Annotated in this window: 50 protein-coding genes (2 of these 50 running past the window's edge); 37 read left to right on the top strand and 13 right to left on the bottom strand. The window is 69.7% G+C overall.

All coding sequences use genetic code 11. From position 1 onward, the window contains the following. Both HF576_RS17665 and ffh read left to right on the top strand, forming a co-directional pair. Nucleotides 1-429: the end of a TetR family transcriptional regulator gene (locus HF576_RS17665; protein ID WP_168914146.1), read on the top strand. 567 nt of this gene lie to the left of the window's left edge; only the last 429 of its 996 coding nucleotides appear in the window; its start codon lies off the left edge, out of view; it ends in the stop codon at nt 427-429. Nucleotides 430-458: 29 nt separating this feature from the next. Then, nucleotides 459-2036: a signal recognition particle protein gene (ffh, locus tag HF576_RS17660; RefSeq protein WP_168914145.1), complete on the top strand. Its 1578-nt coding sequence runs from the start codon at nt 459-461 to the stop codon at nt 2034-2036. A gap of 53 nt (nt 2037-2089) precedes the next feature. Here ffh and HF576_RS17655 read toward each other — a convergent pair whose 3' ends face one another. Beyond that, nucleotides 2090-3250 carry a glutamate--cysteine ligase gene (locus HF576_RS17655; RefSeq protein WP_168914144.1) on the bottom strand — a complete coding sequence of 387 codons (1161 nt, stop codon included), beginning with the start codon at nt 3248-3250 and terminating at the stop codon, nt 2090-2092. Between the two features lie 194 nt (nt 3251-3444). On the opposite strand from HF576_RS17655, the gene rpsP reads away from it, so the two are divergent. From rpsP to HF576_RS17635, 4 genes are all read left to right on the top strand, one after another. After that, complete coding sequence (gene rpsP, locus HF576_RS17650; protein WP_168914143.1) at nt 3445-3867, top strand: 30S ribosomal protein S16; 423 nt, start codon at nt 3445-3447, stop codon at nt 3865-3867. A 4-nt stretch (nt 3868-3871) separates the two neighbouring features. Next, nucleotides 3872-4102 carry an RNA-binding protein gene (locus HF576_RS17645; protein ID WP_168914142.1) on the top strand — a complete coding sequence of 77 codons (231 nt, stop codon included), beginning with the start codon at nt 3872-3874 and terminating at the stop codon, nt 4100-4102. Nucleotide 4103: 1 nt separating this feature from the next. Beyond that, a complete protein-coding gene (gene rimM / locus HF576_RS17640) occupies nt 4104-4778 on the top strand; it encodes a ribosome maturation factor RimM (protein ID WP_168914141.1) in 675 nt (224 codons plus the stop codon). Between the two features lie 100 nt (nt 4779-4878). After that, complete coding sequence (locus tag HF576_RS17635) at nt 4879-9027, top strand: bifunctional nitrate reductase/sulfite reductase flavoprotein subunit alpha (protein WP_168914140.1); 4149 nt, start codon at nt 4879-4881, stop codon at nt 9025-9027. Between the two features lie 65 nt (nt 9028-9092). Here the strand turns inward: HF576_RS17635 and HF576_RS17630 are convergent, their stop codons facing one another. Continuing rightward, nucleotides 9093-10526, bottom strand: a complete 1434-nt coding sequence (locus tag HF576_RS17630; protein WP_168914139.1) for an MFS transporter — start codon at nt 10524-10526, stop codon at nt 9093-9095. Between the two features lie 183 nt (nt 10527-10709). On the opposite strand from HF576_RS17630, the gene trmD reads away from it, so the two are divergent. Continuing rightward, nucleotides 10710-11393, top strand: a complete 684-nt coding sequence (gene trmD / locus HF576_RS17625; protein ID WP_168914138.1) for a tRNA (guanosine(37)-N1)-methyltransferase TrmD — start codon at nt 10710-10712, stop codon at nt 11391-11393. Between the two features lie 3 nt (nt 11394-11396). Here trmD and HF576_RS17620 read toward each other — a convergent pair whose 3' ends face one another. The 4 genes from HF576_RS17620 to nirB are packed head-to-tail and all read right to left on the bottom strand — an operon-like array spanning nt 11397 to nt 16298. Then, complete coding sequence (locus HF576_RS17620) at nt 11397-12569, bottom strand: uroporphyrinogen-III synthase (protein ID WP_168914137.1); 1173 nt, start codon at nt 12567-12569, stop codon at nt 11397-11399. Next, nucleotides 12566-13357 (bottom strand): uroporphyrinogen-III C-methyltransferase, encoded by a 792-nt coding sequence (gene cobA / locus HF576_RS17615; RefSeq protein ID WP_168914136.1) that lies wholly within the window; start codon nt 13355-13357, stop codon nt 12566-12568. The genes HF576_RS17620 and cobA overlap by 4 nt, the downstream gene beginning before the upstream one ends. Continuing rightward, nucleotides 13339-13722: a nitrite reductase small subunit NirD gene (gene nirD / locus HF576_RS17610; protein ID WP_168914135.1), complete on the bottom strand. Its 384-nt coding sequence runs from the start codon at nt 13720-13722 to the stop codon at nt 13339-13341. Before nirD ends, cobA begins: the two co-directional genes overlap by 19 nt. Continuing rightward, on the bottom strand, nt 13719-16298 hold the full coding sequence (nirB, locus tag HF576_RS17605; RefSeq protein WP_168914134.1) for a nitrite reductase large subunit NirB: 2580 nt from the start codon (nt 16296-16298) through the stop codon (nt 13719-13721). The genes nirD and nirB overlap by 4 nt, the downstream gene beginning before the upstream one ends. A 282-nt stretch (nt 16299-16580) precedes the next feature. Between nirB and glgX (HF576_RS17600) the strand changes: the two genes are divergently transcribed. Then, nucleotides 16581-18782 carry a glycogen debranching protein GlgX gene (gene glgX / locus HF576_RS17600; protein ID WP_168914329.1) on the top strand — a complete coding sequence of 734 codons (2202 nt, stop codon included), beginning with the start codon at nt 16581-16583 and terminating at the stop codon, nt 18780-18782. Between the two features lie 45 nt (nt 18783-18827). On the opposite strand, the gene map is transcribed toward glgX (HF576_RS17600), so the two are convergent. Then, nucleotides 18828-19610, bottom strand: coding sequence for a type I methionyl aminopeptidase (gene map, locus HF576_RS17595; protein ID WP_168914133.1), 783 nt, complete (start codon nt 19608-19610; stop codon nt 18828-18830). Between the two features lie 119 nt (nt 19611-19729). Between map and HF576_RS17590 the strand changes: the two genes are divergently transcribed. From HF576_RS17590 to HF576_RS17540, 11 genes are all read left to right on the top strand, one after another. After that, nucleotides 19730-20224: an MFS transporter permease gene (locus HF576_RS17590; RefSeq protein ID WP_168914132.1), complete on the top strand. Its 495-nt coding sequence runs from the start codon at nt 19730-19732 to the stop codon at nt 20222-20224. 170 nt (nt 20225-20394) lie between these two features. Beyond that, a complete protein-coding gene (rplS, locus tag HF576_RS17585; protein ID WP_168914131.1) occupies nt 20395-20742 on the top strand; it encodes a 50S ribosomal protein L19 in 348 nt (115 codons plus the stop codon). 151 nt (nt 20743-20893) lie between these two features. Continuing rightward, the gene (gene lepB, locus HF576_RS17580; RefSeq protein WP_168914130.1) at nt 20894-21694 is read left to right on the top strand and encodes a signal peptidase I; all 801 of its coding nucleotides are present in this window, start codon (nt 20894-20896) and stop codon (nt 21692-21694) included. Next, a complete protein-coding gene (locus tag HF576_RS17575; RefSeq protein ID WP_168914129.1) occupies nt 21691-22350 on the top strand; it encodes a ribonuclease HII in 660 nt (219 codons plus the stop codon). Before lepB ends, HF576_RS17575 begins: the two co-directional genes overlap by 4 nt. A 62-nt stretch (nt 22351-22412) precedes the next feature. Then, complete coding sequence (locus HF576_RS17570; protein WP_168914128.1) at nt 22413-22736, top strand: DUF2469 family protein; 324 nt, start codon at nt 22413-22415, stop codon at nt 22734-22736. Nucleotides 22737-22862: 126 nt separating this feature from the next. After that, nucleotides 22863-23231 carry a YraN family protein gene (locus HF576_RS17565; protein WP_168914127.1) on the top strand — a complete coding sequence of 123 codons (369 nt, stop codon included), beginning with the start codon at nt 22863-22865 and terminating at the stop codon, nt 23229-23231. Beyond that, the gene (locus tag HF576_RS17560) at nt 23228-24754 is read left to right on the top strand and encodes a YifB family Mg chelatase-like AAA ATPase (protein ID WP_168914126.1); all 1527 of its coding nucleotides are present in this window, start codon (nt 23228-23230) and stop codon (nt 24752-24754) included. The genes HF576_RS17565 and HF576_RS17560 overlap by 4 nt, the downstream gene beginning before the upstream one ends. Further along, nucleotides 24751-25965, top strand: coding sequence for a DNA-processing protein DprA (gene dprA / locus HF576_RS17555; RefSeq protein WP_168914125.1), 1215 nt, complete (start codon nt 24751-24753; stop codon nt 25963-25965). The genes HF576_RS17560 and dprA overlap by 4 nt, the downstream gene beginning before the upstream one ends. Before the next feature lie 205 nt (nt 25966-26170). Continuing rightward, on the top strand, nt 26171-26962 hold the full coding sequence (locus HF576_RS17550; protein ID WP_168914124.1) for a hypothetical protein: 792 nt from the start codon (nt 26171-26173) through the stop codon (nt 26960-26962). A 121-nt stretch (nt 26963-27083) separates the two neighbouring features. After that, nucleotides 27084-29138 carry a hypothetical protein gene (locus tag HF576_RS17545; protein WP_168914123.1) on the top strand — a complete coding sequence of 685 codons (2055 nt, stop codon included), beginning with the start codon at nt 27084-27086 and terminating at the stop codon, nt 29136-29138. A 78-nt stretch (nt 29139-29216) separates the two neighbouring features. Then, nucleotides 29217-30122 carry a tyrosine recombinase XerC gene (locus HF576_RS17540; protein WP_343234335.1) on the top strand — a complete coding sequence of 302 codons (906 nt, stop codon included), beginning with the start codon at nt 29217-29219 and terminating at the stop codon, nt 30120-30122. Nucleotides 30123-30180: 58 nt separating this feature from the next. Here HF576_RS17540 and HF576_RS17535 read toward each other — a convergent pair whose 3' ends face one another. Then, nucleotides 30181-30738, bottom strand: coding sequence for a M23 family metallopeptidase (locus tag HF576_RS17535; RefSeq protein ID WP_168914121.1), 558 nt, complete (start codon nt 30736-30738; stop codon nt 30181-30183). A gap of 330 nt (nt 30739-31068) precedes the next feature. On the opposite strand from HF576_RS17535, the gene rpsB reads away from it, so the two are divergent. From rpsB to HF576_RS17490, 9 genes are all read left to right on the top strand, one after another. After that, nucleotides 31069-32070 (top strand): 30S ribosomal protein S2, encoded by a 1002-nt coding sequence (gene rpsB, locus HF576_RS17530; RefSeq protein ID WP_168914120.1) that lies wholly within the window; start codon nt 31069-31071, stop codon nt 32068-32070. A gap of 92 nt (nt 32071-32162) precedes the next feature. After that, a complete protein-coding gene (gene tsf / locus HF576_RS17525; RefSeq protein WP_168914119.1) occupies nt 32163-32990 on the top strand; it encodes a translation elongation factor Ts in 828 nt (275 codons plus the stop codon). Nucleotides 32991-33073: 83 nt separating this feature from the next. Then, the gene (pyrH, locus tag HF576_RS17520) at nt 33074-33793 is read left to right on the top strand and encodes a UMP kinase (RefSeq protein ID WP_168914118.1); all 720 of its coding nucleotides are present in this window, start codon (nt 33074-33076) and stop codon (nt 33791-33793) included. Nucleotides 33794-33844: 51 nt separating this feature from the next. After that, nucleotides 33845-34399: a ribosome recycling factor gene (frr, locus tag HF576_RS17515; RefSeq protein WP_168914117.1), complete on the top strand. Its 555-nt coding sequence runs from the start codon at nt 33845-33847 to the stop codon at nt 34397-34399. A 9-nt stretch (nt 34400-34408) separates the two neighbouring features. Further along, entirely contained in the window at nt 34409-35458 is a 1050-nt protein-coding gene (locus tag HF576_RS17510; RefSeq protein WP_168914116.1) for a phosphatidate cytidylyltransferase, read from the top strand. A 40-nt stretch (nt 35459-35498) separates the two neighbouring features. Then, a complete protein-coding gene (locus tag HF576_RS17505) occupies nt 35499-36062 on the top strand; it encodes a DivIVA domain-containing protein (RefSeq protein WP_168914115.1) in 564 nt (187 codons plus the stop codon). 57 nt (nt 36063-36119) lie between these two features. Beyond that, complete coding sequence (locus HF576_RS17500; RefSeq protein WP_343234334.1) at nt 36120-36860, top strand: aggregation-promoting factor C-terminal-like domain-containing protein; 741 nt, start codon at nt 36120-36122, stop codon at nt 36858-36860. A 3-nt stretch (nt 36861-36863) separates the two neighbouring features. Then, nucleotides 36864-37148 carry a hypothetical protein gene (locus tag HF576_RS17495; RefSeq protein WP_168914114.1) on the top strand — a complete coding sequence of 95 codons (285 nt, stop codon included), beginning with the start codon at nt 36864-36866 and terminating at the stop codon, nt 37146-37148. A 1-nt stretch (nt 37149) separates the two neighbouring features. After that, complete coding sequence (locus HF576_RS17490; protein WP_168914113.1) at nt 37150-37878, top strand: alpha/beta hydrolase; 729 nt, start codon at nt 37150-37152, stop codon at nt 37876-37878. Here HF576_RS17490 and HF576_RS17485 read toward each other — a convergent pair whose 3' ends face one another. Continuing rightward, entirely contained in the window at nt 37879-38955 is a 1077-nt protein-coding gene (locus HF576_RS17485) for an AI-2E family transporter (protein WP_168914112.1), read from the bottom strand. It lies immediately after the preceding gene. A 178-nt stretch (nt 38956-39133) separates the two neighbouring features. On the opposite strand from HF576_RS17485, the gene HF576_RS17480 reads away from it, so the two are divergent. Next, nucleotides 39134-41014 carry a DUF8094 domain-containing protein gene (locus tag HF576_RS17480; RefSeq protein ID WP_168914111.1) on the top strand — a complete coding sequence of 627 codons (1881 nt, stop codon included), beginning with the start codon at nt 39134-39136 and terminating at the stop codon, nt 41012-41014. Further along, the gene (locus HF576_RS17475; protein ID WP_168914110.1) at nt 41011-41979 is read left to right on the top strand and encodes a tetratricopeptide repeat protein; all 969 of its coding nucleotides are present in this window, start codon (nt 41011-41013) and stop codon (nt 41977-41979) included. The genes HF576_RS17480 and HF576_RS17475 overlap by 4 nt, the downstream gene beginning before the upstream one ends. Before the next feature lie 32 nt (nt 41980-42011). On the opposite strand, the gene glgB is transcribed toward HF576_RS17475, so the two are convergent. The 3 genes from glgB to glgX (HF576_RS17460) all read right to left on the bottom strand — a co-directional run bounded on the left by glgB (nt 42012) and on the right by glgX (HF576_RS17460) (nt 48428). Continuing rightward, a complete protein-coding gene (glgB, locus tag HF576_RS17470; RefSeq protein WP_168914109.1) occupies nt 42012-44189 on the bottom strand; it encodes a 1,4-alpha-glucan branching protein GlgB in 2178 nt (725 codons plus the stop codon). Then, on the bottom strand, nt 44186-46270 hold the full coding sequence (locus HF576_RS17465) for a maltotransferase domain-containing protein (protein WP_168914108.1): 2085 nt from the start codon (nt 46268-46270) through the stop codon (nt 44186-44188). Before HF576_RS17465 ends, glgB begins: the two co-directional genes overlap by 4 nt. A 73-nt stretch (nt 46271-46343) precedes the next feature. Continuing rightward, nucleotides 46344-48428, bottom strand: coding sequence for a glycogen debranching protein GlgX (glgX, locus tag HF576_RS17460; protein ID WP_168914107.1), 2085 nt, complete (start codon nt 48426-48428; stop codon nt 46344-46346). 133 nt (nt 48429-48561) lie between these two features. Between glgX (HF576_RS17460) and HF576_RS17455 the strand changes: the two genes are divergently transcribed. The 4 genes from HF576_RS17455 to HF576_RS17440 are packed head-to-tail and all read left to right on the top strand — an operon-like array spanning nt 48562 to nt 54019. Then, entirely contained in the window at nt 48562-49746 is a 1185-nt protein-coding gene (locus tag HF576_RS17455; protein ID WP_168914106.1) for a cysteine desulfurase family protein, read from the top strand. A gap of 9 nt (nt 49747-49755) precedes the next feature. Continuing rightward, the gene (gene mnmA, locus HF576_RS17450; RefSeq protein WP_168914105.1) at nt 49756-50853 is read left to right on the top strand and encodes a tRNA 2-thiouridine(34) synthase MnmA; all 1098 of its coding nucleotides are present in this window, start codon (nt 49756-49758) and stop codon (nt 50851-50853) included. Nucleotides 50854-50910: 57 nt separating this feature from the next. Further along, entirely contained in the window at nt 50911-53235 is a 2325-nt protein-coding gene (ligA, locus tag HF576_RS17445) for an NAD-dependent DNA ligase LigA (protein WP_168914104.1), read from the top strand. A gap of 4 nt (nt 53236-53239) precedes the next feature. Then, nucleotides 53240-54019 carry an SDR family NAD(P)-dependent oxidoreductase gene (locus HF576_RS17440; RefSeq protein ID WP_168914103.1) on the top strand — a complete coding sequence of 260 codons (780 nt, stop codon included), beginning with the start codon at nt 53240-53242 and terminating at the stop codon, nt 54017-54019. Here the strand turns inward: HF576_RS17440 and HF576_RS17435 are convergent. Beyond that, nucleotides 54003-55706, bottom strand: coding sequence for a long-chain-fatty-acid--CoA ligase (locus HF576_RS17435; protein ID WP_168914102.1), 1704 nt, complete (start codon nt 55704-55706; stop codon nt 54003-54005). The two genes, HF576_RS17440 and HF576_RS17435, sit on opposite strands and share 17 nt — an antisense overlap. 66 nt (nt 55707-55772) lie before the next feature. On the opposite strand from HF576_RS17435, the gene gatC reads away from it, so the two are divergent. The 3 genes in view from gatC to gatB are tightly spaced (at most 9 nt apart) and all read left to right on the top strand, a layout consistent with a single transcriptional unit that may run on beyond the window. Beyond that, nucleotides 55773-56072, top strand: coding sequence for an Asp-tRNA(Asn)/Glu-tRNA(Gln) amidotransferase subunit GatC (gene gatC, locus HF576_RS17430; RefSeq protein WP_168914101.1), 300 nt, complete (start codon nt 55773-55775; stop codon nt 56070-56072). Between the two features lie 9 nt (nt 56073-56081). Beyond that, on the top strand, nt 56082-57602 hold the full coding sequence (gene gatA / locus HF576_RS17425) for an Asp-tRNA(Asn)/Glu-tRNA(Gln) amidotransferase subunit GatA (RefSeq protein ID WP_168914100.1): 1521 nt from the start codon (nt 56082-56084) through the stop codon (nt 57600-57602). Then, nucleotides 57602-57671, top strand: partial view of an Asp-tRNA(Asn)/Glu-tRNA(Gln) amidotransferase subunit GatB gene (gene gatB / locus HF576_RS17420; protein ID WP_168914099.1) — the start only. The gene runs 1460 nt beyond the window's last position; 70 of the gene's 1530 nt are visible here — the first part of the coding sequence; its start codon is at nt 57602-57604; its stop codon lies off the right edge, out of view. Before gatA ends, gatB begins: the two co-directional genes overlap by 1 nt.

Here is a 57671-nt window from a genome sequence, read left to right as displayed (position 1 = left end):
TCGGTGACTGTTCCCCCGGCCACGGGAGCCGTCCACCAGCTTCGCGTCGTCGTCCGCGCCGCCGACTTCGAGGACGCGCTGGCGTTCTATCGCGATGTCGTCGGCATGCCGCAGAGCGAGGCGTACGAGGCGGAGGGCGGCGCGCGTGTCGCCATCCTCGACGCGGGACGCGCGACGCTCGAACTGTCCAACCCCGCGCAGGTGGAATTCATCGACCGCGTCGAGACCGACGGCGACGCGCCGAGCGAGCGCATCCGCCTCGCGCTCGAGGTCGACGACACCGCCGCCGCCGCGCAGACCCTGGCCGGCGCGGGGGCGCAGCTCGAGGCATCCGCCCGCGAGACGCCGTGGCGCTCGATCAACGCGCGCCTGCGCGGCCCGGCCGGTTTGCAGCTCACGCTGTTCCAGGAGCTGGGACCGGCGGACTGACCGTTCCGCTCGCGTAGAATCGGGGGATCATGGCGACTTTCGGCACTCTCTCCGACCGGCTCACCGAGACCTTCCGCAACCTCCGCAAGAAGGGGCAGCTCACGCCCGCGGACGTCGACGGCACGGTCCGCGAGATCCGACGCGCGCTCCTGGACGCCGACGTGGCGCTCCCCGTGGTCAAGGACTTCACGGCCAAGGTGCGGGAGCGAGCCCTCGGTGACGAGGTCAACCGCGCGCTCAACCCGGCGCAGCAGGTCGTGCAGATCGTCAACGAGGAGCTCGTGGCGATCCTCGGCGGACAGCAGCGTCGCCTGCAGTTCGCGAAGAACCCGCCGACGGTGATCATGCTCGCGGGACTCCAGGGGTCCGGAAAGACGACGTTCGCCGGCAAGCTGGCACATCAGCTCGAGAAGGACGGCCACACGCCGCTCCTCGTCGCCGCCGACCTGCAGCGTCCCAACGCGGTGAACCAGCTGCAGGTCGTCGCCGAGCGTGCCGGAGCCGCGATCTATGCACCCGAGCCCGGCAACGGCGTCGGAGACCCGGTGCGCGTCGCTCGCGACGGCGTCGAGGTCGCTCGTCGTCAGCAGCACGACGTCGTGATCATCGACACCGCCGGTCGTCTGGGCGTGGACGCCGAGCTGATGAAGCAGGCCGCCGACATCCGCAAGGCCACCGACCCGGACGAGGTGCTGTTCGTCATCGACGCGATGATCGGACAGGATGCCGTCAACACGGCCAAGGCGTTCCAGGACGGCGTCGACTTCACCGGCGTGGTGCTCTCGAAGCTCGACGGCGACGCCCGTGGAGGCGCGGCGCTTTCTGTCGCCTCGGTCACCGGCCGCCCGATCATCTACGCCTCGACCGGCGAGGGTCTCGACGACATCGAGGCATTCCACCCCGACCGTATGGCGTCGCGCATCCTCGACCTCGGCGACATCCTGACCCTCATCGAGCAGGCACAGCAGGCCTTCGACGAGGAAGAGGCGATCAAGGTCGCCGAGAAGCTCGCGAGCGAGACCTTCACGCTCGAGGACTTCCTCGAGCAGATGCAGCAGATGAAGAAGATGGGCTCCATGAAGAAGATGCTCGGGATGCTCCCGGGCATGGGGTCGATGAAGGACCAGCTCGAGAACTTCGATGAGCGCGAGATCGATCGCACCGAGGCGATCATCCGGTCGATGACTCCGGGGGAGCGACGCAACCCGAAGGTGCTCAACGGCTCGCGACGCCTGCGCATCGCCCGCGGCTCGGGCATGACGGTGACCGACGTCAACCAGCTCGTGCAGCGCTTCGAGCAGGCCGCGAAGATGATGAAGACGGTCGCACGCGGCGGCGTCCCGAACATCCCCGGCATGGGACCCATGCCCGGCGCCGGCCGCCCTGGCGCCTCGTCCAAGCGCGGCAAGCAGCAGAAGGCCCGGAACAAGCAATCAGCACAGGGATCGCGGTCGGGCAACCCCGCCAAGCGTGCCGCTGAGAACGCCGGAATCGCGCAGGCCCCGCAGGCTCCCACCGGTTCGGGCTTCGGCCTCGGGGGCGCGTCGCAGGGCGCACCGAGCGAGGCCGACCTCGCCGAGTTGCAGAAGCTCCTCGGCCGCGGCTGACGAGGCCTGGTGCGGCGCGTATCAACCGGGCTGCGGGCCTCTGCGCGGACCCGCTAACCGCCCGAGGCGAGGTGGTCGCGAAGTGTCGGGCCCGAGCGGAACTCGCCCACGAGGTGACGGACCACCGCCCGCAGATCGCCATCGGCGGCATCGGCCACCGCGAGCTGGCGCGCATAGCTCGCACCTTCGGTCAGGATCGTCTCGATGCCGGCGAGCTCGCGAGCGCACTTGAGCTCGACGGCGATGTCGGCGACCTGTTCGAGGGTGTCGCGCAGATGCTCGACGACCGGTCGTTGCGTGCCTTCGTGGTCGACGATGACGCGCGCATCCATGCCGTACCGAGCAGCACGCCACTTGTTCTCGCGGATGAACCACGGCTGGATGGTCTCCAGCGGCAGTCCTTCGTCGAGCCGGCGCGAGAACATCTCGACGAGCACTTGCACGAGCGCGGCGACCGCGGCGAGCTCGGGCAGCGTCGACATGCCGTCGCATGCGCGCACCTCGATCGTCCCCCAGCGCGGTGCCGGGCGGATGTCCCACCGGACCTCGGTGACATCGTCGATGACCCCGGTCCCCACCATGTCGTCGAGATACCCCTCGAACTGCGACCAGTCCTGGAGGGGCCACGGCAGGCCGGCGGTCGGCAGCTGCTGGAACACCAGCGCGCGGTTCGAGGCGTAGCCGGTGCGATCCCCGGCCCAGAACGGGCTGGAGGCCGAGAGTACCTGCAGGTGAGGCAGATACACGGCGAGAGCGTTGATGATCGGGAACACCTTGTTGACGTCATCGACGCCGACATGCACATGGATGCCCCAGATCATCATGTTCCGCCCCCACCACTGGGTGCGCTCGATCAGCTTGTGGTAGCGGGTCTTGTCGGTGACCTGCTGGTCGTACCACTGCGCGAACGGGTGGCTGCCGGCGCACAGCAGGTCGATGCCGTGCGAATCCGTGAAGGTGCGGACCGCCGCGATGGCGTCCGCGATGTCGTCCACCGCGGCCGCGACGGTGTCGCCCACGCCGCTGGTGACCTCCACGGTGTTGGTGAGAAGCTCGCCGGTCACCGTGTAGCGCTCGAGGGCGGATGCCTCTTCGACGGTCGCGAGGATGTCCGGCGCCCGGGGAGACAGATCCCCTGTCTCGACGTCGGCGAGCATGATCTCCCACTCCAGCCCGACCGAGGAGCGGGCGGATGTCGCGAAGGGCACCGTCATCCGCACATTGTGGCATGCGAGGGCATCGGTGCCGGCCGGTTCGCGGCACGGTGCGTCATCTGGCAGAATAAAGGGTCGGATCGGCCGCTCGACCCTCTATCCAGCGTGCTGATCCTCCTCAGAGCTTCCGCCGGGTGTGCACCCCACGCTCCAGGCGACCAGTTCGTTTCACTTTCCACACATTCAGGAGAATCGTGGCTGTCAAGATCCGTCTCAAGCGCCTGGGCAAGATCCGTGCGCCCTACTACCGCATCGTCGTCGCCGACTCGCGCACCAAGCGCGATGGTCGTGTCATCGAGGAGATCGGCAAGTACCACCCCACCGAGGAGCCCTCGCTGATCGAGGTCGACTCCGAGCGCGCGCAGTACTGGCTCGGCGTCGGCGCCCAGCCGACCGAGCAGGTTCGCGCCCTCCTCAAGCTCACGGGCGACTGGGGCCGCTTCAAGGGCGACGCCAACGCGGTCTCGACCGTGAAGACCGCCGAGGCCAAGCCGGCGTTCGAGATCGACTCCGCGAAGAAGTCGGTCGTCAAGCCCAAGGCCGAGAAGAAGACCGAGGAGCCCGCTGCGGCTCCCGCCGACGACGCGGCCGACGCCGCCGAGTCGACCGAGGCGTAGTCCGTTGCTCGCCGCCGCGCTCGAGCACGTCGTCAAGGGGATCGTGGATCACCCGGACGCCGTGCGCATCGACTCCTCCACGTCGCCGCGAGGCGACGTGCTCGAGGTGCACGTCCACCCCGATGACCGGGGTCGCGTGATCGGGCGCGGCGGCCGCACGGCCAAAGCCCTCCGCACCCTCATCGGCTCGCTCGCTGACGGACGCAGAGTCCGCGTCGACGTCGCGGACGACTGAGGTGTCTGACGAAGAGGCCCAGACGCAGCCCGACGCTGCATCGAAGGCCGCCAAGAGCACGCCGCCCGCCGGCAAGACGCAGCTCCGCGTCGGCCGGCTCGTCAAGGCCCACGGCCTCAAGGGTGCGATCAAGCTCGAGCTCTACACCGACGATCCCGATGGGCGCTTCGTCCCCGGTGCCACGTTCACGCTGCAGGTGCCCGAGTCCTCGCCGTGGCACGGCAAGAAGCTCACCGTCCGTGAGTTCAAGTGGATGAACAGCCACCCGGTCGCGTTCTTCGAGGGTGTCGAGGACCGCAGCGCCGCCGAGGATCTCATCCGCGCGATCCTCTGGGTGGATGAGGACGCCGAAGCGGTTCCCACCGAAGACGACGCCTGGTTCGATCACCAGCTGGTCGGGCTCGACGTCGTCCGCGACGGCGTCTCGGTCGGCCGCGTGGTCCGGGTCGACCACTTCCCGGCGCAGGACCTTCTGATCATTCGCCGCTCCGGCGGTCCCGCCGCATCCGACGACGAGGTTCTCGTGCCGTTCGTCAAGGCGATCGTTCCCGAGGTAGACGTGGCCGGCGGTCGAGTGGTCGTCACCCCGCCTCCGGGACTGTTCGAAGAACTCGCCCCCGACGGCGAGGACGAGCAGCCCGAGCCCCCCGCCGAGAGCGCGCCCGCCGAGGCCTGATCCGGCTCACTTCCTCTCCCGCGAGCACGTGCAGCAGATGTGATCTGCGGGAAACACTGCGGGAAACGTCCCGGAACCTCGGTGACGGATCATCGGAGGCATGGGCGCAGCCACACGTCTCCCGGGCATTCCGGTCGCCGGGCCGGCGGAAGAGTCGAGCCCGGCTGCTGTGCGCACCGTGTGCTCGTACTGCGGCGTCGGCTGCGGCATCACCGTCACGACCGCAGGCGCCGGGCAGGGGCATCCGCTCGCCATCGCGAAGGTCGCCGGCGACGTCACTCACCCGACCAATCACGGTCGCCTCTGCACGAAGGGCGCCACGCACGCGGATCTCATGCGCGCGCCTGGGCGGATGACCACGGCGCACATCAGACCGGCTCGTGGCGAGGATGCCGTTCCCGTCCCACTCGACGAAGCGGTGGCGGATGCCGGCCGCAGGCTCCGTGCGATCGTCGACGAGCACGGCCCCGATGCCATCGCGCTCTACGTGTCGGGCCAGATGAGCATGGAGGCGCAGTATCTCGCGAACAAGCTCGTCAAGGGGTATGTCGGAGGCATCCACATCGAGTCGAACTCGCGGCTGTGCATGGCGTCGGCAGGCACCGGCTACAAGCAGTCGCTCGGGGCGGACGGCCCGCCGGGCTCGTACGAGGACCTCGACCGGGCGGATCTGTTCTTCGTCATCGGCTCCAACGCCGCCGACTGCCATCCGATCGTGTTCCTGCGGATGGCCGATCGGCTGAAGCAGGGTGCGCGGCTGATCGTGGTCGACCCGAGGCGCACAGCGACTGCCGACCGGGCAGATCTGTTCCTGCAGATCGCCCCAGGCACCGACCTCGCGCTCCTCAACGGCCTGCTGCACCTCCTGGTCGAGGCGGGCGACATCGACGAGGACTTCATCGCCGCTCACACGGAGGGCTGGCACCGGATGCCCTCGTTCCTCGCCGACTACTCGCCACCGCGAGTGGCGCAGCTCACGGGGCTCGCCGAGGACGACATCCGTACCGCCGCCCGCTGGATCGGCGAAGCGGGGGAGTGGATGACCCTGTGGACGATGGGGCTCAACCAGTCCACGCACGGCACGTGGAGCACCAACGCGATCTGCAACCTGCACCTGGCGACCGGGGCGATCTGCCGGCCCGGCAGCGGGCCGTTCTCGCTCACCGGGCAGCCCAACGCGATGGGCGGACGCGAGATGGGCTACATGGGCCCGGGGCTGCCCGGGCAGCGCGCCGTCTTCAGCCCCGACGATCGCGCTTTCGTCGAGGAGGTGTGGGGGCTCGAGCCCGGCGCCATCCGCGCCGAAGCGGGCAACGGCACGATCGACCTGTACCGGCGGATGGCCGCGGGTGACATCAAGGCCGCCTGGATCATCTGCACCAATCCCGTCGCGTCCGTGGCGAACCGCAGGACCGTCATCGAGGCGCTGGAGTCGGCGGAACTCGTCATCGCGCAGGACGTCTACACCGAGACCGCGACGAACGCCTATGCCGACATCCTGCTGCCGGCGACGCTGTGGGTGGAGTCGGACGGCGTCACCGTCAGCAGCGACCGCACCATGACCCTCGTGCAGGACGTGGTGCCGGCGCCGGGCGACGCACAGCCGGACTGGCTGCTGATCTGCCGGGTCGCGCGTGCGATGGGGTACTCGGAGGGTTTCGACTTCGCCTCGAGCGAGGAGGTCTTCGACGAGATCCGCCGCTTCTGGAACCCGCAGACCGGGTGGGACGTGCGCGGGGTCACGTACGAGCGACTGCGTCAGACGCCGGTGCAGTGGCCGGCGCCGCCGGACGACGATGCCACGAGACATCCGGTCCGCTATCTCAACGACGGCGTGAGTCAGACCCTGCGCGTCGAGGCCGACGGCTCCGTTCCCGGCCTCGCGTTCGCCACCCCGTCGCGACGGGCGCAGTTCCTGGCGCGCCCGCACATGGACCCCGCCGAGATGCCCGACGACGACTTCCCGTGGGTGCTGAACACGGGGCGGCTCCCGCACCAGTGGCACACCATGACCAAGACCGGCAAGATCGCGAAGCTCACGAAACTCAACCCGGGACCGTTCGTCGAGCTGCATCCCGACGACGCGCGCGCACAGGGGATCACCGAGGGCGACCTGATCGAGGTGTCGTCGCGACGTGGCCGGTTCGTCGTCCCCGCGGTCGTGAGCGAGCGCGTGCGCCGGGGAGACCTCTTCGCCCCCTTCCACTGGAACGACGAGCACGGCGAGTACGTCACCGTCAACGCCGTGACCAGCGACGCCGTCGACGCGGATTCCGCGCAGCCGGAGCTCAAGTTCGCGGCCGTGACGCTGCGGCGTGTCGGGCCGACAGCCGCGCCGGCGGGCGAAGAGGCCTCGCCGCACGATGTCACGGCCGCCGAGGAGGCGCTGGCGCGCGCCGGAGTGGGCCTCGGCATGGTGCCGACACTCTCCGACAGCGAGAGCGCGTACATCGCCGGGTTCCTCACGACGCTGCGGTCGCGCACGCTCGCGCCGGGTGAGGTGCCCGTCCTGCCGGCGGAATCGCCGCTCGGAAGGCTCGCCAGAGCCTGGTTCGACGGCGTCCTCGCCGGCGCGTATTCACGGACCACGATCGGCTCCGGCGCGGCCGCCTCGACCCCGGCCGACGAGGTCCTCGTGCTGTGGGGATCGCAGACCGGCACCGCGGAGGAGTTCGCGGCGAGTGCGGCCGGCGCGCTCGCCGCCCGCGGCATCCCCGCGCGCACCCGCAGCATGTCGGAGGTCAGAGCCGCCGAGCTCGCGGCGGTACGGCGCCTGCTCGTCATCACCTCGACCTTCGGGGACGGCGGGCCTCCTGACAACGGCGCGGCCCTGTGGCGCGAGCTGAGCGCCGACGGCGCCCCGGCACTCAGCGGGCTGGAGTATGCCGTGCTCGCGATGGGAGACTCCAACTACGACGACTTCTGCGGTCACGGCAGACGGATCGACGACCGCCTCGGCGAGCTCGGCGCGACGGCCCTGCTGGAGCGCGTCGAGCTCGAGCCCGACTCCGAGCAGCCCGGGGCTGCGTGGCTCGCGCAGGTCGTGGAGCTGCTCGTGGCGGGGACGGTCCCCGCTCCCTCTCCAGACGCCGCCGCGGCGCCGGCATCCGTTGCGGTCGCACCGATGCGGCGCCTGTTCACGCGATCCAACCCGGTGCGCGCGACGCTCGTGCGCGACGAGCTGCTCAGCGGCCCGGGGTCGAACAAGGAGGTGCGCCGGTTCGCGTTCGACCTGTCGGACTCGGGGGCGACGTACGAGGCCGGCGACTCCCTCGGAGTGGTGTGCTCGAACAGCCCGGGCGTCGTGGCGGAGTGGCTCGAGGCCACCGGCATCGCCGCGACGACCATCATCGAGATCGACGGCGAGGAGCGCACGTTCGGCGAGACGCTGCGCACGCGACTCGACATCACGAAGACTCCGCCCGAACTCGTCCGCTTCATCGCGGAGCGCAGCGACGACACCACGCTCGCGGCACTCCTGCGTCGCGAGAACAAGGGGCGGCTCGAGCAGTTCCTGTGGAGCCAGCAGGCCGTCGACCTCGTGCGCGACCATCCTGTGCAGGCCACCGCCGCGGAGTGGGTGGGGGTGCTCAAGCGGCTCCAGCCTCGCCAGTACTCGATCTCGTCGAGCCCCAAGACCGATCCCGACAGCGTCGAGCTCACCGTGTCGGTGGTGCGCTTCGAGACGGAGGCGGGCCGCGCACGCGGCGGTGTCTGCTCGACGTTCCTCGCCGGCGGCGTGGGGGCGTCCGCCCCCGTGTACCTGCAACGGACCCCGGGCTTCCGGCCGCCGACGTCGCCGGACGCGCCGATGATCGTGATCGGCCCGGGCACCGGCATCGCGCCGTTCCGCGGATTCCTGCACGATCGCCGCGCCGACGGCCACACCGGCCGCAACTGGCTCTTCTTCGGCGAGCAGCACGAGGAGAGCGACTTCTACTACCGTGACGAGCTGCTCGAGATGCGCGAGGACGGATTCCTCACCCGCCTCGACCTCGCCTTCTCGCGAGACCAGCGGCAGAAGGTCTACGTGCAGGACCGCATGATCGAGCACGGGGCTCAGGTGTGGCGCTGGATCGAGGAGGGCGCGCACGTGTACGTGTGCGGCGATGCGGCGCGCATGGCGCGAGACGTCGACGCGACGCTCGTCACGATCGCCCAGCAGCACGGCGGGCTCTCGGAGGACGACGCCCTGGAGTACAAGCAGCGGCTCGCCGCCGAAGGCCGCTACGCCCGCGACGTCTACTGAATGCGCGCAGAGAAGAGCGGATGCCTCGAACCGAGGCATCCGCTCTTCTCGTCGTCCCGCTCCGGTCAGATGCGCTGCTTCGCAAGTGAGGCACGCGGGATCACATAGACCAGCACGGTCATCACCAGCAGGGCGATGTAGCCCGCGATGAACCCGATGAAGGCCGCGCTGTAGCCTCCGGTCGCCAGCTGGGATGCGTTCAGCACCTGAGGGATGAGGAAGCCGCCGTAGGCGCCGATCGCCGAGATCAGACCGAGCGCGGCGGCTGCTTTGCGCTGCACTCCGAGCGCTTCCGGGGTGCCCGGCACGATGCCCTTCGCGATGCCCCGGGCGGCGAAGATGCTCGGGATCATGCGGTACGTCGAGCCGTTGCCCATCCCGGTCGCAGCGAACAGGACGAGGAAGCATGCGAGGAAGACCCAGAAGCTCTGCAGCGGCAGAGTCCAGATGAGCCCGAGTGCACCGAGGGCCATGACCGCGAATGCGCCGACGGTGACCCGGGCGCCGCCGAAGCGGTCCGCGAGCCGTCCGCCGTAGGGCCGGGCGAGCGAGCCGATGAGCGCACCGAGGAACGCCAGCGAGATCGCCGCCTGTCCGACCTGGAATGTGGAGAAGTCGGGGAACTGGTCGGCGATCAGCTTGGGGAAGACGCTCGCGAAGCCGATGAAGGAGCCGAACGTGCCGATGTACAGCAGTGCCATGAGCCACAGATGGGGTTCGCGCAGCGCCGCTGCCGAGCCGGCGAAGTCGGCCTTGGCCGAGGACAGGTTGTCCATGTACCGCCACGCGCCCCACATCGCGACCAGGATGAGGGGGATCCACATCCATCCGGCCAGCGCGATGTTCAGGGTCGCGGCCGCGCCGACGGTCACCGCGATGGGGACCGCGAACTGGGCGACCGACGTGCCGAGGTTGCCGCCGGCGGCGTTGAGCCCGAGCGCCCAGCCCTTCTCCCTCTGCGGGAAGAAGTAGGTGATGTTGGCCATCGAGCTGGCGAAGTTGCCGCCGCCCACTCCGCCGAGGGCCGCGACCAGCAGGAGCACGCCGAAGGGAGTCTCAGGGTTGGACACCACGATCCCGAGCAGCACCGCCGGGATGAGCAGCAGACCGGCCGAGACGATGGTCCAATTGCGGCCGCCGAAGACGGCGACCATGAACGTGTACGGGAAGCGCAGCGTGGCCCCCACGAGGCTCGGCAACGAGATGAGCCAGAACGCCTCGGAGCTGGTCAGCTGGAAACCGGCGGCGGGCAGCATCACCACGACGATGCTCCACAGCTGCCAGATGATGAAACCGAGGAACTCGGCGAAGATCGACCACCCCAGGTTCCGGCGCGCGATCGCGCGGCCCTCCGCCTTCCAGAATGCGGAGTCCTCGGGGTTCCACCCGTCGATCCAGCGACCCGGGCGGCGTGTGAGCTCGACGACGCCGGTGCCGGTGCCGGTGGCGGTGGTGCGGGGCGGAGCATCCGTCGTGGACGGAGTGACGGTCGTGGTCATGACGCCTCCTCGTTGGTGAGTATGACTTCACGCTATGAAGGGGGTGTTTCGGGCCGATGCCGGGTCCGGTTACTTCTCGGTCACTTCTCCATCACGGATGACGGCGCGGCGCGGTTGACACCCCGACACACGTCGGAAACACGACGACGGATGCCGCGACCCGGCGGTTGTAATGTCGATGGCATGCGCGTCGACATCGTCACGATCTTCCCGACGTTCTTCGACGTGCTGGGCGTCTCGCTCATCGGCAAGGCTCGTGACCGCGGAATTCTCGACATGCACGTGCACGATCTGCGGGAGTGGACCCACGATCGTCACCGCACGGTCGACGACACGCCGTACGGCGGCGGCGCGGGCATGGTCATGAAGCCCGAGCCGTGGGGCGAAGCCCTGGACGCGGTGCTCAGCGAGGATGCCGTGCTGCTCGTCCCGTCGCCCGCCGGCGAGGTCTTCTCGCAGTCCATGGCACGCGAGCTGGCCGAAGAGAAGCATCTCGTGTTCGCGTGCGGTCGTTACGAGGGCATCGACCAGAGGGTCGTCGACCACTACGCCGCCCGGGGGCGGGTCCGGCTCGTGAGCCTCGGCGACTATGTGCTCAACGGGGGAGAGGTGGCGGCGATGGCCGTCATCGAAGCGGTGTCGCGCCTGATCCCCGGCGTCGTGGGCAACCCCGAGAGCCTCGTGGAGGAATCGCACGAGCTCGGCCTGCTGGAGTACCCGAGCTACACCAAGCCCGCGCAATGGCGCGGACTGGACGTGCCTCCGATCCTGCTCAGCGGCAACCACGGGGCGATCGCTGCGTGGCGACACGAGCAGAGCCTGGCCCGCACGCGTGCGCACCGCCCTGACCTGCTGGCCGAGGGCTGATCCTCACGCGGATGCCTCGGCGGGATCGAGCACATTGAGCCGGTAGCCGCGCTTGACGACCGTCTTGATCAGGTCGGGCACCCCCAGCGCTTCGCGGAGGCGGGCGACGGCCATCTCCACCGCATGGGTGTTCTCGCCCGAACGCGGGAGCGCGCTCTGCAGCCGCTGACGCGACACCACGCCGCCGCCGGCGTCGAACAGCGCAGCGAAGATCTCGGTTCCCGTGCGCGAGAGCGGCACGTGCCGCCCGTCCAGGACGATGCCGCTGCTGCGCAGTTCGAGGCGTCCTGCGACGGTGGGGAGGGACGCCACGTGCCCGCCGCCGAAGTGCGTCACCACCGCGCGCACGAGCGAGCCGAGGCGTCCGCGCTCGGCGACGAGCGGGTCGATGCCGACATCCCGGAGCGGTCCCGCCGTGATCGGCCCCACGGCGGCCATGAGCAGGCGGCCGCGTCCGGCCAGATCGACGACGGCATCCTGGACGCCTTCGCGCGCCGCTGCTGCGAGCCATTCGGCGGCGCCGGGGGCGGAGGTGAAGAGCACGGCGTCGACCTCCCCCTGCGCACACGCCACCACGGAGCGCGACACGGCGGCGGCATCCGGGGGCGGGCCCCATCGATACACCGTGAGACTGACCACATCTGCACCGTGGCGCTCGAACAGGTCATCGAGGCCGTCGGCCCCGGAGCCGTGGTGCTGCACCGCCACGCGGCGACCCGCGACGCCTTCCGCGAGCAGGTACTCGCCGAGCTCGGTCGAGGTCTCGGATTCGGCGACCCAGTCGGCCGTCAGCCCTGCCTGCTGGATGGCCCCCCGCGCCTTGGGTCCGCGGGCGACGATCTGCGCCCCGGAGAGCGCCGCGTGCAGGGCATCCAGGAGCCCGGCCTCGTCGGCGGCCTCCATCCAGCCGCGGAAGCCGACGCCGGTGGTGGCCACGACGACGTCCGGCGGACGCGCGATGAGCGCGCGGGTCGCCGCGATGAGCGATTCGTCGTCGATGTGGGGGATGATCGTCAGCGCCGGCGCGTGACGCACCTGCGCGCCGTGCCGTTCGAGCGCGGCGGCGAGTTCGAGCGAGCGCCGATCGACGGCGATCACGATGGCGCAGCCGTCGAGCGCGGCCGAAAGGACGGGACGGGGCGGATCCGGCGACGCCGTACCGGGTGGAGCGTTCACAGCGATGTGCCACCTGACCTCGAACCGGCGGCGAGCAGGTCGGGAACGAGCATTCCGGCGCGTGCCACCTCGCCCACGACGATGACGGCGGGGTTGCGCACGCCGATGCGACCGGCCTCGAGCACCACGGCGCCGAGGGTCGTGCGCGTGGTGCGCTGGTCGGTGTGGTGCCCGCGCTCGACGATCGCGATGGGGCGGTCCGCGGGGACGCCCGCACGCAGGGCGTCCGAGACCAGGCGAGGCAGGGCGCCGACGCCCATGAGGATGACCGAGGTGACCGCGTCGTCGCGCAGGGCCGCGAGGGTGGCCGGGGTCATCTCGGACTGGCCGTTGACGATGTGGACCGCGGATGCCACACCCCGGTGCGTCACGGGAATCCCTGCCGCCTCCGGCACGGCGACGGCACTCGTGATGCCGGGCACGACGTCGACGGGGATGCCCGCGGCGACGCACGCCGTCAGCTCCTCGCCGCCGCGGCCGAAGACGAAGGGGTCGCCGCCCTTCAGACGCACCACGCGCCTGCCGGCCCGGGCCCGGTCGACGAGGATGGCATTGATCTCGTCCTGAGGGACCGGATGGTGGCCGGGCAGCTTTCCGACGTCGATCACCTCGACGCCGGGATCGAGGTGATCCCGCACATCCGTCGGCCCGAGCCGATCCATCACCACGACGTCCGCACGCATGAGCAGCCGCCACGCGCGCACCGTCATGAGGTCGATCGGGCCGGGGCCGCCGCCGACGAGGTCGACGCGTCCGATCGCCGCCGGGTTCACCGGTCGCCCTCCCATCGCACCAGGACGTTCCCGTCCTCCACCGCGACCGGCCACACGTGGAGCGCGATCGGCTCCTTCCCTTGCGTGTCCAGGCACGCGCCGGTGCGCAGATCGAACACCTGCTTGAACATCGGCGAAGCCACCGTCGGGGCATTCTGTCTGGTTCCGACGATGCCGCGAGAGATCACGTTCGCGCGGCTGTACGGATCGAAGTTCGACACCGCGTGCACGCGACCGCTGGCGAGCAGGAACAGGGCGATCTGCGTGCCGCCGAGGAGGGCAGCGCGCCCTCGCTCGACCTCGAGATCGTCGATCGCGCAGACCCGGACCCAGCCGGGTGGCGTCACGGTCTCGTCCGTCTGCGGGTCGACGAGCGTCATCTGCGCACCTCCAGGGTCGTGCCGGCGATGAGGACCCCGGCATCCGCACGTTCCTGCTCTGTGGCGGGGCGGGGCTGTCCGCGCTCCGCGGTATAGGCGAGAGAAGGATCGGGTGTCCGCGGCGCATTGACGAACGACGCGAACCGGCGGAGCTTCTCGGGATCCTCCAGCGTCGCCTTCCACTCGTCCTGGTAGGCGTCCACATGACCGGCCATGGCGGCGTCGAGGTCGGCGCAGATGCCCAGGCTGTCGTCGAAGATGACTGAGCGGAGACCCTCGATCCCGCCGTCCAGATCTTCGAACCACGGCGCCGTTCGCTGAAGCCTGTCCGCGGTGAAGATGTAGTACATCAGGAACCGGTCGATCGCGGTGAGGAGCTCGGCGTCGCTCAGCCCCTCGGCGAGCAGCACCGCGTGGCGGGGTGTGAAGCCGCCGTTGCCGCCGACGTACATGTTCCAGCCGGCCTCGGTGGCGATGACGCCGACGTCCTTTCCTCGTGCTTCGGCGCATTCGCGCGCACAGCCCGAGACGCCCAGCTTGATCTTGTGCGGTGAGCGCAGGCCGCGGTAGCGCAGCTCGAGCTGGACCGCCATGCCGACGGAGTCCTGCACCCCGTACCGGCACCACGTCGATCCGACACACGACTTCACCGTGCGCAGGGACTTGCCGTACGCGTGTCCCGACTCGAACCCGGCGTCGACGAGCTGCTTCCAGATCTCCGGCAGCTGTTCCAGGCGCGCCCCGAACATGTCGATGCGCTGGCCGCCGGTGATCTTCGTGTACAGGCCGAAGTCCTTCGCCACCTGACCGATGACGAGCAGGCCCTCCGGGGTGATCTCGCCGCCCGGTATGCGCGGGACGACCGAGTAGCTGCCGTCCTTCTGCAGGTTGGCCATCACGTGGTCGTTGGTGTCCTGGAGCGTGGCGTTCTCACCATCGAGCACGTGCTTGCCCACGAGGGTCGCGAGGATGCTGGCCAGCGCCGGCTTGCAGATGTCGCAGCCGCGCCCCGTGCCGAAGCGCTCGATCACGCTGCTGAAGGTCGAGAGGCCCGAGACCCGGACCGCGTCGAACAGCTGGCGGCGCGACATGTCGAAGTGCTCGCAGAGCGCGTTGCTGAGCGCCGCCCCGGACTTGGCGAGCTCGCTCCCGACGATCTTCTTCACCATCATCACGCACGAGCCGCAGGCGGCGCCGGCCTTCGTGCACGCTTTGACGGACGCGACGTCCGTGCAGCCCTCCTCATGCACCGCGTGGCGGATCGTTCCCGCGGTGACGCTGTTGCAGGAGCAGACGAGGGCTTCGTCGGGGAGCTCGCCGCTCGGCGCTGCGACGCCGCCCTCGGGCATCAGGTACGCCGCGGGGTCGCCGCCGAGCGCGCCGCCGACGAGCGGTCGCAGCGATCCGTACGCCGAGGCGTCGCCGACGAGGATGCCCCCGAGCAGGGTCTTCGCGTCGTCCGAGAGGACGAGCTTCTTGTACACGCCCGCCACCGGGTCGGCGTAGGTCACGTCGAGGGCACCCGGAGTCTCGGCGAACGCGTCGCCGAAGCTCGCCACGTCGACTCCCGAGAGCTTGAGCTTCGTCGACAGGTCGTAGCCCGGGAACGCGGCGTCGCCGCCGAGCAGGCGCGTGGCGGCGACTTCTGCCATCGCGTATCCGGGCGCCACGAGGCCGACGCACATGCCGTCGTAGTTGGCGACCTCGCCGATCGCGAGCACGCGCGGATCGGATGTCTGGCACCCCTCGTCGATGAGCACGCCACCGCGCGGATGAACATCCAGTTCGGCCGCGCGAGCGAGTTCGTCGCGCGGGCGCACGCCGACCGTGAAGACGACGACGTCGGTGCGCGCGTAGCTGCCGTCGCGGAACTCCAGGCCCGTCACCTGCCCTGACCGGTCGGGGTCGAGCCGCGTGGTGATGGTCTCGGTCTTGACCGCGATTCCGCGTGACTCGATCAGCCTGCGCAGTGCGTTTCCTCCGGCCAGGTCGAGCTGCGCCGACATGAGCCGATCGGAGGACTGCACGACGGTGCACTCGACGTCGAGTCCCTGCAGCGCGCCGGCGGCTTCCAGCCCGAGGAGCCCACCGCCGATCACGGTGCCCGTGAGCGATCGCCCGAGTTCAGCCGACCGGCGTTGCACGAACGCCTCGAGCTTCTCGACATCGTCCAGCGTGCGGTACACGAAGCAGCCCTCGAGCCCGAACCCGTCGACCGCCAGACGTGCGGCGTACGAGCCTGTGGCCAGGACGAGGCGGTCGTACGACAGGCTCACGCCGCTGCGGGTCGTGACGCGCCGAGCCGCTCGGTCGATGCGGGCGACGGCATCGCCGCGGAGGAACCGCACACGCTCATCGTCGAGGACGTCGCGATCGAGCGTCAGATCGTCGGTCGAGGCGCCGGCGAAGAAGCTCGTCAGGCCCACGCGGTCGTAGGGGTGCCGGTCCTCCTCGCCGATGAGGGTCACCCGCCATTGCCCATCCGCCCGGCTGAGCAGGCTCTCGACGAAGCGGTGCGCGACCATGCCTGCGCCCACGACCACGACGTGCGTGCCGAGGGCAGGGGTGGAGCGCATGTCGTCACGGTACGCCCGGGATGTTGCCGGGGCGTCAGCACCATGTTTCGGGCTCTTGACGCGGTCGGGGTGGTCCATGGCATCTCCTGATCGACGGGGGTCTCTCGGTGACAGCGACGCTAGGGGCCGGGTGTTTCCTCACCCGGCGGGCTGCGGTTACCTCGAGCGAACGTTTCGCTCACAGCGCCGCGAGCCCTGATGTGAGGACGCAGGCTCAGCGGGAGCGGCCCGCGTCGGTAGGGTTGCGGACAGGAAGACGCGCACCAGACACGGGGGATGGCGATGCAAACGTGGCCAGGTTCGGCCTATCCACTCGGGGCGACATTCGACGGAAGCGGCACGAACTTCGCCCTGTTCAGCGAGGGTGCCGAGCGCGTGGAGCTCTGTCTCTTCGACGAGCAGGGTGGCGAGACCCGGATCGACGTGGTCGAGGTCGACGCGTTCGTCTGGCACGCGTACGTGCCGAACATCCAGCCCGGCCAGCGCTACGGATACCGGGTCCACGGACCGTTCGACCCCGCGAACGGGCTGCGGTTCAATCCCGCCAAGCTGCTGCTGGACCCGTACGCGAAGGCGGTGGAGGGTCGGATCGCGTGGGGCCAGCCGGTCTACGGCTACACGTTCGGCGAGCCCGACTCCCGCAACGACGACGATTCGGCGGCCGACATGATGAAGGGCGTGGTGGTCAACCCGTTCTTCGACTGGGCGGGCGACCGCAGACCCGACACCCCGTACTCCGAGACGCTGATCTACGAAGCCCACGTGCGCGGCCTCACGCAGCGGCATCCCGCGATTCCCGACGACATGCGCGGGACGTACAGCGCCCTCGCGCACCCGGCCATCATCGACCATCTGCTCGCAGTGGGGGTGACGGCGATCGAGCTGATGCCGGTCCATCAGTTCGTCGACGACGCGGTGCTGGCAGAGAAGGGCCTGTCGAACTACTGGGGCTACAACACGATCTCGTTCTTCGCCCCGCACAACGGGTACGCCGCCACCGGAGAGCGCGGGCAACAGGTGCAGGAGTTCAAGGGCATGGTCCGGGCCCTGCACGCCGCGGGGATCGAGGTGATCCTCGACGTCGTCTACAACCACACCGCCGAAGGCAACCATCTCGGTCCGACGCTGTCGATGCGCGGCATCGACAACGCGGCGTACTACAAGCTCGACGAGGAAGACCGGCGGTTCTACACCGACTACACGGGCACCGGGAACAGCCTCAACGTGCGCAACCCGCACTCGCTGCAGCTGATCATGGACTCGCTGCGCTACTGGGTGCTCGACATGCACGTCGACGGCTTCCGGTTCGACCTTGCCTCCGCGTTGGCGCGCGAGTTCTACGACGTGGATCGCCTCTCGGCCTTCTTCGAACTGGTGCAGCAGGATCCGGTGGTCTCACAGGTCAAGCTCATCGCCGAGCCGTGGGATGTCGGCCCCGGCGGCTACCAGGTCGGCAACTTCCCCCCGCAATGGACCGAGTGGAACGGCAAGTACCGCGACACGGTCCGTGACTTCTGGCGGGGTGAGCCGCAGGCGCTCGGCGAGTTCGCCTCACGTCTGACCGGGTCGGCAGACCTGTACGAGCACTCCGGACGCCGGCCGGTGGCATCCGTCAACTTCGTCACCGCCCATGACGGCTTCACGCTGCGAGACCTCGTCTCGTACAACGACAAGCACAACGACGCGAACGGCGAAGAGGGCAGAGACGGCGCAGACGACAACCGGTCCTACAACTTCGGCGTCGAAGGACCCACGGACGATCCGTCGGTGCTCACGCTGCGTGCCCGCCAGCAGCGCAACTTCCTCACCACGCTCCTGCTGTCGCAGGGGGTGCCCATGCTCTTGCACGGAGACGAGATCGGGCGCACGCAGGGCGGGAACAACAACGGCTACGCGCAGGACAACGAGACGACGTGGATCGATTGGGATGCCGCCGATCGCCCGCTGCTGGAGTTCACGGCCGCACTGGCCCGACTGCGGCGCGGCCACCCGACGTTCCGCCGCCGCCGGTTCTTCGAGGGCCGGCCGGTCCGCGAGACCGGCGACGCCTTGCCCGACATCGCGTGGCTGCGCCCTGACGGCACGCTGATGCGGCCCGAGGACTGGGACTCCGGTTTCGGCCGGGCGATCGGCGTCTTCCTCAACGGCGCGGGCATCAGCGAACGCGACCGGCGAGGCGAGGCGATCCGCGACCGCCACTTCATCGTGCTGTTCAACGCGGGGGACGACATCATCGACTTCCACATCCCCGTGGTGGAGCACAGTCCCGACTGGGAGGTCGTGGTCGACACGTCCGGCGAGCGCGCGGACTCGCAGCCCGTCAAGCCGGGCGACGTGGTCCGGCTCGAGGCGAAGTCGACCATCGTGCTGAGCGAGCATCCGCGCCGAGCGGCCGAACCCGACCACTCGGTCGCGGCGTCCCTCGCCGCACTCGCGGCACAGCGCGCGCCGGCCCACGCGCCGTCGGCTCAGGTGCGGACCTGAGGGCGAGCTGCGCAGACCCTGAGTCGAGACGCGGCCCCGCCCGGGTCAGTCCACGCCGAGCCACGACCGATCGGTCAGCACGATCGGCGCGCCGTCGGTCACCGCGACGGTGTGCTCGGAGTGAGCTCCCCGTGAACCATCGGCTGATCGCAGGGTCCACCCGTCCGGATCGGTGATGAGCTCGTCCGTCGTCTGCAGGAACCACGGCTCGAGCGCGACCACGAGTCCCGCGCGCAGCGGATACCCGCGTCCGGGCTTGCCGTCGTTGGGCACGTGCGGATCGCCGTGCATCACGCGCCCGACGCCGTGACCGCCGAAGTCGGTGTTGATCGAGTAGCCGTCGGCGTGAGCGACCTCGGCGATCGCCGCCGAGATGTCGCCGATGCGGTGGGCGGTCGTTGCGGCGGCGATCGCGGCATCCAGCGCGCGCTGGGTGGTGTCGATGAGCGCGAGGTCCTCGTCGCGGGGTGTTCCGACGACGAACGAGACCGCCGAGTCGGCGACCCAGCCGTCGATCGAGACCGCGAAGTCGAGCGTCACGAGATCGCCGTCGCGCAGCGCGTAGTCGTACGGCAGCCCGTGGAGGACGGCGTCGTTGATCGAGGTGCAGATGACCTTGCCGAACGGCCTGGCGCCGAAGGACGGGTGGTAGTCGATGTAGCACGACTCGGCACCGGCGCGGCGGATCAGCTCATGGGCGCGACGGTCGATCGCGAGCAGGTTGGTGCCCACCTTCGTCTCGTCGCGCAGCGTCGCCAGGGTCTCGGCGACGAACCGCCCCGCGGGGCGCATGGCCTCGATCTCGGCAGGCGTGCGCAACTCGATCATCGGGGGAGTCCTCTCGGTCCCTTCTATTCTGTCGGACGAGAGGGCGGCGGGCTGTGAGGATGCTCCGCGCCGCCTCCGCTCGGGCACCCGAGCGGCGCGACAGGCGTACGATCGAAGCCATGTGGGTGCGTCGTGCGTTCTTCGGCTGGCTCATTCCCGCCGCCTTCGTTCTGCCGCTGTGGCTGCTCGTGGGGTGGGCGATCTTCAACGCCGGCGGCTGGGCGTTCCTCTGGGTGCTCTTCCTCGCCATCCCCGGCGTCTTCGTGTGGCAGCTCCTGCTGACGCTTCTCGTGCGCGCCCGCGGCACGGTGCGGGCCCACCGGGCGGTGTCGTGGTGGGACGTGCTCGGGTTCACCGTGTGGCACGCCCTGGTGATCTCCCTCGGTTTCTTCGCCGAGAACTGGTGGGCTCCGGTGATGGTGGTGGCGATCCTCGTCGGGGTGGCGCTGTTCTGGCTCGCCCTGTGGCAGCTGTGGAGCGAGGCCCGGCCGTCGCGGCTGGTGATGCACACGTCCGGAGGTGCCGCCTTCCTCCCACCGCCGGCCGAGCGGGCCGAGCCGGCCGAACGGGACGTGTACATCGTCACCGAGAGGCAGTCGCCGCCGAAGCCCTGACCGTGTTTTGGCCGGGTGCGCCATCCATGGCAGAATAGATCTTTGTGCCCTGACAGGCTCTGCCTCAGGGGAGCCAGTCCATCCGCCGCTGCGTGGGTGGCATCGGGCACACGACATCCTTTTTCCTTCATCCCGCGGTCGACCTGTGGCGGCCGCAGAGAGAGACGATCATGCAGATCCTCGACGCCGTCGATGCGGCTTCGCTCCGCTCCGACATCCCCAAGTTCGGTCCCGGCGACACCGTGAAGGTGCACGTCAACATCACCGAAGGCAACCGTTCTCGTATCCAGGTGTTCCAGGGCGTCGTCCTCGGACGCTCGGGCGACGGTGTGCGCGAGACCTTCACGGTCCGCAAGATCAGCTTCCAGGTCGGCGTGGAGCGCACCTTCCCCGTGCACTCCCCGGTCATCGACCACATCGAGGTCGTCACGCGCGGTGACGTGCGCCGCGCGAAGCTCTACTACCTCCGCAACCTTCGCGGCAAGAAGGCCAAGATCAAGGAGAAGCGCGACAACTGACGCCCTTCCCGCGAAGCCCCGGACCCTGAGGTCCGGGGCTTCGTCGTTTCGCCGTCACCCGATCGGCCGTCGCGGGCATCGCGCGCGCCGGGAATGTGCGACCCTTGTTTCAGGCTCGTCGACCCACGGCGCGCCCGGTGAAGGAACCTGCATGACCACCGAGAAGTCGGCCCCCGCCGAACCGGCGCCCGCTCCGGGACAGGGAGCGCAGGCGACGACCCAGCCCCGACGGCGAGGGTGGATCGTCTTCCTCCGGGACGTCATCGTGATCATCCTGATCGCGGTCCTGGTGTCGTTCCTGGTGAAGACCTTCCTGGTGCGCTCGTTCTACATCCCGTCCGGCTCGATGGAGGAGACGCTCCACGTCGACGACAGGATCCTCGTCGACGAGATCACGCCCCGGTTCGGCGCCTACGAGCGCGGCGACATCGTCGTCTTCCAGGATCCGGGCGGCTGGCTGCCGCCGAGCACCGGCGAGGCCCGTCCGCCCGTGGTCGAGGCCGTCGAGTGGGTGCTGTCCTTGGTCGGTCTCGCGGCCCCAGACAGCGACGACCACCTCGTGAAGCGCATCATCGGCCTGCCGGGCGACCACGTCGTGTGCTGCAACGCCATCGGCCAGATCACGGTCAACGGGGTGCCCATCGACGAGAGCGCCTACATCCAGGTCCCCTCCGGCGAATCGGCCGCCTCGCGCGACCCGTTCGACGTCGTCGTGCCGGAGGAGAGCCTGTGGGTGCTGGGCGACAACCGCTACAGCTCCAAGGACTCCCGCTACAACACCGATCAGCCAGGCAAGGGCTTCGTGCCGCTGGAGAACGTGGTGGGGCGTGCGTTCCTCGTGACATGGCCCCTCGACAGGTTCGGCCTGCTCGACTTCCACCACGACGTCTTCTCCGGTGTTCCCGACGAAGCATCCGGGAGCACTCCCGACAAGGAGGACGCCGCGCCATGACCGTGGCCGAGCCGCGACTCACGCTCGAGCGCAGGCTCCTGCGTGAGCATGCGCTCGTCATCGCATGCGATGAGGTCGGCCGCGGCGCGCTGGCCGGGCCGGTCGCCGTCGGCGCCGCGGTGATCGACGCACCGCGCTCCCGCAAGCGCGTCCCGCAGGGGCTGCGGGACTCCAAGCTGGTTCCCGAGCTGCGCCGGGCGGATGTCGCAGCCCGCGCCGCATCGTGGGTCAGTGCCAGTGCCGTCGGCTGGGCCAGTTCTGCCGAGATCGACGAGATCGGCATCATGCGGGCTCTGGGCCTGGCCTCGCTGCGGGCGCTGGCCGACCTTCAGGCGCACGGCGTGGTGCCGCAGGATGCGATCGTGATCCTCGACGGCAACTACGACTACATCAGCCCCGCCGGCGGCTGGGACCTGAACGTGAGGCCGGTGATCAAGGCCGACCGCGACTGCGCGTCGGCCGCCGCGGCATCCGTCATCGCAAAGGTCGCGCGCGATGCGCTCATGACCGAACTGCACGATGAACTGCCGGCATACAACTGGGCGCGCAACAAGGGCTACGCCAGTCCCGACCACCGTGACGCGATCCGCGAGCACGGCATCAGCGCCCATCACCGGGCCTCGTGGTCGATCGCGGACGCGCCGACGCTGTTCTGACCGTTCGCCAGGCGCGGACCCGGGGGTCGCCGGGCCCTCCGCGCCCATAGGATGGAACCACCATGGATGACGACGTCTTCGAAGACTACGACCGTGAGCTCGAGCTCGCGCTGTACCGCGAGTACCGCGACGTCGTCTCGCAGTTCCAGTACGTGATCGAGACCGAGCGGCGGTTCTACCTCGCGAACGAGGTCAACGTCGTGCGCCGCGACACCGAGCACGACTTCTACTTCGAGATCTCGATGTCCGATGTGTGGGTCTGGGACATCTACCGCGCGGACCGCTTCGTGAAATCCGTACGGGTCCTCACCTTCAAGGACGTCAACGTCGAAGAGCTGACGCGTCGTGACTTCCACCTTCCCGAAGAGCTGTCGCTCGACACCTGAGCCCGGGCGAGCGGGGGATCGGCGGCTCCTCCACAAGCGGGCGTTTCACCTCCCTCTTCGCGGAGTGTGAACGGATCCCGCCTTCCGTCGGCCGGGAGCGTGCCCTGACGCGCGACGCTTCGTGTCATGGCAGACAAGGACGTGCTCGGGCGAGCGGGCGAGGATCGTGCCGCGCGCTACCTCGAGCAGCTGGGTTTCGAGATTCTCGACCGCAACTGGCGGTGCCGCGCGGGAGAGATCGACGTGGTCGCGGCGGATGCCTCCACCGTCGTCGTCGTCGAGGTCAAGACCCGACGGGGCGAGGCGTACGGTCATCCGTTCGAGGCGCTCGACGCCAGGAAACGAGCCCGGCTGTGGCGGCTGGCCGTGGCGTGGGCCGGGGCGCACCGCGATCAGGTCCAGGGGCGCCGCCTGCGCATCGACGCCGTCGGCCTGGTCGGCGCTGAGCCGGCGACCGCGCGCCTGGAGCACCTCGTCGACGTGGAAGTGCCGTGAGCGTCGCACGCACGTGGGCGGTCGCCCTCGTGGGCGCCGAAGGAGAGTGCGTCGAGGTCGAGGCGGATCTGTCGAACCAGCAACCCGACTTCCGGATCATCGGGCTGCCCGACAAGGCCCTTAACGAAGCCGTCCAGCGGGTGCACAACGCGTGCGCGAACAGTGCGACGCCGCTGCCGCGCCGACGGCTGACCGTGAACCTCTCGCCCGCGAGTCTCCCCAAGCAGGGGTCAGGCTTCGACGTCGCGATCGCGGTGGCTTCGCTGGCGACCGAGACGCCGATGGATGCCGCGTCCGTGGCCTCGACCGTGCATCTGGGCGAACTCGGCCTGGACGGGCGGCTGCGTCCGGTCCCCGGCATCCTGCCCGCGGTGGTCGCGGCGCGCCGCGACGGCCATCGACGGGTCGTGGTGCCACATGCCAACGGACCTGAGGCTCGACTCGTCGACGACATCGAGGTGCTCGCGGCGACCAACCTGGGCGAGGTCGTCGCCTGGCACGGCGCGGAGGTCGATGTCCGCGACGAGGCACCGGTGGCCCTGCCCGATGACGACGCGCCGTCGGCGGAGCAGCTGGATCTCGCCGACGTGATCGGCCAGCCCGACGCGGTCGAGGCGCTCGTCGTCGCGGCCGCCGGAGGCCATCACCTCCTCATGTGCGGACCACCCGGCGCGGGCAAGACCATGCTGGCCCGCCGGCTGCCCGGCATCCTCCCCGAGCTCGATGACCGCGCCGCGCTGATGAGCGCGTCGATCCGCAGCCTCACCGGCGCGCGCGTGGTCGAGCTCTCTCGAACGCCGCCGTTCGAGGCACCTCACCACAGTGCCAGCGTGGCGGCGCTCGTGGGGGGCGGCTCCCGCGTGCTGCGACCGGGTGCCATCGCTCGCGCATCGGAGGGCGTGCTGTTCCTCGACGAGGCCGGTGAGTTCCAGGCCAGCGCGCTGGACGCCCTCCGGCAGCCGCTCGAGATCGGGGCGATCACGATCCACCGCTCCGGCACGAGCGCCCGGTATCCGGCCCGATTCCAGCTCGTCCTGGCGACGAATCCGTGTCCGTGCGGCGATTACGGCATCCGAGGCGGAACGTGCACCTGCCCTCCGGCGGCGATCCGTCGCTACCTCGGCAGACTGTCCGGACCGCTCCTGGATCGCATGGACATCGAACTCACGCTCTCCCGCGTGTCGGTGGCGCACCGATCGTCGCCCTCCTCCCAGCTCTCGACGGCGGCGGCCCGCCAGCGGGTCGCCGAGGCGCGGGAGCGCGCCGCCGCGCGCTTGTCGGGCACACCCTGGCGGGTGAACGCGGACGTGCCGGGCACGTGGCTTCGTGAAGGACCGGCCGCTCCGTCTCCCACCGTTCGGCGGCCGCTCGATGCGGCGCTGCACCGCGGCGCACTGACGCTGCGTGGATTCGATCGTGTCCTCCGCGTCGCTTGGTCGCTCGCCGATCTCGAGGGCCGTACGCAGCTCGGCGTGGACCACATCGGACGCGCTCTCTACCTCAAGAAGGGAATCGCCTTGTGACCACGTTCGACTGCTCCCCGGAAGCCGCACGGAGCGCGCTCTCGTTGTTCGAGGAGCCTCCGGGGGATGCCACCTCCGCTGCCGATCGTTACGCCACGGTGGTCTGGTGCCATCTGACCGAGCCCGGCGATTCCATCGCGCACCGTGTCGTCGCCTCCCGCGGTGCCGCGGCCGCGCTGCGCGCAGTGGTCGAGGACGCGCCCCTGCCGGAGCTGACCGGGCGCGAGCGCGCCGACGCGCGCAAGCGCTGGCTCCCGCGCCTGTCAGCCCGGGACGTCGCCGACGCGCTGCGCATCGCTCACGCTCGCGACGTCTCGCTCGTGACCGCCCGCGATGCGACCTGGCCGACGCAGCTGGACGATCTCGATGTTCATGCGCCGCTGTGCCTGTGGGTGCGGGGCGATCCGGCCGCCCTGACGCGGCTGCGCCCGTCGGTTGCGCTGGTGGGCGCGCGAGCCGCGTCTTCCTACGGCGATCACGTCGCGATGGAGCTCGCTGCCGATCTCGCCGGGGGAGGCATCCCCGTCGTCTCCGGGGGCGCGTACGGCATCGATGGCGCGGCGCACCGGGCTGCGCTGGCAGTCGGCGGGCTGACGGTCGCACTGCTGGCCGGGGGCGCCGAGCGTGCCTACCCCGCGGGTCACACGCGCCTCATCGACGATGTCGTGGCGACCGGTGCGGTGGCGAGCGAAGTGCCCTGCGGATCGGCGCCGACCAAATGGCGGTTCCTGCAGCGCAACCGCCTCATTGCGGCGATCGCCGATGCGACAGTCGTCGTCGAGGCGGGCTGGCGCAGCGGCTCGCTGAACACCGCCGGTCATGCCGCCGCGCTGTCCCGGCAGCTGGGCGCGGTGCCCGGTCCGATCACGTCGGCGACATCGGCCGGAACGCACCGCCTGCTGCGCGAGTTCGGCGCGGCGTGCATCACCGGTGCGCAGGACGTACGCGAGATGCTCGGCATGACCGGTGGCTCGTGCGCACCGCCGGAGGCCAGTACCACGTCGCGCGGCACAGAGACGGATCCTCGGACCGATGACACCACCCGCGTCCGAGACGCTCTCAGCACGCGGACGTGGCGGGATGCCTCGGACATCGCCCGCCGCGCTGGTATGACGCCGGCCGACACAGAGGGGGTTCTGGGACTGCTCCAGCTCGAGGGCAGTGCGCAGCGAGCGTCCGCCGGATGGCGTCTGACGTCGAATGCGCGGTGACCTTCCCTTCGCCGAGATCGCGGACGCCGTGGATCGCAGGCTAACCGCACGAAGACGTTGCTTCCGAGCGTCACGGCACCCGGCAGGCAGGGAGGAGCACGTCGATGAGCGGGAGGAACGACCGAAGGGGTGCGCGCCGCCGTGCGAGGGATCTAGAGACCTGAGTCCATTGAGAGCGGGCACACGCGGTGGCTACCGTCGATCCATGATCGATACCCCTGCGCCCCGCAGAATGCGATGGTGGCTCATCGCGGCGGGCGTCGCAGTGCTCGCGGTCGTCGTCCTGATCGGCCTAGGCGTCGCGGGGTCGCTCCGCGCACAGACGGAGCCCAACGCGGCGGACTCGCCGCCTTCCGCGCCCGCCGCCGAGCCGCGACCCGCGGCCACCCCCGAACAGGCGTATGCCCTGTCGCTGCCGGTGCTCGGTGACTGGCTTGAGAACGACTTCGGCAACGCATGGATCGTGACCGCGGCGACGCTCGAAGCGGCAGCCGCCGCGCTCGACCATGCAGCGCTCGACGACGTGGACTACGCGAAGTGGTTGGCGACTTTTGAAGGTGTCGTCACCGTTGCCGACGCCGTAGCGGACGGCGACCAGAAGGCTGCGCTGGCCGCGTTCGATCCGCTTCTCGCGGGTCACCCGGGCCCGTATGCCGACGTCGTCGTAGACCGCGCGCTGTCACCGACGCCATACCAGGACGCTGCGGAGCGGCTCGCCAAGCTCGAGTCGGCGATTGCCGCGGAAGACCGGGGTGCGGCGCGTCGGGCGTCCGGTGATATGGCCGAGGCGCTCGCCGAGGTCGTGCTCGCGGCCCAGATCGACATCCCGAGCGATGCCGGCGGGGTGCTGATCGAGCTCCTGCCCGCCTTCCGAGCGGTGGACGACGTCCAGGATGCCGTACTCGACGGTGCCGCGGGCGACGCGGCCGCAGCCGCCACCGCCCTTCGCGCCTCCTTCGAGGCCTTCGAGGAGTGGTACCGGGCTGAGACCGGGTGACGACCGTCACCCAGCCCGGCGGTCCCACACATCTCGCGACTCGCACGCATTTCGGGCCGCTACCTCACGGCCCGGTCCCGACGCATCCACACCCCGTACCCGACATCGAGGAACCCCGATCATGAATCGCACGAAGACGCCCCGAGCCCCGCGGCGGCTGCGCCTGTCCCTTGCCGCGATCGGGGTTGCCACGGTCCTCGCCGCGACGCTCTTCGGGAACGCGGCGTCTGCGCAGGAGGCCACACCGGCGCCGTCCTCGGAGACGAGCCAGACGCCGACGTCACCCGCCACGGAAGTGCCACCCGCACCCACGACGGAGCCGCCACCACCGGAGTCCCCAGAGCAGGAGCCCCCGGTGGGCGAGCAGCCGGCGCCCGATCCGGCGGAGCCCTCATCGCTGCCCCAGGCGACGAATTCCATCGTTCGTGCGGCGGTGCCCACCGCGGCGACCGGCTTCAAACTCCAGTACGCCTTCGGGTCCGGCGTGCAGCCAGCCGACCGCCACAACGACTCTGACGTCGCCCCTGAGGCGAGCTTTGACTGGTCGGACGCAGGAACGCACTACCTGCAGTGGGACTATCCGATGCCGGAGGATGGCCACCACTCGGTCACCTTCACGGCGGCCCTGGTCGATTACGGCACTCAGACCGACTACGAGGTGCGGTACACGTCGACGATCGCCCGCACCGGCGGCTCGATCAGCGTGCGCACCGACTGCGAAATCCTGAAGGGCGGGGCGCCCGCCGAACAGGACCGTACCCCCTTCGCGTGTCAAGGCGCATCGGCGCAGACGGCCTCGGGCGCCGTGCTCGTGGGCGGGAGCGTGTCGCCGCTGAACTGGTCGACGATCACGGGCATCATCGATGTACGCAACGACGGCAAAGGCCCCCGCATCTCGCTCGGCGAGGGCACGTTCTCGACCGCGAACCAGCAGCGTCGCATCATCATGAACGGGACCGCCTGGTACCCGCTCGACGCGACGGTCGAGGAGCAGCGCGCGCTGCCCTACGCGACGATCCCGAACGGCGGCCAGCTGACCTGGATGGCGGCGCAGCAGGAGTTCGGCGTCTCGCAGACCGAGCCCGACACGCATGCGCAGGCGACCTTCGCCTACCGCATCCATCTCGACGGTGAGCCGACACCGTACTGGATCAACGGGTGGGCCGAGAACTACAAGTACCTCCAGGGGAGCGAGCCCTCGGCAACCTGCTCCATCTTCCTCGGTGACCCGAACAGCAGCGGCAAGAAGGTGGTCGAGCGGACTCCCTTCACCTGCGAGCCGACCGCCATGTCGAAACCCAATATTCACACCCACGACGACACGACCTTCCAAGTGCGGATGGCGGTCGTCGACACGCTGACGAACCAGGCCGACGCCAAGCTGCGCGGCATCGCCGAAGCCTGCGGGGACGGGGGCGACGGCTGCATCCAAACCGTAGGCGAGCCGGCACTGCACGTTTCCGATGCAGCGCAGGCGCGGGTCATCGAGGCGAACCCCAACACCCAGGGCCGACCCGAGGCGAAGGAGTGGAAATTCGAGAAGACCTGGAGTCGGGAGGTGACCGACTCCGTCGAGGAGACGTTCGGGGTGAAGTACAGCTATGAGGTGGAAGTGGAATTCACGCCCGGAGTGACGGCCAAGGAAGGTATCGAGATCAGCAACGAGATCTCGTACGGATACGACCTCACGAAGGGGCTCGAGTACACGTTCGCGGACTACTCGTCCATTCCCTATGGCGCCATCGGGTCCTACGTCCAGTTCGACGCGTGGAACGTCTACCACGGCGACGTCTTCTTTCTCGGCGACGGGTCCTGGTACCAGGTAACGGGTACGACGATCACGGTTCCGATCGATGTGGCGGCCTATGGCGCCGAGTCCGTGCTCGACGGCCACATCGACGCGAAACCGGGGGCGGGAATCGGCAACGTGCAGTTCCGGTGCGTCTGGGACGACGCGCATGTGGCGAACGTCCTGCTGCACAACTCGACCCTGGAGGCGCTCACGGCTTGCCAGATCCCCGACACCTGGAGTGACACGGTTCCCCCCGTGCCGGGGGTGGAGCTGGATCCCGACCTCATCAGGGACGCGCGGGCCGTGCTCGCCGACGATCTCGATGAGCTGAACGCTCGCCTCCACGACGACGCAGCCAAGCTGGCAGAGAAGGGCGGCGAGTAGCCGGCCCGGCCCATCCCGCGATGACGTCTGGCGGAGCGTCGCGCGGCGATCGTCGGCGGCGGGGAGCAAGCTGACGGGGTGAGAATGGATGAGGCCGCAGAACTCTACGTTCGGCACCTGACGGAGGTGCGCCGGCTCTCGCCGGCGACGGTGAGGGCGTACCGTTCCGATCTTGCGAGCCTCGTTGCCGCATGCGGCCGTGGAGAACTCGGGGACGTCGACCTCGAGGATCTGCGCGAGTGGCTGTGGCGGGCCGTGCAGGCCGGTGACGCCCGGTCGACGATCGCACGGCGGACGGCCGCGGTTCGCGGATTCTTCGCGTGGGCCGCCGAGACGGGCGTGATCGAGGACGACGCCAGCCTCCGGCTGGTCGCCCCCAAGCGCGGCAGGACGCTTCCACAGGTGGCGACGACAGATGTGCTGGAAACCGTGCTGGCGCGGCTGTCGGTCGCGGCGGCGGACGGGGACCCTGTGGCATTGCGAGATCACGCGATCGTCGAGCTGTTGTACGGCTCCGCGGTGCGCGTGTCGGAGCTGTGCGGCCTGGACATCGATGACATCGATCCACAGCGGCGCACCGCGCGGGTTCTCGGCAAGGGGGCGAAGGAGCGGGTCGTCCCGTTCGGACTGCCCGCGATGGCCGCGGTCGACGCGTATCTCGTGCGAGGGCGTCGAGCGCTGCTGTCTCGACGAAGCGCGCCGGACGGTGAGGCGGCGCTCTTCCTCGGGGCCCGAGGGGCCAGGATCGCGCCACGGTCGGTGTACGCGCTCGTCGCGCGCGAGCTCGGACCCGAGCTCGGCGGCACTGTCGGACCGCACGCCCTGCGCCATTCCGCCGCGACACACCTGCTCGACGGAGGTGCGGACCTGCGGGCGGTGCAGGAGATCCTCGGACACGCGAGCCTGGGGACGACCCAGATATACACCCACGTCTCGAGCGAGCGTCTTGCCGCGTCGTATCGCCTGGCCCACCCCCGCGCGTAGCGGCGGGAGACGCATGACGCTCTCGCACTGCATGGACCGGGGGATGCGGAGCACGGATTCAGCAGCACGGCAGCAGGACGGCCCGTGGCACCCCGCCCAGCATCAGGAGAGGATTCACGTACTCCCCGTGCAGGCGCACACCGAAGTGCAGCGAACCGGGTGAAGCATGCCCGCCGAGGCCGACCTCGCCGACCGCGTCGGAGCGAGCCACAGGTGTCCCCGGTCGCAGGTCGGTGACGATCGGCTCGAAGGTCGTCACGAGACCGTCGCCGTGATCGATGGTCAGGATGCCGCGCCCAGCGACCTGCCCGGCGAACGCCACTGTGCCCGCCGCCGGAGTGCGCACGCCGGCATCGTCCAGCGGACGCAGGTCGATGCCTCGATGCCCCGGGCCGTAGCGGTGGGGCGGCGCGACGAACTCGCGCTCGAGGCGGAACCGCTCGAGGGGCCAGACCCAGTCCGGTCCGTCCTCCGTCGCGATCACGAGCACGGGCGCGAGATCCGGCGGCGAGGCATGACCCCGTTCGGCGAGGAGGGCGCCGGCGAGGAGGACGGTGAGGGCCACGGCGGGGATCGCCAGAAGCCGATGGAGTCGACGGGACGGATGCTGACGCATGTCTCGAGCCTCGTCTGAGGGATCCGGGAGCGGATGCCGATTCCCCGGGTCCGTGGACAGCTGCTCTGCGCTCCACGCCGGGGGAGGAGCCGCTGCTGATACACTGGAGCCCGCACTCCGCTCGTCGGAGTGACTCCGCGTGCCCACAGCGCTGCATCGCCGGTACTCCCGGCCCCCGAGCTTGTCGAAGGGTGCGGCGCGGCATCCACTCCCATCGGTCCTCTCGTGCGAGCGAGTGGCGGGACTGTGCCGGGCACCAGGCACGCCGGCACCCCGCCGGCGAGATCAGAACCGCAACAGGCGCCCCGGCGCCGGAACAGGAGAACGGCCATGGCCGTCGTCACCATTCGCCAGCTGCTCGACAGCGGCGTGCACTTCGGACACCAGACCCGTCGCTGGAATCCGAAGGTCAAGCGCTTCATCCTCACCGAGCGCAGCGGCATCCACATCATCGACCTGCAGCAGTCGCTCGCGTACATCGACAAGGCGTACGAGTTCGTCAGGGAGACTGTCGCGCACGGCGGCACCGTCCTCTTCGTCGGCACCAAGAAGCAGGCGCAGGAAGTCATCGCCGAGCAGGCGACGCGCGTGGGCCAGCCCTACGTGAACCAGCGCTGGCTGGGCGGGCTCCTCACCAACTTCCAGACCGTGTCGAAGCGCCTCGCGCGCATGAAGGAGCTCGAGGAGCTCAACTTCGACGACCCGGCAGCGAGCGGCTTCACCAAGAAGGAGCTCCTGCTCAAGAAGCGCGAGCTTGACAAGCTGCACAAGTCGCTCGGCGGCATCCGCAACCTGCAGAAGACCCCGTCGGCGATCTGGGTGGTGGACGCCAAGCGCGAGCACCTCGCCGTCGACGAGGCCGCCAAGCTCGGCATCCCGGTGATCGGCATCCTCGACACCAACGCCGACCCCGACGAGTTCCAGTACCCGATCCCCGGCAACGACGACGCGATCCGTTCGGTGAGCCTGCTCACGCGCATCATCGCCGACGCGGCCGCCGAGGGCCTCATCCAGCGCCACCAGCCGACCGAGGAGTCCGCTGACGCCGAGCCGCTGGCCGACTGGGAGCGCGAGCTGCTCGAGCAGGGCGCGCCGGTCACGGGTGACGCCGAGGTCTCGATCGCTGCGACCGAGACCGAGGCGGACGCCGCCGGTGCCGCCGCGCACGACGAGGCGATCGCCGACGCCGCGGGCGAGACGACCGAGGCCGTCGCCGAGGCCGAGGCCGAGGCATCCGCCGTCGACGCCGAGGCCGTTGCCGACGCCGCCGAATCCGCCGTCGCGGACGCCGACGTCACCGACGCCGCAGCGGCGTCCGACGCCGACAAGTAACGGTTCTCCTCCATCAGCAACGCCTGGGCGGGGTCGCGATGCGGCCCCGCCCAGGCATCCGGGAATCCACCACAATCAAGGAGCCGCCACCCATGGCAAACTTCACGATCGCCGACATCAAGGCGCTGCGCGACCAGCTCGGCACGGGCATGGTCGACACGAAGAAGGCGCTCGAAGAGGCCGACGGCGATGTCGAGAAGGCCGTCGAGATCCTGCGCCTGAAGGGCGCGAAGGGCAACGCCAAGCGCGCCGACCGTTCCACGAGCGAGGGCCTGGTCACCGCTCGTGAGCAGGACGGCAAGGTCACGCTGATCGAGCTCGCGTGCGAGACCGACTTCGTCGCGAAGAACGACCGCTTCATCGCGCTGGCCGACAAGGTCGCGGATGCCGCGGCCGCGGTCGCCGCCGACTCGGTCGAGGCCGCCCTCGCGGCGCCCGCCGGCACGCAGACCGTCGCCCAGCTGATCGACGACGAGGCCGCGATCATCGGCGAGAAGGTCGAACTGCGCCGCGTCCGCACCCTGAGCGGCGACAAGTTCGAGGTCTACCTGCACAAGACCAGCAAGGACCTTCCCCCGCAGGTCGGCGTGGTGCTGGCCTACTCGGGAGACGACGCCGAGACGGCTCGCAGCCTTGCGCAGCACATCTCGTTCGCGAACCCGTCGTACCTCACGCGCGACGAGGTCCCCGAGGCCGAGGTCGAGAAGGAGCGCGAGATCGTCACCGAGATCTCGCGCAACGAGGGCAAGCCGGAGGCCGCGCTTCCGAAGATCGTCGAGGGACGCGTGAACGCGTTCTTCAAGCAGGTCTCGCTCCTCGACCAGGACTACGCCAAGGACAACAAGCAGTCCGTGGCCCAGGTGGCCAAGGACGCAGGGCTCACCCTGACGGGCTTCGCCCGCTTCAAGGTCGGCGCCTGAGACATCGAGAGGGCCCGCATCGGAATCCGATGCGGGCCTTTTCTCATGCCCTTCGGTAGTTTGTCGTCAACGAGAGGACCACAGTGATCAACGAGACCACCGGACGCCGCCGCGTCCTCCTGAAGCTGTCCGGCGAGGCGTTCGGAGGCGGTCAGCTGGGTGTGAACCCGGACGTCGTGAGCCAGATGGCGCGCGAGATCGCCGCTGCGGTCGACCGGGTCGAGATCGCAGTCGTGGTCGGCGGCGGCAACTTCTTCCGCGGCGCGGAGCTCAGCCAGCGCGGCATGGACCGAGGTCGGGCCGACTACATGGGCATGCTCGGCACCGTGATGAACGCGCTCGCGCTCCAGGACTTCCTCGAGCAGGCAGGCGCCGCCACGCGGGTGCAGTCCGCCATCTCGATGACGCAGGTCGCCGAGCCGTACATCCCACGCCGCGCTGAGCGCCACATGGAGAAGGGCCGCGTCGTCATCTTCGGCGCCGGCGCCGGGCTGCCGTACTTCTCGACCGACACGGTGGCCGCGCAGCGGGCACTCGAGATCGGCGCCCAGGAGGTGCTGGTGGCGAAGAACGGCGTGGACGGCGTGTACACCGCGGATCCGAAGAAGGATGCCTCGGCCACCCGCATCGACCGGATCACCTACCTCGATGCGCTCCAGCGAGGGCTCAAAGTCGTCGATTCGACCGCGTTCAGCCTCTGCATGGACAACCGGATGGACATGCGCGTGTTCGGCATGGAGCCGTCGGGCAATGTCACCCGCGCGTTGCTCGGCGACTCGATCGGCACGCTGGTCACGGCCTGACGGCCACCCGCCGATACACTTGACCCGCCCCATCAACGCGAAGGAGACACTGTGATCGCGGACGTCTTGGCCGAAGCCGGAGCGCGCATGGACCGCGCCGTCGAGGCTGCGAAGGAGGACTTCGCGACGGTTCGCACCGGGCGCGCGAACCCGCAGCTGTTCCAGAAGGTCCTCGTCGACTACTACGGCACCCCCACACCGCTGGCGCAGCTGGCTTCGATCAACAGCCCCGAGGCGCGGTCGCTGATCATCACCCCGTACGACAAGTCGGCGCTGAAGGCGATCGAGCAGGCCATCCGCGACGTCCCGAATCTGGGCGTCAACCCCACCAACGACGGCAACATCGTGCGCGTCACGATGCCCGAGCTCACGCAGGAGCGCCGCAAGGAGTACGTCAAGCTGGTGCGCTCCAAGGGCGAGGACCACAAGGTCCACCTGCGCGGCATCCGGCGCAAGGCGAAGGACGACCTCGACGCCCTCAAGAGCGAGGTCGGCGAGGACGAGCTCGGCCGCGCCGAGAAGGAGCTCGACGCCCTCACGCGTGCGCACGTCGACGCGATCGACGACGCGCTCAAGCGCAAAGAGGCCGAACTCCTCGAGGTCTGAGGTCCGGCCATGACCGACGCACCCGGGGGATCCGACAGCGGGAGCGAGCCGCGGGACATCCCGCGCACGCGCCGCGAGATGGGCGAATCGCGCCGCCCTGTCGACCCCAACGATCCCGCGGCCATGCTGCAATCCCACCTGCGGGCGGCGCGGAGCGAACTCGAGAGCCAGGTCGCGCAGGCCAAGGCGGAGTTCGAGGAGGCAAACGAGCGCATCAAGGAGCGCACCGGGCGAGACCTGATCCTCGCGATCCTGATCGGCCTCGCGATCGGCGCGGTGCTGCTGGGCTCGCTGCTCTTCGTCAAGTGGGCGTTCCTCGTGTTCGCTCTTGCCGCAGTGCTGCTGGCGATCTTCGAGTTCTCGCGCGCCCTGTCGGCGAGCGGGCGTCGTGTCGACCTGGTTCCGCAACTCGCCTCGGGCGCCGTGATCGTCGTCGCGGCCTACTTCGTGGACGCCTGGCTGCAGTGGATCGTGCTGTTCGTCTGCCTCGCCGTTGTGGTCGTATGGCGCCTCGTGGTGCAGATGGCGTCCAGCGACGGGCGCACCTACGGGATGGTGCTGGGCGATGTCCTGGTCGGCGCGTTCATCCAGCTCTACGTGTCATTCCTCGCGAGCCTGTGCATCCTGCTGCTCGCGCAGGATCGCGGGGAGTGGTGGGTGCTCGCCTTCATCATCGTGGCCGTCGCGGTCGACACCGGCGCCTACGTCGCGGGCATCTCGTTCGGCAGGCATCCGATGGCACCGCGGATCAGCCCCAAGAAGACATGGGAGGGCTTCGCCGGCGCTGCGGTCGCGGCGATGCTGGCGGGCGTCCTGGTCGGCATGTTCATGCTCGGCCTCGACTGGTGGATGGGGCTCGTGTTCGGCATCCTTATCCTCGGCACGGCGACCGCCGGCGACCTGGGAGAATCGATGATCAAGCGCGATCTCGGCATCAAGGACATGAGCTCGTGGCTTCCCGGACACGGTGGCGTGCTCGATCGCCTCGACTCGATCCTCCCGTCGACGGTCGCGGCACTGGCCCTGTACTACCTCTTCACCCCCTTGGCGGCAATGTGACTCTCAGCACCGTGACTCCCCGCACCGTGGCGGAGCTCTCGTGACGGCTCCGGAAGCCGCTGCCCGCGCATCCTTCCCGGAGGCCCACGGGCGGGAGAAGGGCTACGACAAGCACGCGGTCGACGAGTTCATGGACCGGGCGCGCGCGGCGTTCGAGGCCGGCTCCGACGATCTGTCCTCGACGGACGTCCGCCATGCCGCGTTCCCGCTGGTGCGCCACGGGTACGCCATCGCGTCCGTGGACGCCGCTCTCGGACGCATCGAGGACGCCTTCGCGGCGCGGGAGCGGGCGGACGCCATGTCGCGCGCCGGCGCGCGGGCCTGGGTCGGCCACACACGCGAGACCGCGCAGACGGTGCTCGACCGTCTCTCACGGCCGCGCCGGCACCGGTTCGACCGGGTGTCGGCGCTGCGCTACGGCTACCGGATCGACGAGGTCGACCTCGTGTCGGACAAGATCTCGCGCTACCTCGAGACGGGCGATTCACTCACCGCCGAGCAGGTCCGCTCGGTCGCGTTCCGTATGCAGCGGGGCGGCTACCGCGAGGTGCAGGTGGACGCCGTCCTCGATGCCGTCGTCGAGGTCATCCTCGCGGTCCGGTGACGCGCCTACGCGATCGGATGGCATGCCGCGGGGGCCATGGCTAGAATCGGGACCACTGTGACTTCCGGAACCGAGCTGACCCCGACCCGGCGCGCCCGGCGTCAGTCTGTCTCGACCGTCGTCGCCAGGCCGGTTCCGGCCTCCGTGCGCCGGGCGCCCGCACCCACCCGGTGGTCCCGCCGCCGCGGCGTGCTCGGGGTGTTCGCAGCCTTCGCGGCGGTCGGCTTCGTCGCCGCCTACATCGGTCCGACCGGTCTCGCGCTGACTCAGGCCAGCGCCGAGGAGAACCCGCCGATCTCGCTGTACGCCAGCTCGCTGGGCGACATCCAGAGGGTCGTCGCGGCCGAGGATGCCGAGCCTGCCGAGCCCACTGCGCTCGACCGAGGCGGGTACACGGTGTTCGTGAAGCCGAAGCCGACGCCCACGCCGAGGGTGCAGGCGCGGAGCACAGGTTCCACGTCAGGGGGCTGGCGACCGCCGTTCGTCACCCCGGACCCCGGGTCTGCCCAGGCCATCGCCTACGACATGGTGCTCGCGCGCGGCTGGGGCGACGACCAGTTCGCCTGCCTCGTCGCGCTGTGGAAGAAGGAATCCGGCTGGCGGGTCAACGCCTACAACGCCTCGAGCGGTGCCTACGGCATCCCGCAGGCCCTTCCCGGCAACAAGATGGCCGCGGCCGGTGCCGATTGGGAGACCAATCCCGCAACGCAGATCGCATGGGGACTGGGCTACATCGGCGGACGCTACGGCACGCCCTGCGGCGCGTGGGATCACTCGCAGCGGGTCGGCTGGTACTGAGCCATGCCGCGGTCTCATCGCCGCCGCCCCGATCCCAGCGGCGACGACTCTCTCGAGCGCCTGCTGGCGGGATGGAAGCGCACCGAGATGCGGCGCGGTGTGGAGTGGACGGTGCAGCCGGTCTCGGCTGTGCAGGCGCAGAAGCCCTATATCTGTCCCGGCTGCGGGCGCCAGATCGACGTCGGCGTCGCGCATCTGGTCGCGTGGCGCGCTGACGGCGTGCTGGGCGACGCAGCCGACCTGGCTGCGCGACGTCACTGGCATCAGCACTGCTGGAAGGTGGCCTGACATGGAGATCCGCGGTCCGATGCAGTTGCCCGCGCGGCGTGAGGAGATCGAGCTCGAGACGCTGGACGGGCTGACGCTCGTCGGCGAGCTCGCTCTGCCGGAGGGGCGAGACCCGGTCGCGACGCTGGTGACGCTTCACCCGCTACCCACAGCGGGCGGGTTCATGGACTCGCACATCATCCGCAAAGCCGCGGCGCGGCTGCCCGCCCTGGCGGATCTCGCCGTGCTGCGTTTCAACACGCGTGGCACGTCATCGCCGCGCGGTACGAGCGAGGGGGCGTTCGACGGCGGACGTGCCGAAGCCTTCGATGTCGCGGCCGCGATGGACTTCGTGGACGAACGGGAATTGCCGCGTCCCTGGCTGGTGGGATGGTCGTTCGGCACCGAGCTGGCGCTGAAGTACGGCCGCGATCACGCCATCGAGGGGGCCGTGCTGCTCTCGCCGCCGCTGCATCGCGCGACGGACGCCGAGGTCGCCGCGTGGGCCGGTGACCCGCGCCCGCTGATCGTCGTGGTGCCCGAATTCGACGACTATCTTCGTCCGGATGCCGCCGCGGAGCGCTTCGCGAGCGTGCCGGAGGCTGTCCTCATCCCGGTCGAGGGCGGGAAGCATCTGTGGGTCGGAGAGGCCCAGACGCGGCGTGTGCTCACCGAGATCGTCGCCGCGGTCAACCCCGATGCGCTCCCGCTGCCCACCGAATGGGACGGACCGGTCCTCGTCGGCGCGTGATCACCGCTCGTTCTGACGGGGGATCACGACCTGGCGGTAGATGATCAGGATGCTCGCGGCCACGGGGATCGCCACCAGCGCGCCCAGGAGGCCCAGCAGCGATCCTCCGGCGAGTGCGGCGATGACCACGACCGCCCCCGGCACCGCGACGGCACGCCCCATGATGCGCGGCGAGATGATGTACGCCTCGATCTGCATGTAGATCAGGTAGTAGATCGCGGCGATGATCGGCGCCGTCGCGGGCGTCCCGAGCCCCGGGATCAGACATGTCAGCACGATGATCGTCGAGCCGGTGAGCGTTCCCACCAGCGGGATGAGCGAGAAGAAGAACGCGATGACGGCCAGGACGGCAGGGAACGGTGCCCCGATGATCGTGAGGAGGATGGCGCTCAGGACGCCGTTGATCACACCGAGGCTCACCTGCCCGATGACGTAGTAGCCGACCGAATCGGTGATCTGCTCGCCCAGATCGATGAAGCGTGCGCGCTTGGATGCGGGAACGAGCTGGTAGACCGCGCGCTTGAGGTTGGGGGTGGAGGCCGTGAAGTAGATCGTCAGGATGAGGATGATGAACGCACCGCCGAACCCGGCGATGATCGAACCCACCACGGCGATGATGCCGCCCCCGATCTCGCCTCCGATGGCGCCGATGTCGAGGGAGGCGTACCAGTCCTCGACGTACGCCCAGGCGTCGTCGACGTTCAGCGCGGGGAAGACGGCGTGGAGCCAGTCCTGGATCCCGCCGACGGGGTCGTCGAAGACGCCGTCCTCGGCGAGCTTCTGGATCTCGGCCACGAGCTGGCCGATCTGCTGCACGATGATCGGCACGATCATGAGGATGATTCCCGCGAAAGCGGCGAGCACCGCCAGGATCGTGAGTAGGACCGCCGCCCACCGCGGGAGCTTGCGGCGTTCCAGCCACGAGACGACGGGCTCCAGGCCCAGCGAGAGGAACAGCGCCGTGCCCACGTAGAGCAGGATCGTCGACAGCGTCTGGATGCTGCCGATCAGCAGCAGCCCCAGGCCGACACCGAGCGTGGCGACCAGCGCCACGCGGAACGGGTTGTGGATCTTCACCGGACGGATCCCCTCCTCGACGTGATCGCCGCTCTGCCTGTCAGGTCAGGATACGCATGACTGACGTCCAGCCCCGGGAATGGTGCCTCCCGGGCCGCTTTCAGGTCATGTTCGCTAGTCTGAAATGTCGAATCGAAGGACCGTGCCCTGAACGCGTGTCCTCGGAAAGGTGTACTTCGTGCGTTTCGTGTGGGCCGTTGCGGCGTTCGTGCTCGCCGCCGTGATGATCGGGGCGGGCATCGCCCAGCGAACGATCTTCCAGGGACCCCGGACCGAGACCGCGTCGATCTCGGTCGAGGAGGAAGCTCCCTACCTGATGATCGACGGGGCAGTGCTCAACCAGATGCCCGGCACGCAGACGCTGCGCGTGCAGGGGGAGGGCGACCTCTTCGCCTCGTACGGGCGCGCTGCCGACGTCCAGGCCTGGCTGTCGGATGCCGAATACAACCGTGCCAGCGTGAACGACGAGGGCGAGGTCGTGACCACTCTCGTCGAACCCGAGCCGGTCGATCCGTCCGACGCCGAAACCGGTCAGGCCGCCGACCCGGCGACCGAGCCCGCGCCGACCGAACCGGCGGCTCCCGTGGATGAGACGGGGGATGCCGCGACAGGCTCTCCCGGCCGCAGTCCGCTCGGGTCGGATCTGTGGCTGGACGAGTTCCAGCAGGCCGACATCCTGATCGCTCCGTTGCAGCTGCCCGAAGACATGAGCGTCCTGGTGGCCACGGACGGCACCGCTGCGGCGCCGAGCACGGTGTCCGTGTCGTGGCCGCTCCAGACGACGACTCCGTGGGCGGGTCCGCTCATCGTCGGCGGCGGCATCCTCATGGCGATCGGCGTATTCCTGTACATCCTCGGGATCCGCCACGCACGTCGCTCGCGTGGGCCGCGCCGCAAGGGTCTGCCGCTGCCCGTCACCGAGCCGATCGATCTCGCGGTCGACGGCGCCGACAAGGGCGTCATCAGCAGTTCGGATGCCCCGACCCGGCGCCGCGCCGTCACCTCCGGTCGCAGGGCGTTCGCGGTCGTGCCGGCGGTCGCGGTCTCGGCGCTGCTGTTCACCGGATGCGCTGCTGATGCCTGGCCGCAGTTCGGCGCGACGCCGACCCCCACTCCGACCGCGACGGTGATCGCTCCGGAAGGACAGCACGCTCCCGCGGTGACCAAGCCGCAGGCCGAGCGCATCCTCACCCGTATCGCCTCGACGATCGCCGACGCCGACGCCGCCATGGACGCGGAGCTCGCGGCGACGCGGCTGGAGGGCGCGGCGCTTGCTGCCCGTGAGACGAACTACAAGATCCGCGCGAGCCTGGCCGACTACCAGGCTCCGGCCGGAATCCTCTCAAAGCCGTTGAAGGTCATCCTTCCGCAGGCGTTCGACGGCTGGCCGCGTTCGGTCATCGCCGTCGCCGATGACTCGGCCTCCAAGACGTCGAGCATCATGCTGATGACCCAGCAGGATGCCTGGTCGGACTACAAGCTGTCGTACATCGCGAGCCTCGAGGCCTCCACTCCGTTGCCCGACCTTGCTCCCCACTACATCGGCGCGACGCAGGTCGAGCCGGATTCGCCGTTCCTGCTGATGGCTCCCGAAGAGATCGCGGCCGCGTACGCCGATGTCATCGACAACGGCGAGGACAGTGCGTTCTACGACGTGTTCGACCCCGAGGGCGACCAGATGCGCGCCAGCATCGCCGCGGATCGGCAGCGGCGCCTGGACGAGTTCAACCAGACGGGAACAGGGACAGGAACGTTCGAGTTCCAGGCGAGCGCCGGGACTCAGCCGCCCTTCGCACTCGCTACGATCGAGAGCGGCGCGATCGTGGCGGTCAACATCCACGAGACCGACACCGTCAGGCCCACGACCGCGGACGCCGTGATCAAGACCGAGAACAACCCGCGGGCCAAGGTGCTCACCGGAGCCGATCAGTCGGCGACGGGATTCACCACGACGTTCACGGATCAGGTCTTCTTCTATGTTCCGGGCTCCGGTTCGGGCGAGAAGATCCGCCTGCTCGGCTACTCCTCTGACATCCTCGACGCGAAGGTGATCTCTTGAGCGATCCCGCCCTCGGCCCCACCCTGCGCGGAGCCGTCGATCTGTCGACGCTTCGCAACCGTCCTGCCCAGCCGGCCGCCGGCGGCCAGGCCGCGCCCGGCGGTGCCGCCGGCACCGCCGGAGACGCCGTCGTCGTGCCCTCCCTGGTGATGGACGTCACCGACGAGACGTTCCCGCAGATCCTCGAGCTGTCACGTGTCGTCCCCGTGGTGATCGACCTGTGGGCAGAGTGGTGCGGTCCCTGCAAGCAGCTGAGCCCGGTGCTCGAGCGCGTGGTGACCGAGCTCGCAGGTCGTCTCGTGCTGGCGAAGGTGGACGTCGACGCGAATCCGCAGCTCTCGCAGGCGTTCCGGGCGCAGTCGATTCCGATGGTCGTCGCCCTCGTCGGCGGCCAGCCGGTGCCGCTGTTCACCGGGGCCGTGCCGGAGCAGCAGGTGCGCGACGTGTTCGCCCAGCTCCTGCAGCTCGCCGCGCAGAACGGTGTCACGGGTACCGCTTCGGCGGACGCCGACACGGCCGCCGAGGCGCCTGAGGCGGCGGCGGAGCCGCCGCTGCCGCCGCTTCACGCCGAGGCGTATGCCGCCATCGAAGAGGGGGACTACCCGCGCGCGATCACGGCCTACGAGCGTGCACTGGCTGAGAACCCGCGCGACGAAGAAGCACGGGCCGGTCTCGGCCAGGTCAGGCTGCTGGACCGCGTGCAGGGCGCCGATCTGCAGGCCGCGCGCGCCGCCGCCGCAGCGGCCCCCACCGACGTCGCCGCACAGCTCGCCGTCGCCGACCTGGACCTCGCCGGCGGGCACGTCGAGGACGCCTTCGCGCGTCTGCTCGACCTGTTCGCTCAGCTGCCCTCCGACGAGCGCGGGCCGGTGCGTGAGCGCCTGCTCGAATTCTTCGCGCTCGTCGGCGACGCCGACCCGCGAGTCCTGTCGGCACGCGGGCGCCTGGCCTCGCTGCTGTTCTGACCGCAGCCGGAGGCGAATCGGCCGGGGCCCCGTCAGCCCCGTGAAGGCGACGGAATGTGCGCCTGCGGGTCATGCCGCAGCCACAGCACGCCCAGCGGCGGAAGGACGAGCGAGGCCCGCCCGCTCTCCGCGGCGTGAACCACACCGAGGTTGCCGACCCCTGAGCCGCCGTACTCCTGCGCGTCGGTGTTGAGGATCTCGTGCCACACCCCGGCCTCGGGCAGGTCCAGCTCGTACGAGGTGACGGGCGACCCGGAGAAGTTCGCAGCGACGACGACCGCGTTGCCGTTCCAATCGCGGCGGGCGAACGCGATCACGTTCGGGTTCCACCGGGGAGCGCCCAGGCGCGAGAACGCCGCGCCGTCGCCGTCTCTCGCCCACAACGCCGAGTGCTCGCGGTAGACGCGGTTGAGCACGGCGACGAAATCGCGCAGCTGGGCGTGGGAGGGCTGGTCGAGCAGCCACCAGTCGAGCGAGCGCCCCTCGGACCACTCCGAGAGCTGCCCGAACTCCTGGCCCATGAACAGCAGCTGCTTGCCGGGATGACCCCACATATAGGCCAGGAACGCGCGCATGTTCGCGAGCTTCTGCCAGTGGTCGCCGGGCATGCGTGCGAACAGGCTGCCCTTGCCGTGGACGACCTCGTCGTGGCTGATGGGGAGCACGAAGTTCTCGCTGAACGCGTACACGAATGAGAACGACATCTCGCCTTCGTGGTGCGAGCGGTGGATGGGGTCCCTCGCGATGTACTGCAGCGAGTCGTTCATCCAGCCCATGTTCCACTTGAAGCCGAACCCGAGCCCGGCCTGGCTCGTCGGCGCCGTCACGCCCGGGAAGCTGGTCGACTCCTCGGCGATCATCGCGATGCCCGGGTAGCGCTTGTAGGCCGTCGCGTTCACCTCCTGGAGGAACCGGATGGCCTCGAGGTTCTCGCGGCCGCCGTGGACGTTCGGCACCCATTCGCCGTCCTCGCGCGAGTAGTCGAGGTACAGCATCGACGCCACAGCGTCCACGCGCAGACCGTCGACGTGGAACTCCTCGAACCAGTACAGGGCATTGGCGACGAGGAAGTTGCGCACCTCGTTGCGGCCGTAGTCGAAGATGTAGGTGCCCCAGTCGCGGTGCTCGCCGCGTCGCGGATCGGGATGCTCGTACAGTGGCTCGCCGTCGAAGCGCGCGAGAGCGAAGTCGTCCTTGGGGAAATGGCCGGGCACCCAGTCCATGATCACGCCGATGCCGGCCTGGTGCAGCCGGTCGATCAGGTATCGGAGATCGTCCGGATGGCCGAACCGGCTGGTCGGCGCGTAGTACCCCGTGACCTGATAGCCCCACGAGCCGCCGAACGGGTGCTCGGCCAGCGGCAGGAACTCGACATGGGTGAATCCCTGGGCGGCGACGTAGTCGATCAGCTCCTCCGCGGCATCGCGGTACGAGAGTCCCTGGCGCCACGATCCGAGGTGCAGTTCGTAGACCGACATGGGCTGCGACACCGGGGCGGTGCGTGCGCGCTCCGACAGCCAGGCCCCGTCGCGCCACGTGTATGACGACTGCATGACGACGGATGCCGTCGCCGGCGGCAATTCGGCATACCTGGCCATCGGATCGGCCTTCACGACCCATTGCCCGCGCCTGCTCAGCAGCTCGAACTTGTAGCGTGTTCCTTCGCCGATGCCGGGGACGAACAGCTCCCACACGCCGCTGCCGCCCATGGAGCGCATCGCGTGGCCCTGGCCGTCCCAGCCGTTGAAGTCGCCGACGACGCGCACCGCGCGGGCATTGGGCGCCCACACCGTGAAGGCCGTGCCGTGCGAGCCGTCGTGCTCGCGCACGTGTGCCCCGAGCACGCGCCAGAGCTCCTCGTGCCGCCCCTCGCCGATCAGATGCAGGTCGAGCTCGCCGATCGTGGGCGTGTGCCGATAGGGATCGTCGGCGGTGTAGTCGGGGCCGTCCGGGTAGCTCGCGACCAGTTCGTATCGGTCGGGCGAACCGGCGCGGGTCCCCTCCCAGATTCCGTCGCGCACGTGCTCGAGGGGCACGCGGGTACCGTCCTCGAACACCGCCGTCACGCTGCGCGCCAGTGGGCGGCGCGCCCGGATGGTCCAGGTGGTGGTGCCCTCGGCATCCGTACCGGGATGCATCCCCAGCACGGCGTGGGGATCGTGATGCGAACCCGCCGCGACGGCATCCAGTATCTGCTCGATCGGTGTCATCGCGGCTCCTTCACGTGGAGGATGTGGACGGGCTCGGTGAACGCGTCGAGCATCACGTAGTTGTGGTCGGACCACGTCCAGCGGGCCCCGGTGATGAGGTCTTCGACCTCGAACGGCTCGCCGGGGTCGATTCCCCACACGCGCGTGTCGAGGTGGACCATCGTCTGGCGGACCGAGTGTGCGTCGGTGTTGACGACGACGATGATCGTGTCGTTCCGGCCGTCGGGTGACAGCGCGCCGTCCAGGTGCTTGGAGTAGACCAGGATCGCATCGTCATCACTCCAGTGGATGCTGAGGTCGCGGAGCTGTCGAAGCGCCGGGTGCGCGCGGCGGATCTCGTTGAGCCTGGTCAGGAACGGGGCGAGGGAGTCGCCGCGTTCGATCGCTCCCGCCCAGTCGCGGAACTTGTACTCGTACTTCTCGTTGTCGATGTTCTCTTCCGAACCGGGCCGCGCCACGTTCTCGAACAGCTCGTATCCGGCGTAGACCCCGTAGGTGGGCGCGGCAGTGGCCGCGATGGCGGCACGGATCCGGTATGCCGCGCGCCCGCCGTACTGCAGGTACTCCGTGAGGATGTCGTGGGTGTTCACGAAGAGATTGGGTCGCATGTAGTCCGCGGTCTCGTGCGCGATCGACGTGAGGAACTCCTCGAGCTCGGCCTTGGTGTTGCGCCACGTGAAGTAGGAGTAGCTCTGCTGGAAGCCGACGGCGGCGAGGCTCTGCATGACGGCGGGGCGGGTGAAGGCCTCCGAGAGGAAGATCACTTCGGGACTCTCCGCGTTCACCGTGGCGATCAGCCATTCCCAGAACTGCAGCGGCTTGGTGTGCGGGTTGTCGACCCGGAAGATCTTCACGCCCTGCGCGACCCAGTGACGCACGATCCGGAGGACCTCGGCGTAGATGCCGTCAGGGTCGGTGTCGAAGTTGACCGGAAAGATGTCCTGGTACTTCTTCGGCGGGTTCTCGGCATAGGCGATCGTGCCGTCCGGGAGCACCGTGAACCAGTCCGGATGCTCGGTGACCCAGGGATGATCCGGTGAGGCCTGCAGCGCCAGGTCGAGTGCGACCTCCATGCCCTCGCGCTCGGCGGCGCGGACGAACGCCCGGAAGTCCGCCGGTGTGCCCAGATCCGGATGGATGGCGTCATGTCCGCCCGCCGGCGCGCCGATCGCATACGGGGAACCGGGATCTCCGGGGACGGCCTCGAGGGTGTTGTTGCGCCCCTTGCGGTTGGTCTGACCGATCGGGTGGATCGGCGGCAGGTAGACGACGTCGAAACCCATCGCCGCGACGTCGGGCAGTCGCTTCATCGCCGTGCGGAAGGTCCCGCTTTTGACGGAGCCGTCCTTCATGCGCCGGGCGCCCTCCGAACGGGGGAACAGCTCGTACCATGCGCCGACGCCGGCACGTTCCCGCTCGACGAGCAGCTCGTGCTCGTCGCCGACCGTGACGAGCGTCATGGCGGGGCGCACACGGAAGAGCTCCGCCAGGGCCGGATCCCGCACGACCTCGAGCGCGCCTTGATCGTCCACCGACGCGTCTCGCAACGTGCCGGCGGCCGCCGTGAGGGTACGACGCTCGGCGGACGGCCGCGCCTTGTCAGCGACGGCGGTGTCGAACAGACGTGCGCCGAGCTCGCGCATGAGGCCGGCATCCACCCCCGCGGCGATCTTGACGTCGGCAGCATGCTGCCACGTGGCGAAGTCGTCGCCGAACGCCTCGAACCGGAACCGCCACGTCCCCTCCTCGAGTACCGCGACTTCGGTCTGCCATCGGTCCCACCCGTCCAGAAGCGGACGGAGGCGATGAAGCGACTCGTCACCGGACGGCGCGAACAGCCGCACCTGGACGCCGATGCGGTCGTGGCCCTCACGGAACGCCGTGACCCGGAACGGCACAGCCTCCCCCGAGAAGGCCTTCGGGCGGAAGTCGCCCCATGGGACGGATGGCGCCGGCTGGGCCAGAGGAATTCGTCGCGACGTCGTCGGGGGCTCGGTCAGCGGAGGGCGGGCGTCGCGAACAGGGATGGCCGAGGCGCTCCGCCATGGGCGGGAGCGCGCGGAGCGCGTCGTCGTGACCACGTCTCGAACCTACCGTGCGGCGGAGCGAGACGACAGGCGAGGGGCAGGGCGGCGCGTCCGGTCGCGACCTCGGTCACTCCACTCGGAAGAGGCGCATGGAGGTGCCGGGAAGGGTCACGGCGTCTCCGGGGCCGAGGGGCGAGCCGCCCTCCGCCGCCACTTCGTCCGCGCTCGACCACAGCGGTACGAAGCGCGCCGCATCGTCGATGCGGGGGAGCGTCACCTCGATCGGCCGCTCCGTGCCGTGGATCATGAGCAGCACCCGATTGGACTCCTCGAACTCGGGAGTGGAGGCCGCCACGTATTGCAGCGTGCGGTGGGAGGGATCCGTCCACCGATCGATCGACATCGTCTCGCCGTGCTCGTCGTACCACTCCATCACGGACGCGGACGGGGTGTGCTCGCCCCACCGCGCGAACCGAACCGGACGCAGCGCCGGGTTCTCACGCCGCAACTGGAGAAGTCGCTGCACGTGAGCCTGAAGATCCCGCTGCCACGGCGCATGCTGCCACGAGAGCCAGGTGAGGGCGGAGTCGTGGCAGTACGCGTTGTTGTTTCCGCGCTGGGTCCTGCCGAACTCGTCGCCGGCGGTGAGCATCGGCACGCCTGCGGACAGCAGCAGGGTGCCGAGCAGATTGCGCATCGCCTTTCGCCGAGTCGCCAGGATCGACTCGTCGTCGGTGGGCCCCTCGGCGCCGTGGTTGAACGAGCGGTTCGTGTCGGCGCCGTCGCGATTGTGCTCGCCGTTGCCGAGATTGTGCTTGACGTCGTAGCTCACGAGGTCGCGCAGGGTGAATCCGTCGTGGGCGGTGACGAAATTGACTCCTGCCAACGGCCCGCGCTCGGCGCTGAACGTGTTGGCGGACCCTGCCAGGCGGTGAGCCAGGCCTCCGATGCCGACCGGCGAGGTCGACGCGCGGCGCGCGTAGTCGACGTCGCTCAGCCAGAAGTTGCGGACACGATCCCGGTAGCGATCGTTCCACTCCGCCCAGCCGTCTCCGAAGTTGCCGGTCTGCCAGCCGCCCATCCCGACGTCCCACGGCTCGGCGATCTTCTTCACGTCGGCCAGGGCCGGATCGTCGATGATCGCCCGCAGCAGCGGGTGCTCGGGGGTGAAGGTGTGCTCCGCGTCGCGTCCGAGGGTCGCGGCCAGATCGAAGCGGAAGCCGTCGATCTGCACCTCCTCGGCCCAGTAGCGCAGCGAATCGAGCACGAGACGGGCCGCAGCATCCGTCGACGTGTTGAGGGAGTTGCCGCAGCCCGTGACGTCGATGTACGCGCCGTCGTCGTCCTGGCGGTAATAGGCGCGGTTGTCGATGCCTCGAAGGCTCGAGCGCGGACCGCCGATGCCCTCTTCGGCCGTGTGGTTGTAGACGACGTCGAGGATGACCTCCAGCCCCGCCTCGTGGAGCAGCCGGACCATGCCCTTGAACTCACGGAGAATCGCTTCGGGGCCTTGCCTGCGTGCGTCCTCGGTGGCGTATTCGGGGTGGGGCGTGAAGAAGTTGAGCGTGTTGTAGCCCCAGTAGTTCGTCAGGCCGTGCTGCAGGAGTCGCGGCTCGGTTGCGAACGCCTGCACGGGGAGGAGTTGGATGCTCGTCACTCCGAGACGGAGGAAGTGCTCGACCATCGCGGGGTGGGCCAGTCCCGCGTACGTGCCGCGGAGGGCGCCGGGGACGTCCGGATGCCGTTTGGACAGTCCCTTGAGATGCCCTTCGTACAGCACGGTGCGATCCATCGGCACCGCGGGTCTGCCGACCCCGCCCCAATCGAAGGAGCCCTCGACCACGACGGATCGCCAGCCGTTGTAGCCGGTACGGACGAGGCCGCGCGAGTAGGGCTCGAGCAGAAGCGTCCCGCGATTGAACGTGTTGCCGGGAGCCTGTGGTCCGTCCACCCGCACGGCGTAGCGGGTGCCGGGGCGCAGCAGCGGCGTCGTCGCGGTCCAGACGCCGCCGCCTGCGGGCGCGAGTGGCACGGTGCCGGTGATCCAGTCGAGGTCCGTGTCGTCGAAGACCACGAGCTCGACGGATTCGGCCGCTCCCGACCACACGCGCAGCGTGGCGGCGTCTGCCCCGAGCGTCACGCCGAGGTCGTCGAACCGCGCACTGAGCATGTCGTCGGGTGCGATCGCGAGGGTGGGGTCCTGGCTGACCATGCGGACTACCATAACCATGGTGTGAGTCGCGGGCGTTACGGGACTCGGTTCCGGGCGCGGCGGCACTCCGACTCAGCCGCGGCCCAGCCGTCGCCGGTCACCCGACGCGGCGATGATCGAGGAGGAACGACGGATGACGGTCTATCTCGACCACGCCGCGACCACGCCGCTGCGGCCGGAGGCTCGTGCCGCGTGGCTCGAGGCCGCGGAGGCTCTCGGCAACGCGTCATCGATCCACGGTCCCGGCCAGCACGCGCGACGACTCCTCGAGGAGTCCCGTGAGCGGCTCGCGGCCGTGCTGGATTGCGATGCGATCGAGGTGGTCTTCACCTCGGGCGGCACTGAGGCGGTGAACCTGGCGGTCAAGGGCCTGTGGTGGGGTCGCGAGCCGGGTGCGGACGCGATCGTCCTTCCGGACGGCGAGCATCACGCCACGATCGATGCGGTCCAGTGGCTCGTGGGCGAGGGCGCCGAGGTGCGCGCCGTGCCGCTCGACACCCACGGCCGCATCGGCCTGGACGCGTTCGCGTCGGCGCTTCCGGGCGCCGCTCTCGCCACGGCACTGGTGGCCAACAACGAGGTGGGCACGGTCAACGACGCGGCAGGGCTCTCGGCGGCCGCGGCCGATGCCGGCGTGCCGTTGCACCTGGATGCGGTGGCCGCTTTCGGGCACGTGCCCGTGGCCTTCCAGCGCTGGCGCGGCACCGGCCCTTCGAGGGGCGGCCTGGCGGCGCTGAGCGTCTCGGCGCACAAGGTCGGCGGTCCCGTCGGCGTCGGCGCCCTCGTGGTCTCGCGCACGGCGAAGCTGGCGGCGCTCGTGCACGGCGGCGGTCAGCAGCGCGGGCTCCGTGCAGGGACGCAGGATGTCGCAGGCGCCGCCGCGTTCGCGGTGGCTGCCGAGCTGGCCGAGGCCGAGCGCGAGGACGAGGCGCGGCGGCTCGCAGGGCTTCGCGACCGCCTGGTGGACGGCATCCGGAACAGCGTCCCAGGCGCGCAGCTCCTCGGTGATCCCGTGGAGCGCGTGCCCGGCAACGCGCACGTGCTCTTTCCCGGCGCGTCGGGCGAGACGCTGCTGTTCCTGCTCGACAGGGCGGGAGTCGCGGTCTCCACGGGGTCGGCGTGCCAGGCGGGGATCCCCGAGCCCTCGCACGTCGTCACTGCGATGGGAAGGACGGATGCCGAGGCCCGGCAGGTGCTGCGGTTCACCCTCGGGCGCACCAGCGCCGACGACGACATCGCCGCGGTGCTCGCGGCTCTCCCCGAAGCCGTCGAACGCGCGCGAGCGGCGTCCGGCCCGCGTCCAGCCGGCGGTTCGTAGACTGGACCCATGCGGATCCTTGCGGCCATGAGCGGTGGTGTCGACTCGGCCGTCGCGGCCGCGCGTGCCGTCGAGGCGGGGCACGACGTCGTCGGCGTGCACCTCGCGCTGTCACGCGCCGGCGGGACCCTGCGCACCGGCAGCCGCGGATGCTGCACGATCGAGGACGCGATGGATGCCCGGCGCGCGGCGGATCGCCTCGGGATCCCCTTCTACGTGTGGGACTTCTCGGAGCGGTTCCGCGACGACGTCATCGAGGACTTCATCGCCGAGTACCAGGCCGGCCGGACTCCGAACCCGTGCATGCGCTGCAACGAGAAGATCAAGTTCGCGGCGCTCCTCGAGCGCGCGCTCGAACTCGGCTTCGACGCCGTCTGCACCGGCCACTACGCGACGCTCATCGACGGGCCCGACGGGCTGGAGCTGCATCGGGCGTCGGATGCCGCGAAGGACCAGTCCTACGTGCTCGGCGTTCTGACGGCCGAGCAGCTGCGGCACACGTACTTCCCGCTCGGTGCGACACCGTCCAAGGCGCTCGTGCGCGCCGAGGCCGAGGCCCGTGGGCTCACGGTCGCGCAGAAGCCGGACAGCCACGACATCTGCTTCATCCCCGACGGCGATACGCGCGGGTGGCTCGCCGAGAAGGTCGGCGCGATGCAGGGCGACGTCGTCGACCGTTCCGGATCGGTCGTCGGGACGCACGAGGGCGCGCACGCCTTCACCGTCGGCCAGCGACGTGGATTGTCGCTCGGCGTGCCGGCACCCGACGGCAAGCCTCGATTCGTCCTCGAGGTGCGTCCGGTGTCGAACACGGTGGTGGTCGGGCCGAAGGAGGCTCTGGCCACGGCCGAGATCGCGGGGGAGCGCTTCACGTGGGCAGGCCGTGCCCCTCGGGCGACGGCCTTCGCGTGCCATGTGCAGATCCGTGCCCACGCCGACCCAGTCCCCGCGGCGGCGCGGCTCGAGGACGGACTGCTCACGGTCGTGCCCGAGTCCCCGTTCGACGGCGTCGCACCGGGGCAGACCGCTGTGCTCTATGACGGCACGCGCGTGATCGGCCAGTTCACGATCGACCGGACCGTCTCGGCGGTTCCCGTCGACGCGTGATGCGGGCCGGGTGAGTCCGGCCCTGCGCACGTCGGAGCCCGCTTCTAGACTGACGGGGTGACGGATGCCCCACTTCCCGCCGACCCCGGTCTCGAGGGCGCGCGTGCCGAATCCCAGCAGCTGATCGAGCGCATCATCGGCGCGCGAGACGCCTACTACGGGCGCGACGCCGAGATCGTCGACGATGCCACTTACGACTCGTGGATGCACCGTCTCGAAGAGCTCGAGCGGCTGCACCCCGAACTGCAGGGCCAGGATTCGCCGACCCAGACCGTCGGCGCGGCCGAGAGCTCGATGTTCGCACCCGTCGAGCACGCCGAGCGCATGCTGAGCCTCGACAACGTCTTCAGCGCCGACGAGCTGCGCGACTGGTGCCTCAAGGCGCGTGCGTCCGCCGGCCGTGAGGTGCGATGGCTCACCGAGCTCAAGATCGATGGCCTGGCGATCAGCCTCAGGTACGAGCGCGGGATCCTGACGTCGGCCGCGACGCGCGGTGACGGGCGGATCGGCGAGGACGTCACCACCAACGCGATCCGCGTGGCAGGCATCCCGCAGCGCCTGTCGGGCACCGGGCATCCGGATCTCGTCGAGGTGCGAGGCGAGGTGTTCATCCCGGTCGCGGCGTTCGAGAAGCTCAACGCTCTGCAGGCCGACATGCGCGACCGTGTCGTCGAAGACGCGCGGTCGCGTGCCCGCGGCTTCGACGAGGCGAAGGCGCGTGTGAGCGCCGAACGCCGGTTCCCGTCGTTCGCGAATCCTCGCAATGCGGCGTCAGGCGGACTGCGCCAGCAGCTGGACAAGAAGGACGGCCTCGAGCGCGAGGCAGGTCAGGCGCGGCTGGATTCGCTGCGGCTGTTCGTCCACGGGATCGGGGCGTGGGGGCGCCCGCCGGTGTCGTCGCAGAGTGAGATCTACGCGCTGCTCGCCGAGTGGGGACTGCCGACGAGTCCGTACTTCCGCACCTTCGACGACATCGACGGCGTGCTGGGCTTCGTCGAGTACTACGGCGAGCACCGGCACGCCGTCGAGCACGAGCTCGACGGGATCGTGGTCAAGGTCGACGAGCTCGAGCTGCACGACGAGCTCGGCGCGACCAGTCGCGCCCCGCGGTGGGCGATCGCCTACAAATACCCGCCCGAGCAGGTCAACACGAAGCTCCTCGACATCGTGGTGTCGGTCGGCCGCACCGGTCGGGCCACACCGTTCGCCGTCATGGCGCCCGCGCGGGTGGCCGGCTCGGTCGTGCGCCAGGCGACCCTGCACAACCAGGACGTCGTGCGCGCCAAGGGTGTGCTCATCGGCGACACGGTGGTGCTGCGAAAGGCCGGAGACGTCATCCCCGAGATCCTCGGTCCCGTCGTCGAACTGCGCGACGGCACCGAGCGCGAGTTCGTGATGCCGGCCGACTGCCCCGAATGCGGATCGCGGCTCGCACCCGCGAAAGAGGGCGACATCGACCTCCGCTGTCCCAACACGCGGGCGTGCCCCGCGCAGGTGAGAGGACGCGTCGAGCACATCGGCTCGCGGGGCGCGCTCGACATCGAGGCGCTCGGCGAGGTCACCGCGGCGGCGCTGACGCAGCCATCGGTGCCTGAGACGCCGCCGCTCGAGACGGAGGCGGCGCTGTTCGAACTGACCCTGGATCAGCTCGTGCCCATCGAGGTGGTGGTGCGCGATGCCGAGACCGGCGAGCCGCGCGTCGACGCCAAGACCGGTGAAGTCGTGCGTCGGGCTCCCTTCCGCCGCAACCCCAGTGCTGCCGAGAAGAAGGCGGGGGCGACCGGACCGCAGCCCTCGGCCCAGGCGCTCACGCTGCTCGACCAGCTCGAGCGCGCCAAGACGAAGGAGCTGTGGCGGTTCCTCGTCGCGCTGAACATCCGGCACGTCGGCCCGGTCGCCGCGCGAGCGCTGGCGCAGTGGTTCGGGTCGGTCGACGCGATCCGTGCGGCCACGCGCGACGAGCTCGCCGGGGTCGAGGGGGTCGGCGGGATCATCGCGGACTCGCTCACGGACTGGTTCGAGATCGACTGGCATCGCGAGATCGTCGACCGATGGGTCGCCGCCGGAGCTCAGCTGACGACGCCCGGCCACCCCGGCCCCGGAGCGGCGGCGGCAGGTGGGGGAGTGCTGGACGGCCTCACGATCGTCGCCACCGGATCCCTCGACGGCTACACGCGCGAAGGCGCGCAGGAGGCGATCCTCAACGCGGGTGGAAAGGCCGCCTCGAGCGTCTCGAAGAAGACGGACTTCGTCGCGGCGGGGCCCGGCGCGGGCTCGAAGCTCGCCAAGGCCGAAGAGCTCGGCATCCGGATCCTCGACGCAGCCCAGTTCCACCTCCTCGTGACGCAGGGCCCCGCGGCGCTCGAACCGGCGGCGGAGTGACGAGATGACGCGACGGTTCACTGTGGTGACCGGTGCGGCAGGCGGCATCGGGTCCGCGATCGTCGACGTGCTCCTGGCTCGCGGTGAGGGCGTCGTGGCGATCGACCGTCGTTCGACCGGGCGCGCCGAGTCAGACGCCTTCGCCGAGGTGATCGGCGACGCCGGCGACCCACGCGCGCTCGATGACGCGGTCCGGAAGGCAGCGGGTCTCGGCCTGCTGACGGGCTGGGTGAACAACGCGGCGGTGTTCGAGGATCTCTGGCTGGACGCCCGCCAGGACGGGGCGGTGAGCGCCGCGATCTCGGCCAACCTCGAGCCGGCTGTGAACGGATCGGCCGCCGCAGTGCGGGCCTTCCTGAACGCGGGGACCCCTGGTGCGATCGTAGCCGTCAGCTCTCACCAGGCTGTTCGTCCGGTGCGCGGAAGCATCGCGTACGCCACCGCGAAGGCCGCGCTCGAGGGGTTCACGCGCTCGCTCGCGGTCGACTACGGAGCGGATGGGATCCGAGCCAACGCGGTCGCTCTCGGATCGATCAGGACGCAGCGCTATGACGACCATCTGTCGTCGCTGCCTGCACGCGAGCGCGTGGAGTTCGAGGGCGCGATCACCGCGTTGCAACCGCTGGGCCGCGTCGGTGAGGCGAGCGAGGTGGCGACGGTCGTCGCGTTCCTGCTCTCCGACGAGGCGTCCTTCGTCACGGGTGCCGTCGTGCCGGTCGACGGCGGCCGCGCCGCGCGGGGCGCCGACCCCGAGGAGCGGGAGAGGCCTACGAACCCGTCGTGAGCGCCAGCAGACGGTCTCGCACCTGACGGCGCAGCACCTTGCCGATCAGCGATTTGGGCAGTTCGTCGACCACGAAGACTCGACGCGGCACCTTGTACGGCGTCAGGATGCCGCGGGCGAACTCGCGGACCGCCTCGACATCGACGTCGCCGGCGTCCGGGGCGCACACGATCGCCGCGACGACCTCCTCACCGGAGTGATCGCTGGGCAGCCCCACGACAGCGACATCCTCGACCATCGGGTGCTGTCGCAGCGCGTTCTCCACCTCGGTGGGCGCGACGTTGAAGCCGCCCGTGATGATGAGCTCCTTGATCCGGTCGACGATGCGCACGAAGCCGGCGTCGTCGATCGTGACGATGTCACCCGTGCGGAACCACCCGTCGGCGAACACGGCCTCGGTCTCTTCGGGCTTGCCGTAGTACCCGCTGAAGACCTGGGGACCGCGGACCAAGAGTTCGCCGCGGTCGCCGGGAGCGACATCCTGAGTCGGGTCGTCGGGGTCGACCACGCGGCACTCGGTGCCCGGCAAGGGCAGCCCCACCGTGCCGGGCACGCGGTTGTCGGCGACGGGGTTCGCCATCAGCACCGGCGAGCACTCGCTCAGGCCGTAGCCCTCGACCAGGTATCCGCCAGAGGCCTCCTCGAACGGCACGACCAACTCGTGCGGAAGGGCCATCGCTCCCGAGATCGCCACCTGGGTGCCGGCGAGCGAGATGCCCTTCTCCCGTGCAGCCTTCAGCAGCCGATCGGCGATCGGCGGAACGAGCGGGAGGAACGTCGCCGGATGCTTCTTCGTCACGTCCAGCACCATGTCGGGGTCGAAACGTGGGAAGAGCACGAGGCGGGCGCCCATCGACATCGCGAACGTGAGGCACAGCGTGAGGCCGTAGGCGTGGAACATCGGCAGCACGGCATACACGACGCATCCGTCGCCGCGCACGATCGAGGGCACCCACGCGCGCGCCTGCGCCGCGTTGGACAGGAGGTTGCGGTGCGTCAGCGACGCGCCCTTCGGGCTGCCGGTCGTGCCGCTGGTGTACTGGATGAGCGCGAGATCGTCCGTCGAGGGCTTCGGGTGAGTCTGCGGCAGCGGGTCGGATCCGACGACGACCTCCCAGGGGACTGCGCCGGTCACGCGTTCGGTCAGGGCGGCACGGGCCTCGCGGGCCTTGGCGATGGGCAGGCGCAGCGCCGCGCGTGTGCGGAAGGGCATCGCCGTGGTGATGTCGACGGTGATGATCGTCGAGACCGCGAGATCGGCGGGGAAGTCCTGCACGGACCTCACGACCTTGCTCCACACGATCGCGTGCTTCGCGCCGTGATCCTCGAATTGCTTGCGCAGTTCCCGCGGCGTGTAGAGCGGGTTGTGCTCGATGACCACCGCGCCCAGTCGCAGGACGGCGTAGAAGGCGACGATGTGCTGCGGGCAGTTCGGAAGAACGATGGCCACCGGGTCTCCGGCGCGCACACCCCGGTCACGCAGACCCGCCGCGGCCCGCTCGATCTGCTCGTGGAGCGACCGGTACGACGTCGTGCGTCCGAAGAACTGCAGGGCGGCGGCATCGGGATAGTCGCGCGCCGATGCCTCGACGATGTCGACCAGGGAGCCCGTGACGGGCGACAGATCCGCGGGCACCCCCTCGGCGTAGCTGGCGATCCAGGGGCGCGGCGGGTCGTAGGTCGTCACGCGCCAAGCCTACGCCGGGAGCCCCGCGCCCCCGGAGGTGCCTCGCGGTCCGAATAGACTGTCGTGGTGTCTGAAATCACCCCCGATCTCGTGCGTCACCTCGGTGTGCTCGCCCGGATCCAGCTCAGCGACGAGGAGGTCGAGCGCCTGACCGGCCAGCTCGACGTCATCGTCGACAACATCGCCAAGGTCTCGGAGGTCGCGACGCCCGACGTGGCGGCCACGAGCCACCCGATCCCGCTGCAGAACGTCTTCCGGCCGGACGAAGTGGGCGATCTGCTCACCCCGGCGCAGGTGCTTCAGAACGCACCGGATGCCGCCGACGGGCGATTCCGCGTCACCGCGATCCTCGGCGAAGAGCAGTAAGGGGCCCCCGTGACCGATCTGACGAAGCTGAGCGCCGCCGCGCTCGCAGACAAGCTCGCCTCGCGCGAGGTGTCCAGCGTGGAGGCCACCCAGGCGCATCTGGACCGCATCGCGGCCGTGGATGCCGACATCCACGCCTTCCTCCACGTGAGCGAGCGCGCACTGGATGTCGCGGCCGGCATCGACACGCGCCGCGCCGCGGGTGAGCAGCTGGGCCCGCTGGCCGGCGTCCCCCTGGCGATCAAGGACGTGCTCGTCACGACCGACATGCCCTCCACGAGCGGTTCGAAGATCCTCGAGGGCTACATGTCGCCGTTCGACGCGACGGTCGTCGCACGCTCCCGCGTGGCAGGCCTCGTCCCACTGGGCAAGACGAACATGGACGAGTTCGCGATGGGATCGTCCACTGAGCACTCGGCGTACGGCCCGACCCGGAACCCCTGGGATCTGAACCGCATCCCCGGTGGTTCCGGGGGCGGCTCGGCCGCCGCGGTCGCCGCGTTCGAGGCGCCCCTCGCCCTGGGCTCCGACACCGGTGGCTCGATCCGTCAGCCGGCGCACGTGACGGGCACCGTCGGGATGAAGCCGACGTACGGCGGGGTGAGCCGCTACGGCGCGATCGCGCTGGCGTCGTCGCTGGACCAGGTCGGTCCGGTCACCCGCACGGTGCTGGACGCCGGCATGCTGCACGACGTCATCGGCGGTCACGATCCGCACGATTCGACCTCTCTCGCCGAGGCCTGGCCCTCCTTCGCCGCCGCCGCTCGCGAGGGCGCCACCGGCGACGTGCTCAAGGGACTGCGGGTCGGCGTCATCAAGGAGCTGCCCGACAGCGGCTTCCAGGCCGGCGTGTCGGAGTCCTTCCGAACGGCTCTGGGCGCGCTGCAGGCGCACGGAGCCGAGATCGTCGAGATCAGCGCACCCCACTTCGAGTACGGCGTCGCCGCGTACTACCTCGTGCTCCCGGCCGAGGCATCGAGCAACCTGGCGAAGTTCGACTCGGTGCGCTTCGGCATGCGTATCGACGTGCCCGGCGGCACCGTCGAGGACGTCATGGCCGCCACGCGCGACGCCGGGTTCGGCGACGAGGTCAAGCGGCGCATCATCCTGGGCACGTATGCGCTCTCGGCCGGCTACTACGACGCCTACTACGGCTCCGCGCAGAAGGTGCGCACCCTCATCCAGCGCGACTTCGACGAGGCCTTCGCGCAGGTGGACGTGATCGCCACGCCGTCTGCGCCGACGACCGCGTTCAAGCTCGGCGAGAAGATCGACGACCCGCTGCAGATGTACCTCAACGACGTCACGACGATTCCCGCGAACCTCGCGGGTGTTCCCGGCATCTCGATCCCGTCGGGACTGGCCGCCGAGGACGGACTGCCTGTCGGCATCCAGTTCCTCGCTCCGGCGCGAGAGGACGCGCGTCTGTACCGGGTGGGCGCCGCGCTCGAGGCGGTGCTCGTCGACTCATGGGGTGGGCCGCTCCTCGACAGGGCACCGGTGCTGAACTCGATGGGAGGCGCACGCTGATGGCGAAGGACGCACTGATGGACTTCGACAAGGCACTCGAGCTGTTCGAGCCGGTGCTCGGCTTCGAGG

Origin of the sequence: Microbacterium salsuginis (assembly GCF_012524205.1) — a bacterium.
GTDB lineage: Bacteria > Actinomycetota > Actinomycetes > Actinomycetales > Microbacteriaceae > Microbacterium > Microbacterium salsuginis.
The sequence above is the reverse complement of the archived record's forward strand: the minus strand, read 5'-3'. Positions and strand labels throughout refer to the sequence as shown.

Coding starts and splice junctions, on each gene's coding strand:
- HF576_RS17655 (WP_168914144.1), bottom strand. CDS start 3,250: ATGACGGTGCCCTTCGCGACATCCGCCCGCTCCTCGGTCGGGCTGGAG.
- HF576_RS17575 (WP_168914129.1), top strand. CDS start 21,691: ATGACCGTGGCCGAGCCGCGACTCACGCTCGAGCGCAGGCTCCTGCGT.
- tsf (WP_168914119.1), top strand. CDS start 32,163: ATGGCAAACTTCACGATCGCCGACATCAAGGCGCTGCGCGACCAGCTC.
- glgB (WP_168914109.1), bottom strand. CDS start 44,189: ATGACACCGATCGAGCAGATACTGGATGCCGTCGCGGCGGGTTCGCAT.
- glgX (WP_168914329.1), top strand. CDS start 16,581: ATGCAAACGTGGCCAGGTTCGGCCTATCCACTCGGGGCGACATTCGAC.
- HF576_RS17550 (WP_168914124.1), top strand. CDS start 26,171: ATGATCGATACCCCTGCGCCCCGCAGAATGCGATGGTGGCTCATCGCG.
- mnmA (WP_168914105.1), top strand. CDS start 49,756: ATGCGGATCCTTGCGGCCATGAGCGGTGGTGTCGACTCGGCCGTCGCG.
- lepB (WP_168914130.1), top strand. CDS start 20,894: ATGACCACCGAGAAGTCGGCCCCCGCCGAACCGGCGCCCGCTCCGGGA.
- rpsB (WP_168914120.1), top strand. CDS start 31,069: ATGGCCGTCGTCACCATTCGCCAGCTGCTCGACAGCGGCGTGCACTTC.
- glgX (WP_168914107.1), bottom strand. CDS start 48,428: ATGGTCAGCCAGGACCCCACCCTCGCGATCGCACCCGACGACATGCTC.
- HF576_RS17635 (WP_168914140.1), top strand. CDS start 4,879: ATGGGCGCAGCCACACGTCTCCCGGGCATTCCGGTCGCCGGGCCGGCG.
- HF576_RS17510 (WP_168914116.1), top strand. CDS start 34,409: ATGACCGACGCACCCGGGGGATCCGACAGCGGGAGCGAGCCGCGGGAC.
- HF576_RS17545 (WP_168914123.1), top strand. CDS start 27,084: ATGAATCGCACGAAGACGCCCCGAGCCCCGCGGCGGCTGCGCCTGTCC.
- HF576_RS17630 (WP_168914139.1), bottom strand. CDS start 10,526: ATGACCACGACCGTCACTCCGTCCACGACGGATGCTCCGCCCCGCACC.
- HF576_RS17455 (WP_168914106.1), top strand. CDS start 48,562: ATGACGGTCTATCTCGACCACGCCGCGACCACGCCGCTGCGGCCGGAG.
- trmD (WP_168914138.1), top strand. CDS start 10,710: ATGCGCGTCGACATCGTCACGATCTTCCCGACGTTCTTCGACGTGCTG.
- HF576_RS17590 (WP_168914132.1), top strand. CDS start 19,730: ATGTGGGTGCGTCGTGCGTTCTTCGGCTGGCTCATTCCCGCCGCCTTC.
- nirB (WP_168914134.1), bottom strand. CDS start 16,298: ATGCGCTCCACCCCTGCCCTCGGCACGCACGTCGTGGTCGTGGGCGCA.
- HF576_RS17570 (WP_168914128.1), top strand. CDS start 22,413: ATGGATGACGACGTCTTCGAAGACTACGACCGTGAGCTCGAGCTCGCG.
- HF576_RS17440 (WP_168914103.1), top strand. CDS start 53,240: ATGACGCGACGGTTCACTGTGGTGACCGGTGCGGCAGGCGGCATCGGG.
- HF576_RS17535 (WP_168914121.1), bottom strand. CDS start 30,738: ATGCGTCAGCATCCGTCCCGTCGACTCCATCGGCTTCTGGCGATCCCC.
- cobA (WP_168914136.1), bottom strand. CDS start 13,357: ATGGGAGGGCGACCGGTGAACCCGGCGGCGATCGGACGCGTCGACCTC.
- rplS (WP_168914131.1), top strand. CDS start 20,395: ATGCAGATCCTCGACGCCGTCGATGCGGCTTCGCTCCGCTCCGACATC.
- map (WP_168914133.1), bottom strand. CDS start 19,610: ATGATCGAGTTGCGCACGCCTGCCGAGATCGAGGCCATGCGCCCCGCG.
- ffh (WP_168914145.1), top strand. CDS start 459: ATGGCGACTTTCGGCACTCTCTCCGACCGGCTCACCGAGACCTTCCGC.
- HF576_RS17490 (WP_168914113.1), top strand. CDS start 37,150: ATGGAGATCCGCGGTCCGATGCAGTTGCCCGCGCGGCGTGAGGAGATC.
- HF576_RS17495 (WP_168914114.1), top strand. CDS start 36,864: ATGCCGCGGTCTCATCGCCGCCGCCCCGATCCCAGCGGCGACGACTCT.
- nirD (WP_168914135.1), bottom strand. CDS start 13,722: ATGACGCTCGTCGACCCGCAGACGGACGAGACCGTGACGCCACCCGGC.
- HF576_RS17565 (WP_168914127.1), top strand. CDS start 22,863: ATGGCAGACAAGGACGTGCTCGGGCGAGCGGGCGAGGATCGTGCCGCG.